Origin of the sequence: Microbulbifer sp. (genome assembly GCF_036563125.1) — a bacterium.
Lineage (GTDB): Bacteria > Pseudomonadota > Gammaproteobacteria > Pseudomonadales > Cellvibrionaceae > Microbulbifer.
The window spans coordinates 1-57,671 of record NZ_DATCMV010000179.1; the positions used below are offsets into that span (position 1 = coordinate 1).

At 58.3% G+C, this 57,671-nt stretch carries 41 protein-coding genes and 1 riboswitch (1 of these 42 running past the window's edge); of the genes, 33 read left to right on the top strand and 8 right to left on the bottom strand.

Translation table 11 applies throughout. The features are described from left to right. The first annotated feature begins 449 nt into the window (after window positions 1-449). The 3 genes from VIL80_RS15060 (at window position 450) to VIL80_RS15070 (ending at window position 4,680) form a co-directional block, all read left to right on the top strand. Window positions 450-1,166: a M15 family metallopeptidase gene (locus tag VIL80_RS15060; protein WP_332036913.1), complete on the top strand. Its 717-nt coding sequence runs from the start codon at window positions 450-452 to the stop codon at window positions 1,164-1,166. Window positions 1,167-1,394: 228 nt separating this feature from the next. Beyond that, on the top strand, window positions 1,395-3,257 hold the full coding sequence (locus VIL80_RS15065) for a C39 family peptidase (RefSeq protein ID WP_332036914.1): 1,863 nt from the start codon (window positions 1,395-1,397) through the stop codon (window positions 3,255-3,257). Window positions 3,258-3,750: 493 nt separating this feature from the next. Next, on the top strand, window positions 3,751-4,680 hold the full coding sequence (locus VIL80_RS15070; protein WP_332036915.1) for an SGNH/GDSL hydrolase family protein: 930 nt from the start codon (window positions 3,751-3,753) through the stop codon (window positions 4,678-4,680). Window positions 4,681-4,773: 93 nt separating this feature from the next. On the opposite strand, the gene VIL80_RS15075 is transcribed toward VIL80_RS15070, so the two are convergent. The 5 genes from VIL80_RS15075 to VIL80_RS15095 form a co-directional block, all read right to left on the bottom strand. Beyond that, the gene (locus tag VIL80_RS15075) at window positions 4,774-6,372 is read right to left on the bottom strand and encodes a thioredoxin domain-containing protein (protein WP_332036916.1); all 1,599 of its coding nucleotides are present in this window, start codon (window positions 6,370-6,372) and stop codon (window positions 4,774-4,776) included. Window positions 6,373-6,690: 318 nt separating this feature from the next. Then, window positions 6,691-8,043, bottom strand: a complete 1,353-nt coding sequence (locus VIL80_RS15080; RefSeq protein WP_332036917.1) for an OmpP1/FadL family transporter — start codon at window positions 8,041-8,043, stop codon at window positions 6,691-6,693. 173 nt (window positions 8,044-8,216) lie between these two features. Further along, window positions 8,217-8,594: a thioredoxin fold domain-containing protein gene (locus VIL80_RS15085; RefSeq protein WP_332036918.1), complete on the bottom strand. Its 378-nt coding sequence runs from the start codon at window positions 8,592-8,594 to the stop codon at window positions 8,217-8,219. A 16-nt stretch (window positions 8,595-8,610) separates the two neighbouring features. Beyond that, a complete protein-coding gene (locus tag VIL80_RS15090) occupies window positions 8,611-9,078 on the bottom strand; it encodes a DsrE family protein (protein WP_332036919.1) in 468 nt (155 codons plus the stop codon). 8 nt (window positions 9,079-9,086) lie between these two features. After that, a complete protein-coding gene (locus VIL80_RS15095; protein WP_332036920.1) occupies window positions 9,087-10,040 on the bottom strand; it encodes an MBL fold metallo-hydrolase in 954 nt (317 codons plus the stop codon). 154 nt (window positions 10,041-10,194) lie between these two features. On the opposite strand from VIL80_RS15095, the gene soxC reads away from it, so the two are divergent. The 7 genes from soxC to soxB all read left to right on the top strand — a co-directional run bounded on the left by soxC (window position 10,195) and on the right by soxB (window position 16,823). Beyond that, complete coding sequence (gene soxC / locus VIL80_RS15100; RefSeq protein ID WP_332036921.1) at window positions 10,195-11,607, top strand: sulfite dehydrogenase; 1,413 nt, start codon at window positions 10,195-10,197, stop codon at window positions 11,605-11,607. Next, the gene (locus VIL80_RS15105) at window positions 11,591-12,709 is read left to right on the top strand and encodes a c-type cytochrome (protein WP_332036922.1); all 1,119 of its coding nucleotides are present in this window, start codon (window positions 11,591-11,593) and stop codon (window positions 12,707-12,709) included. The genes soxC and VIL80_RS15105 overlap by 17 nt, the downstream gene beginning before the upstream one ends. A 71-nt stretch (window positions 12,710-12,780) precedes the next feature. Continuing rightward, the gene (gene soxY / locus VIL80_RS15110; protein ID WP_332036923.1) at window positions 12,781-13,227 is read left to right on the top strand and encodes a thiosulfate oxidation carrier protein SoxY; all 447 of its coding nucleotides are present in this window, start codon (window positions 12,781-12,783) and stop codon (window positions 13,225-13,227) included. A 34-nt stretch (window positions 13,228-13,261) separates the two neighbouring features. Beyond that, a complete protein-coding gene (soxZ, locus tag VIL80_RS15115) occupies window positions 13,262-13,573 on the top strand; it encodes a thiosulfate oxidation carrier complex protein SoxZ (RefSeq protein WP_332036924.1) in 312 nt (103 codons plus the stop codon). Between the two features lie 73 nt (window positions 13,574-13,646). Beyond that, entirely contained in the window at window positions 13,647-14,462 is an 816-nt protein-coding gene (soxA, locus tag VIL80_RS15120; protein ID WP_332036925.1) for a sulfur oxidation c-type cytochrome SoxA, read from the top strand. Between the two features lie 12 nt (window positions 14,463-14,474). Beyond that, window positions 14,475-15,095: a sulfur oxidation c-type cytochrome SoxX gene (soxX, locus tag VIL80_RS15125; RefSeq protein ID WP_332036926.1), complete on the top strand. Its 621-nt coding sequence runs from the start codon at window positions 14,475-14,477 to the stop codon at window positions 15,093-15,095. 6 nt (window positions 15,096-15,101) lie between these two features. Then, window positions 15,102-16,823 carry a thiosulfohydrolase SoxB gene (soxB, locus tag VIL80_RS15130; protein ID WP_332036927.1) on the top strand — a complete coding sequence of 574 codons (1,722 nt, stop codon included), beginning with the start codon at window positions 15,102-15,104 and terminating at the stop codon, window positions 16,821-16,823. A gap of 17 nt (window positions 16,824-16,840) precedes the next feature. Here soxB and VIL80_RS15135 read toward each other — a convergent pair whose 3' ends face one another. Next, complete coding sequence (locus VIL80_RS15135; protein ID WP_332036928.1) at window positions 16,841-17,128, bottom strand: metal-sensitive transcriptional regulator; 288 nt, start codon at window positions 17,126-17,128, stop codon at window positions 16,841-16,843. A 138-nt stretch (window positions 17,129-17,266) separates the two neighbouring features. After that, on the bottom strand, window positions 17,267-17,989 hold the full coding sequence (locus VIL80_RS15140) for a YebC/PmpR family DNA-binding transcriptional regulator (protein WP_332036929.1): 723 nt from the start codon (window positions 17,987-17,989) through the stop codon (window positions 17,267-17,269). Window positions 17,990-18,191: 202 nt separating this feature from the next. On the opposite strand from VIL80_RS15140, the gene VIL80_RS15145 reads away from it, so the two are divergent. The 23 genes from VIL80_RS15145 (at window position 18,192) to VIL80_RS15255 (ending at window position 57,048) form a co-directional block, all read left to right on the top strand. Continuing rightward, on the top strand, window positions 18,192-19,502 hold the full coding sequence (locus tag VIL80_RS15145; protein ID WP_332036930.1) for an NCS2 family permease: 1,311 nt from the start codon (window positions 18,192-18,194) through the stop codon (window positions 19,500-19,502). A gap of 112 nt (window positions 19,503-19,614) precedes the next feature. Beyond that, on the top strand, window positions 19,615-20,922 hold the full coding sequence (locus VIL80_RS15150) for a glycerate kinase type-2 family protein (protein ID WP_332036931.1): 1,308 nt from the start codon (window positions 19,615-19,617) through the stop codon (window positions 20,920-20,922). A 23-nt stretch (window positions 20,923-20,945) separates the two neighbouring features. Further along, the gene (gene pyk, locus VIL80_RS15155; protein ID WP_332036932.1) at window positions 20,946-22,424 is read left to right on the top strand and encodes a pyruvate kinase; all 1,479 of its coding nucleotides are present in this window, start codon (window positions 20,946-20,948) and stop codon (window positions 22,422-22,424) included. Between the two features lie 164 nt (window positions 22,425-22,588). Beyond that, window positions 22,589-22,729, top strand: a riboswitch (molybdenum cofactor riboswitch). After that, the gene (gene moaA / locus VIL80_RS15160; RefSeq protein ID WP_332036933.1) at window positions 22,714-23,697 is read left to right on the top strand and encodes a GTP 3',8-cyclase MoaA; all 984 of its coding nucleotides are present in this window, start codon (window positions 22,714-22,716) and stop codon (window positions 23,695-23,697) included. Its footprint overlaps the riboswitch before it by 16 nt. A 211-nt stretch (window positions 23,698-23,908) precedes the next feature. Beyond that, window positions 23,909-24,424: a molybdenum cofactor biosynthesis protein B gene (gene moaB / locus VIL80_RS15165; protein ID WP_332036934.1), complete on the top strand. Its 516-nt coding sequence runs from the start codon at window positions 23,909-23,911 to the stop codon at window positions 24,422-24,424. A 17-nt stretch (window positions 24,425-24,441) separates the two neighbouring features. Continuing rightward, a complete protein-coding gene (gene moaC, locus VIL80_RS15170; RefSeq protein ID WP_332036935.1) occupies window positions 24,442-24,933 on the top strand; it encodes a cyclic pyranopterin monophosphate synthase MoaC in 492 nt (163 codons plus the stop codon). Then, window positions 24,930-25,178, top strand: coding sequence for a molybdopterin synthase sulfur carrier subunit (gene moaD / locus VIL80_RS15175; protein WP_332036936.1), 249 nt, complete (start codon window positions 24,930-24,932; stop codon window positions 25,176-25,178). Before moaC ends, moaD begins: the two co-directional genes overlap by 4 nt. Window position 25,179: 1 nt before the next feature. After that, window positions 25,180-25,659: a molybdenum cofactor biosynthesis protein MoaE gene (locus VIL80_RS15180; RefSeq protein WP_332036937.1), complete on the top strand. Its 480-nt coding sequence runs from the start codon at window positions 25,180-25,182 to the stop codon at window positions 25,657-25,659. Between the two features lie 375 nt (window positions 25,660-26,034). Beyond that, window positions 26,035-26,553 (top strand): hypothetical protein, encoded by a 519-nt coding sequence (locus VIL80_RS15185; protein ID WP_332036938.1) that lies wholly within the window; start codon window positions 26,035-26,037, stop codon window positions 26,551-26,553. A 2-nt stretch (window positions 26,554-26,555) separates the two neighbouring features. Next, the gene (locus VIL80_RS15190; protein ID WP_332036939.1) at window positions 26,556-28,637 is read left to right on the top strand and encodes a tetratricopeptide repeat protein; all 2,082 of its coding nucleotides are present in this window, start codon (window positions 26,556-26,558) and stop codon (window positions 28,635-28,637) included. Window positions 28,638-28,671: 34 nt separating this feature from the next. Continuing rightward, window positions 28,672-31,932, top strand: coding sequence for a tetratricopeptide repeat protein (locus tag VIL80_RS15195; protein ID WP_332036940.1), 3,261 nt, complete (start codon window positions 28,672-28,674; stop codon window positions 31,930-31,932). Next, entirely contained in the window at window positions 31,932-32,528 is a 597-nt protein-coding gene (locus VIL80_RS15200) for a tetratricopeptide repeat protein (RefSeq protein ID WP_332036941.1), read from the top strand. The genes VIL80_RS15195 and VIL80_RS15200 overlap by 1 nt, the downstream gene beginning before the upstream one ends. After that, on the top strand, window positions 32,528-32,836 hold the full coding sequence (locus VIL80_RS15205) for a hypothetical protein (protein ID WP_332036942.1): 309 nt from the start codon (window positions 32,528-32,530) through the stop codon (window positions 32,834-32,836). The genes VIL80_RS15200 and VIL80_RS15205 overlap by 1 nt, the downstream gene beginning before the upstream one ends. A gap of 90 nt (window positions 32,837-32,926) precedes the next feature. After that, window positions 32,927-33,709 (top strand): MotA/TolQ/ExbB proton channel family protein, encoded by a 783-nt coding sequence (locus tag VIL80_RS15210; protein WP_414684575.1) that lies wholly within the window; start codon window positions 32,927-32,929, stop codon window positions 33,707-33,709. Continuing rightward, window positions 33,709-34,299: an ExbD/TolR family protein gene (locus VIL80_RS15215; RefSeq protein ID WP_332036943.1), complete on the top strand. Its 591-nt coding sequence runs from the start codon at window positions 33,709-33,711 to the stop codon at window positions 34,297-34,299. The genes VIL80_RS15210 and VIL80_RS15215 overlap by 1 nt, the downstream gene beginning before the upstream one ends. After that, entirely contained in the window at window positions 34,296-34,871 is a 576-nt protein-coding gene (locus tag VIL80_RS15220) for an ExbD/TolR family protein (RefSeq protein ID WP_332036944.1), read from the top strand. The genes VIL80_RS15215 and VIL80_RS15220 overlap by 4 nt, the downstream gene beginning before the upstream one ends. Before the next feature lie 9 nt (window positions 34,872-34,880). After that, on the top strand, window positions 34,881-36,254 hold the full coding sequence (locus tag VIL80_RS15225; protein ID WP_332036945.1) for an AgmX/PglI C-terminal domain-containing protein: 1,374 nt from the start codon (window positions 34,881-34,883) through the stop codon (window positions 36,252-36,254). A gap of 372 nt (window positions 36,255-36,626) precedes the next feature. After that, window positions 36,627-47,066, top strand: a complete 10,440-nt coding sequence (locus tag VIL80_RS15230; protein WP_332036946.1) for a beta strand repeat-containing protein — start codon at window positions 36,627-36,629, stop codon at window positions 47,064-47,066. A 35-nt stretch (window positions 47,067-47,101) separates the two neighbouring features. Next, on the top strand, window positions 47,102-52,180 hold the full coding sequence (locus VIL80_RS15235; RefSeq protein WP_332036947.1) for an OmpA family protein: 5,079 nt from the start codon (window positions 47,102-47,104) through the stop codon (window positions 52,178-52,180). Window positions 52,181-52,479: 299 nt separating this feature from the next. Further along, window positions 52,480-52,986 (top strand): (2Fe-2S)-binding protein, encoded by a 507-nt coding sequence (locus VIL80_RS15240; protein WP_332036948.1) that lies wholly within the window; start codon window positions 52,480-52,482, stop codon window positions 52,984-52,986. Then, window positions 52,983-55,364, top strand: a complete 2,382-nt coding sequence (locus VIL80_RS15245; RefSeq protein ID WP_332036949.1) for a xanthine dehydrogenase family protein molybdopterin-binding subunit — start codon at window positions 52,983-52,985, stop codon at window positions 55,362-55,364. The genes VIL80_RS15240 and VIL80_RS15245 overlap by 4 nt, the downstream gene beginning before the upstream one ends. 12 nt (window positions 55,365-55,376) lie before the next feature. Then, window positions 55,377-56,366: an XdhC family protein gene (locus tag VIL80_RS15250; protein ID WP_332036950.1), complete on the top strand. Its 990-nt coding sequence runs from the start codon at window positions 55,377-55,379 to the stop codon at window positions 56,364-56,366. 49 nt (window positions 56,367-56,415) lie between these two features. Further along, on the top strand, window positions 56,416-57,048 hold the full coding sequence (locus tag VIL80_RS15255; RefSeq protein WP_332036951.1) for a nucleotidyltransferase family protein: 633 nt from the start codon (window positions 56,416-56,418) through the stop codon (window positions 57,046-57,048). Here the strand turns inward: VIL80_RS15255 and VIL80_RS15260 are convergent. Next, window positions 57,025-57,671, bottom strand: partial view of a zinc-binding alcohol dehydrogenase family protein gene (locus VIL80_RS15260; protein WP_332036952.1) — the 3' portion only. 379 nt of this gene lie beyond the right edge of the window; only the last 647 of its 1,026 coding nucleotides appear in the window; its start codon lies beyond the right edge, outside the window; its stop codon occupies window positions 57,025-57,027. The genes VIL80_RS15255 and VIL80_RS15260 overlap by 24 nt on opposite strands.

A 57,671-nucleotide genomic window follows, 5' to 3' on the forward strand; every position in this document is an offset into this window, starting at 1 on the left:
ATCCAGATTAACGTATTCGATCTGGCGTAAAAAAGCTCAATTGAGGCAAATTGTGTACGGCGTATTACTGGCCTGAGTTGTGCCTTGTGGGTAAAGGCGTGATTGTCAGTAATGACATCTTGTGTGGTTTTGTTCTTCATCCTTCACTCTGGTTCTACCGCAAAAGCCGCCGTCAGGCTGCCGCGCTGCGGCAGGGTCAGGTTCGGGAGTTGGTCACGGTTCCGTTGAATGGCATCGCGGTGACGTTACTGCTTTTCTGTCTGATTGCTAATGGACTGCGGGAAAGGCGCGCAGCGACCACATGCACTATCGGCACAAGCGATGGCTTCCGGCATCTATAGGTCCGTGAGAGCTGATAACATCTGGTACGGTCATACGCTCCGGTCAAGCGGCGACACCTCCAAACCAGCTTGAGCGGCGCTCCCCCCTTAACAATTGGGATCTCAGATATGCCTGTCCACACAAACAGATTGTCTGCAGCACTGGCGACGACGATCGCCTCGCTGACGTTGGTGAGTGGCTGCGATAAACAGGCGCACGCACCTGCTTCCGCGGATGTCGCCGGTGTACCAACATTTGTGGCCGTCGCAGGTGAGAACATCAAGGTGTCCATGCGGTATTTCACTGCGAACAACCTGGTGGGCGAGCCGCTGGACGGTTACCAGGCGAACCGCTGCCTGTTGGCTGCGGATGCGGCGAAGGCACTGCAGGCGACGGCACTGGTGCTGGCGGAGCAGGGGTTCGGCTTGCAACTGTTCGACTGCTACCGCCCGCAGCGCGCGGTCAACCATTTCGTGCGCTGGGCGTCGGCACCAGAGGACCAGACTACCAAGCGCGATTTCTACCCGCGTGAGGAAAAATCGCAGCTGTTTGAGCGCGGCTACATTGCCGAGCGCTCGGGCCACAGCCGCGGTGCCACCGTGGATCTAACCCTGTACCGGTTGGATACCGGTGGCGAGGTAGATATGGGCACGTCCTTTGATTTTATGGATGAGCGTTCCGCCACTGAATTCCCTCTGGAGGATGAGACGGCGCGGGAGAACCGCCTGCAACTGCGCGCGGCGCTCGAAGCGCAGGGTTTTGTGAATTACTCGCAGGAGTGGTGGCACTATTCCTATAAGCCCGAACCCTGGCCGGACACATATTTCGATGTGCCGGTGCAATGATCATTGACGGCTGTTATTGTTGGGTCGGAAAAAAGTAGCTCTCGATTCCCGCAATTTTTCCTTCATTTACGCGCACCGTCGAGTGGTTATCGTCTGTACCGATAGCTGCTAATTGGTTGCGCGTATCGCTAACCGCTTCTATAGCCCCGTGATGCGGACTCTACTCTTGCCGCAGTAATCCAAGAGTGCATTACCCCTCCCCAAAATAATTTCTAACAGGTAATGACCATGCGATTTAGCAAATGGATTGTATTGGCGTTGCTGGCCCTGTGCTCTGCACGGGCAGCTGCGCTGTGCCCCGACGGCACCAGTTTCGATTCCGGGCTGGATTTCTGCGCAAATGAGGTGGATGTATTTGGGCCTTTTACTGGCCCTATGGTTGAAGGGTGTATCCAATATGGTGGCGGAAGTGCCTGCACCAATACTTACACCTACCCGGTGCAGGGGACCAATATCCAGGTACTGCGCTGGTCGCGGGCGTTTGCCCAGAACCTGCGTGGTTCTGGTGACTGTCCCGCGGGTTCGGTGCGCTCAAGTACCTACGGCAATCATTGTTTCGAACAGGTTTCCGGTGCCGAGAACAATGTTTACGGAAACTTCACACAGTCTGAGGTCAATGCGTGCCAGAGTTTGAGCGGCGGCACGGCCTGCTACACCAATCGCTGGTCGGCAAGCTTCTATCTGTCGGTGAAGAGTGCATTGAATTCACCCGAGCCCGGTGTGCTTACCAATAAATTCGGTGCCTGGTTGTGGTATATCGACGAGGAGGGGGTAAACCGCACACATGCGCAGCTAGCGGATGACCTTGCGGCGCTGGGGGTGAAGCGCATTTTTATCAAGATTGCCGATGGCACACAGAACTGTAATCTGTTTGCGGATGCCTGCTCCACCAACACCACGGACATTTACAAAAGTCGCGGTATCGAACCCTGGGCCTGGTCCTACAACTATCCGAATAACTACGCCGCGCAGGCAGACGCGCTGTACTTCGCCGCTCAGTACGGATATGTGGGCTTCGTATCGGATGTGGAAGTGGAATTCAACAATACCACCACACAATTGCACAGCCTGTTCCAGGCGTTTACCGATGCGCGTATTGATGCGCAGAATGCCGGTTTTGCGGATAGCAGCTTTGCCCTCGGCGCCACTACCTGGAGCAATCCGGCAGACCAGGGGATGAATGTCGGCATTATCGACCAGTATGTGGATTTCCACATGCCGCAGACCTACGTGGAAGTTTGGGGCGGAAGCTATATGGCAGACCCTGCATACTGGATCGAGGTCGGCAATTGTGAATACCGTCAACTGGGCGCGCAGAAGCCGATCTGGCATATCGTTTCCACCGAATACGATCAGATCACCCCGGCGCAAATTGATGCGTTTATGGCCGCGGCCGGTCCCAATACCAGTATCTGGCGTGTGCCCGGCGGTGCGGTGCCGCAGGCGGTGTGGAATGACTGGGCCAGTATCGACTGGGAACGTGACACATTCACCCCGGGCAGCTGCAGTGCCGGTAACAACGATCTGACCGATCGCCTGGATGGCGGCACTGTCACCCCGCCACCGCAGCCCTCGATGCCCTACTGGAAGCAGACCGAAAATTATTACGATCCCTACGGAACTTGCTCGGTGACGTCACTGGCGATGATTACCGATTATTTCGGCATCACCGATCCCGATGACATTGGCTATCGTACACCTGACTATCTCTATGAGCGTTTCGGGGTATTGCAGACAGTGTCTGCACTGAAATCCGGATTCAACACGCTAGCGCAGGAAGCGGGCAGTCAGCTGCGCAATGTAGGTAAGGAAAACGGAACCCTTGCTGAACTGCGCAACCTGGCATCCCAAGGCATTCCTACCATCGTGCACGGATGGTTTACCTCGGCCGGCCATATCATGGTGGTCACGGGGTATGACGGTCAGTACTACACTGTCAATGACCCCTTCGGGCGTTGGAACCTTCAGAAGTGGGGCAGTTACGATTCTGGTGTATCTGGTGAAGGGCAGCGTTATCCCAAGACTGCTTTCGAGTACGCGATAAACGATAACGGCACCGGCGATGATCTTTGGCTACATATTTTTGAGTAGCACGACTGGCTGAATTCACGAGCAAAGGAAAACCGGAGCACGCTCCGGTTTTTTATTCTGGCCCATCGCCATCCACTTGCAGAATATGGTGGTACGTTGGAATGCATCGATAAATTTTAGTCAAAAGCGTTAACTTGGCGAAAGAGACAACACCCGTCCTTACTACTTAAGCAAGTTGCATTGACGCCGCTTTTCCAAATTTTCGCGAAATGCGATCAGTGCAGCCGGTACATTTGATATTCGGCCAGGATCTGGAATGTTCTTAACCAGTCTCTGACGTGAATGTCGAATTCAAGTAAGTCAGCTCGAGGCTAAACTAGTATTGCATCCTTTAAACGATTGGGGCGACAAGACTGAGCGTTGCGTCCCAGACTGAATGATCGAGTGTCCAATCCCGCGCCTATTCCAGCGCGCAATAAAATGACCGTCTAACCTATCTCCGTTCACCGCATTAAGAAAAAAAGCCATAAATTCGATGATCGGAGATAACCTCATGCACAAATCGCGTCTATTTGTATCCCTTGCCATAACCTCCGCACTGTGGTCCGTAAATACCATTGCGGCTCCAGCGAAAGGTGCCGCCGCCGGTGACAGTATCACCATGGGATTTGCGGCGGACTGCACCGGCAATACCTTTTTCACTGGCGGTTTTTTCTGCCTTTTGGGCGGGGACCAGCCCGAGCACAGCTGGTTTGACGGCTCGGCGAGCAAGGTCAACAGTGTTCACGATAAATACAAGGCGCTCGACCCGAATGTCGCGGCCAATAAAAACGCGGCTCGTTCCGGTGCCGAGATGCGTGGTGGTGGCGACAGTTTCAGCGTGCAGGCGGATCGGATTCTTGCCGATACGCTGGTCGCGGACCATGTGGAGGTGGTGCTCGGCGGCAACGATATCTGTAATCGGGACTGTGTCGATCCGGCAAACTGCTCTGATCCACTGCTGACCGAGAGTCAGTGGCGCGGTGCAGTGAAGGCGGGGCTGGATAAGCTGGTGGGCGGCCTGCCCAGTGGTTCCACCGTGCTACTGGGGTCGGTGCCGCGAGTGCAGGACCTGCGCGCTGCGGGTATCGCCAAGCAGACTGGTAACTGGCGTGTAAATTGCGAAAATGTATGGTCTACCTTTGGCATCTGCCGGATTGCTACCAATGGTGGAACCATGAACGGTGAATCGTTTGCAACGCGGTATGCTGGTATCCAAGCGGCGCAACGCCTATACAACGAGGTGCTGCAACAGGAGGCCACTGCCTATAACGGCACAAATGGTGTGGAAGTCGTTGCCGAATATTCCGGTGCGAACAACACCAATGTGGGTACCTTCACTTTCGGCAAAGACGATATCGACGGTGGGGATTGTTTTCACCCGAGTGTTCGCGGGCAGAACACCGTGGCGAACCTGATGTGGAGCGGTAACCCGGACAAGTAAATCTCAGGCGGTGAACAGGGCTCCCTGCGGAGCCCTAAATTTGCTGTAGAGTAAAATCAGCAGAAGTCGATCAGGTGCCGTGTATCCGTTGGCTTACTCACCATTGTCATCATTACTGTTATTACTCGGCTGTTCGAAATAGCCCTTTTCCTGTACCTCGTATTGCACCCGCTGCGGTAGTCCGTTACGCATGTAGGTCACATCTACCACCTCGCCGCTGGTCAACGCGTTCCAGAGCTGGTTTTGGCCACTGTGTACCCAGCTATCGTTCACCCGAACCACTACGTCACCTTCCTCGAAACCTAGCGCGGTGAAGAACTCGCTGTCCTGGATTCCCTCGAGCCGCAGCAGGTTGTATCCATCTACGACGTGCTCGGCGGCGACAAATTTCTGTTCCAGTTCGGCGCGATTCTGCAGCTGCTGTTCCAGCCACTCCTGCCCCAGAGGTAGCACCCCGGATGGTGCGATCAGCTTCCGGGATTCACCGTCTGGCTGTTCAATGCGTCGCATGGTTGCCTCATCCCGCTGGGTAATTGTGGTCTTGGGAACGTGCACGTAATCGCCTTCTTTACCGCTGAGCGGCAGCCGCTCCAGGTGATCGCTGACCTGCAGGATAACGTGGCGCTCGTACACCCCCTTGAGGATAACGCCGGGCATCAGTGTGTCCCCCGGTGAAAAGCGGCTGGCGGAGGCATCGCGGATACGAATGAGCGCGGTGGACTGTTCGGGCTGCGAAGAGACGCTGGTGCCGCTCAGTTGCAGCGGTAACTCAGTGTCGGAAATCCGGTCGGTCGATTGCCGCCAGCGCGCGGCATCGCTGTGGGGGCTTGCAGGATCGTGACCAAGGCGCAGCAACTCCTGGTCAATCCACATGGCGTAGTGCTCCAGGGGCTGGGGACCTTTGATATACAGTCCATTCACAAAAACTACCGGCACGCTCTGCAGGCCGAGGGCTCGGGCCTGGGCGGTATCAGCAGTAATCCTGTCGATGCGGTCTGGCTCGTGAACGCACCGGCTAAAGGCGTCCAGCCCAATTCCCAGCTGTGACGCCAGCTGCGTGAAGGCCTTTTCATCCAGTGTCTTGGCCCGGGTGTAGAGGCCGTCGGCATAGGCCCAGGGCATTCCCTGCAGGCTGGCGCAGTACACCGCAATAGCCGCTTGTGTACCCTGGCGGTGGTAGCGCATGGGGAAGTCAAAGGGCGCTACGGCGATCCAGCCGGCGTAGCGGTCGAGTAATTCACGTAACACCAGATTGGTGGCGGCGCAGTGCACGGACTGGTAGGAGCAGAAAACCGCGAGGGTGACGGGAGCCGCTGGGTTGCCGCGCAGGGCACGTCCGCCGGCGTCGATATCCAGTCTGGGAGGGCTGGGGTAGGGCAGCAGCCAGTCGACCGCGGGCCGTGCCTCCGTAGAGTCCGCCGGCGGTAGCTTTGCTTCCACCATGGATTTCAGTGTGTCGAAGCGCAACTGATACTCGGCAAGTGTCAGGTCGTGCCGCTCGAGGCGGATTTTTTGATCCACTTCTGTGAGGGTGATTGCGCTATTGCCGACGCGCGCCACCACTTTGTCTTCACGATTGTTGGGATCAATTGCTTCCGGCACATCCTGGCCACAGGCCGACAGCAGCACAGCGACGAAAACAGGTAGAAGCCGCAGGGCAGGGCGGTAGTGCTGATAGTCCAGTTTTTCCATGGATTTTGATCCGCTGGCTATTATCTTGCTAGACGTTCTACCACAAGGTCACACGACGCTCTACCAAGCCCATAGCGCGCTGCGCAATTTGGCGCGGCATTAAACGCCACACTGAATTGCATAAATCAGTGCTGTGAAAATTTCCGGAAATCCTCCTGTGATTACCGTTTCAACGCCGGAAGCTCTGCTTTGGGCCTTCTGCGGTTTTGGCATATTGCCGCGATATCGCTGCATGGCTCTGGTAGATCACTAAAAGAAGCTTAAGACCGGCCGGCACTTGGTAACACTGCCGGCCTAATACCTGGTTTTGCTTGCGAATCAGAAGCCGCCGGACCAGCCAAATCGAACAATACTCTGGCTCATGGTGAGATCTGCCTCTCCGCCACCGAATGCTGCGGGAATCGAACCGCTCCCCGTCACTTCTTCCTCGAATGCATGGGTATAGGAAATCATCCATTCTCCCAGGCTGGTACGCCATTCCGCACCAATACTGCCGTGATTCTCGATTACCGCGGGTGCCAGGATGTTGATAAAGGTCTGGTCGCCCGCAATCGGCTGCCCGGCATGACTGACCCCGCCGCGCAGGGTGATTGTATCGCTGAACGCATAAACCGCCCCAAGCTTAATCACCTCAACATCGCTCCAACCGAAACCGGGGCCGCCATCCGCGCCCAGGGGATTTCCCTGGAAAAGCAGGCTCAGGCTGTTTCCGACCGAGCCGATATCGCTGTACTCGATGCGCTGCCAGTCTGCTGCAAGTGTAAGAGCGGAGCTCGCACTCCAGCTGATGCCTGCCCCATAACTCGCGGGGATATCGAACCCGCCCTGGTCGGCAAATAGCCCGGCATATTTGCCAAAAGTGCTGGTCTCTATTTTCGAGGACCAGGAAATACCGAGCGTGAAATCTTCATCCAGTTGCCCGATCCAACCGAGCTTGAGACCCCACCCGTGTGCGCTGTCATAGCCGTTGTTTGTGACCTTGCCTGGCTGGGCTGATACAAAGGCGTTGTCGAAAGACTGCAGGCCATTCGCCTGAAAACGCTGATAAGCAAAGGTCGCGGCAATACCTAGCGACTGCGCTGGGGTTGGGCGGAATGCCAGTGATGGGGTAACAATGAGCTGGCTCAGATCCACCCCTGCCTCGCCAGAAGCTCCAAAGGCCGCGAATGGATTGTTGCTGTAATCGGTATTCATACCGCCGTTACCGTACACCACGATTCCGTAACTCCAGCGGCTGGAGATCTCGCGCGAATAACCAATTTCTGGAATCACAAAGGCGGATGTGCCGTTGCCGTCATAGTTACCGTCAGCACCTGCGAGGTTGCCTCTGATACGTGCACCGCGGTCGGGGCTGAACCAGGTCAATCCCACGTCCAGGCGATTGCCCACCAGCGCGGTGCCCGCGGGATTGGTCGCCGCTGCAAGGGAATCTTGTGGCAAGGCTATACCGACTCCCGTCATCGATTGAGATTTGGGGCCGACGCCGTCCATAAAGTAACCGTTGGTGGCGTTTGCGGAGGCAGAAAATAGCAGAGAACAGCCAATGGCGTTCATTGTGGCTGAATATCTGTAGTTAAGTACCTTGGCGTTGGCGAAAATTTTTATACCGGCGATTACTGCTGTTACTGCTAGTGCTGCGATTGCAGGTAGGAAGTCGAAGTGCAGGTTCATTGCGCATCACCCTATTTATTGTGATTTATTACTTATTTTTCTAAGTTACCTATTTACTGCTGTGGTCATTCTTTTCTTACTTTTAAAATTTCTTACATCCCGTGGATGTGTGCATTTTCCTGCGGAATTACCTCGCTTTTTTGTGGCTTTTTGTGTTCAGGGAAAGAAAGTGTTTATTGCGGCGAAGGAAGCCTGTTCAGAAGGCGCTGAAGCGACATCCAGAACAGTTCATCGCGGGAATAGCCGCTAAAGCGATCTACCTCGCGCCCATCATTTATTAGAATAAAGGTGGGTGTGCCGACAATAGCGGCATCGAGCTGCACCTGACGATCTTCCAGTGCGATAATTTTTCCGTGGACTTCCTTGAAGTTAATCGGGTGAAGTGGCGCAATGCCTGCCTCTTCTGTCTTTGGGTAAATACTGCCGATGTCGCGATCAAAGGCTCGGCAAGCTCCGCATTGGGCGTCAAATATATAGAGAAGTTCGGCGGCATTTAGGGCTGGAGAGCATGACAACAATAGTGTCGCGACTGCGCTTCTGATCGCGTCCATGAGTGTGTATGGCGACCTAAGGCTTAATGTAAGCATAGCCTTTCTCTAATTGCAGCCGGGTGATCTCATCGATGCCCGCGTCGACAAACTCCACTCCGGGAGTCATATCGTTTTCCCGAAGATTCTTGGCTTTCAACGTATTGCGACAAACCTTGAATTCGACGCCGTCCAACATCTGTGAGTCGATCATCGATGCGTAGGTATTTCCGTTCTCGTCCTTGGCGTTGTCAATTAAAAAATCTATACCCCCTCCAACCGCGACGACGGTAATCACTATCGTACTGTCTACTGCCCGCTGATTGTCGATGTGCCGTATGGCGCGCAGCGCCTGATTGCTATCTGACACGTGGTAGACGACTCCCCGGGGACCAGCCTTGGGTGCGCTGGTTGAATAATTGAGTGCGGCGACGCTTACAGCCGCAAACATCATCAAGCTGAGAAACCAGGCAAGGGAGTGCCGTAGTCGGCGGTGTAGTGCTGACATAGTTGTTCCTATTCAAACAGAGCCTGCTGCATTTCAAGGAAAACGTGGTAAGCATTGCGCCGGTTTGCCGCATCGAACAGGGCGACATCGCGAAACTCTGACCAGTCTGTAGCCTCATATGCATCGTTGAAACTTCGGAGTTCTTCGGCGGCCACGGCCATTTGTTGGCGAAGAAAGCGGATGTAGTGTGTATTTAGCTGGATATCATTTGTGGGATTGGTAGAGGCACGACCGTGCCCTGGGACAATGACAGCAGCGTCCAGATTTGCGATGGCTTCCATGCTTTGAAGCCATGCCTCTGTGTTGCCATCCACCAGAAATGGAAGTCTTCCGCTGGAGAAAATATCCCCGGCAAATAACACGGACTCCGAGGGGATGGAAAGAAGGATGTCGTCCGGGCTATGACTGAAACCGCCGTCGATAATATCTATGGTGGTGCCGCCCAGCTGCAGGCGATGTCGCGGCCCAGTTTGGAAATCCAGCCAAATATCTGCATCGATCAATCTGGTTTTGTCATTAACCCAGGGAGAGAGGGATTCCCTTCTTTGTTCCAGGCGCTGCTGCGCGTGCTCCGAGCCGATATAGGTCAGGCCACTGCGCTTGGCAATTATAGTTGCGCCGGCATCTTTAAAGACCTGCAGGCCATATATGTGGTCGGCATGGTAGTGGCTAACAATGACATGGGTCACGGGCACCGCGGTAAGTCTTGCAATGGCATCCAGCATCGCCTGCGCCAGTGCAGGCGTGGCCAGGGCATCGTAGACGACGACACCCGTGTCGGTGATAACAAACCCGCTGTTGCTCATAAAGCCTTTGTTGTCAGCAGAAGCCAAACCGGGTGCGCCTTCGAAATACCAGGAGTTTGCGGAAATTTGAATCGGGTCAAGGTGTATTGGTGAAGTGTTGGTCGCTGGTGTGGCTGAACTGATGGTGCTGCCCAAAAGCAGCACGGTCGTAGCCACAATTGCGAGCCTTCTAGCGTAACCAGACCTGCGTCTTATTATGTTTATTCTCATCTTCGCCGGGCTTGAAATATACCATAGGGGGTATAGTATAGGGGCGTTATCCAAATAATGAAAATAGCGCATCCAACATAATAAAAATTCTGGAGGCATGATGTCAGAAAAGTCAGGAAGGGAGATTGTGCCGCAGGCATATGCTCCATCGCCGACGGTAACGGAGCGCCCCGGCTCGTTTGGTCAACTCCGGAAAGCGCCGGAATCGTTTTTAGATAAATCCACTATTGCTGCAGTGAGCAAGTCGGGTATCGATGAAACTCGTCGCCAACTGCTGCGCACCAGTTTCACTACCGCCCTGGCGGGGATGCTTGGGGCCGGTTTGTCGGCGCGTGCTCTTGCTTCGCAGGGTGACCCGGACATTCTCACACTGCCGCCGTGGTCAAAGTCCCTCGGCAATGCAGTCGCCACCAATCCCTACGGTCAACCCTCGAAGTATGAGGCGAATATTGTTCGTCGGCAGAGCCCGGGGTTGACGCAAACAGATCAGGCAAGTGTGTCCTTCAGCCCCCTGCAGGGCATGTTTGGCATGATTACCGCGAGTGGCTTGCACTTTGAGCGGCACCACCAGGGGTGGGTGGATATCGATCCCAGGCGCCATCGTTTGATGATCAACGGCCTGGTGTCTAAGCCAATGGTATTCACCATGGAAGAGCTGATGCGCTTGCCTTCCGTATCGCGTATTCACTTCATCGAATGCGGTGCCAATACCGGTATGGAGTGGGGTAATGCTGCGGTGCCGACCGTGCAATACACGCACGGTATGTTGTCCTGCTCTGAATTCACTGGTGTGCCGCTGTCTCTGCTGCTCGAGCATGCCGGTTACGATAAGGCCACGGCCAAGTATGTGTTGGCCGAGGGGGCTGATGGTTCTTCGATGACGAGAACCATTGATATCGAGCGCGCGCTTGATGACGTGATCGTCGCCTACGGTATGAATGGCGAAATGCTTCGTCCTGAAAACGGCTATCCACTACGTCTTGTTGTCCCCGGAGTCCAGGGCGTCTCATCCGTAAAGTGGCTGCGTCGTCTTGAGGTGGGTGATATGCCCTATGCGACCAAAGACGAAGCAATACATTACGTCGATCTGATGCCAGATGGTCAGCACCGGCAATACACATCGATCCAAGAGGCAAAGTCTGTGATCACCAGTCCATCCGGTGGGCAGCGACTGTTGACGAAGGGCTATTACAACGTGTCCGGTCTGGCATGGAGTGGTCGTGGCACCGTGGAGCGTGTGGACGTGTCGTTTGATGGCGGTCGCAACTGGTATACCGCGAAGCTAGAGGGGCCTGTACTACCCAAGGCTTTGACGCGATTCAACATCGGCTGGAATTGGGATGGGAAACCGGCGATTTTGCAGAGTCGCGTGGTAGATAGCACGGGTTATGTCCAGCCATTGAAGCGCCAGCTCAAAGAAGTGCGGGGCTCGCGTTCTGTCTATCACAACAACGCAATCCAGTCGTGGCAGGTCACTGAGTCAGGGGAGGTGGAAAATGTACAACTCACCTGATGCCGTTACACGTTCTCTCTGTGTTTTGTTTTTGGCTGCGGCACTTTCGGCCTGTGGGCAGGCCCGCGATGAAAAGGCCGAAGTGGCGACAGTCACGCCGCCTGTTGCCAGTCCCTGGCAAAGCAATTATCTCGATATCGGTCGCACGGCGAGCCCCGCGGAGATTGCCGCGTGGGATATCGACGTGCGTCCCGATTTTGTCGGCCTGCCGCCCGGCTCCGGTAATGCAGTGCAGGGTGAGGAAATCTGGTTGGCTCGCTGCGCTGCCTGCCATGGCGACTTCGGTGATTCCAACCAGTTTTTCTCGCCGCTGGTACTGGGCAATGTGACAGCGGGAGATATTGAAAGTGGTCATGTGGCTGCGCTGAAAGACCCAACCCGGGTCCGCACCACTCTGATGAAGGTAGCCACGGTATCCACGCTCTGGGACTACATCAATCGCGCGATGCCGTGGAACGATCCCAAGTCATTGAGCACGGATGAGGTGTATAGCCTGGTTGCCTATCTGCTGAGCCTTGGCTACATCGTGGACGGCGATTTCGAGTTGTCCAACGAAAACATCGCGGATGTGCAGGCGCGTATGCCAAATCGTAATGGTATGACGCAAGAGCACGGCCTGTGGAAGGTCGATGATGTACCCGATGTTCACAATACCGCGTGTATGACCAACTGCGAAGCCAGCGTGGAGGTGGCCTCGTCTATCCCGGCGTTCGCCCGCAATGCCCACGGCAATTTGCGCGACCAGATGCGAATCTTCGGACCCTTCCCTGGGGAGGATACCGGTATCGAGCGCGGAGCTGAAACTGCGATTGTATCGGTTGCCGAGGAGCCACTTGAGCCTGAAGCGGGTCTCGCCTCATCTGCACCGATGGAATTGCTCGCCGCCAATAGCTGCCTGGGTTGTCACCAAATCGACAGCAAACTGGTCGGTCCCGCATTTACTGCCGTAGCAGAAAAATATGCAGGCCAGGATGATGCGGTGGTTTATCTGAGCCGCAAGATTCGCCTGGGTGGCTCAGGTGTCTGGGGCGGCTTTATGCCTCCAATGGCACAACTGAGTGAAGACAAGGCAGAAGAAATTGCACGTTGGCTGGCGCAGTAGCTGGGTAGGCCGATCGTGAACAGGCTTGGTAAAAATAATCGTAACAACATAAGAAAAGAGTGGTGAAGCGAATGAAAACAAGTAGACGCGGGTTTATGAAGCTGGCCGGTGCCGCCGTGGCAGTGGGTATGCTGCCATTGAAAGTACTGGCGGATTTTGTACGTCCGAAAGAGGCGATGGCGGCAACGGATCTGGCTGGGGTATTTGCCAGCTTGGGCAATGCGCAAGACAGTGACCAGATCATGCTTGAAACTCCGGATATTGCCGAAAATGGTGCAGTTGTACCGGTCTCGGTCACTAGCGTAATCCCTGGGACAAGCAAGATTTATGTGGTGGTGGAAAAGAACCCCAACCCGATGGCGGCCGCGTTCATGATTCCTGAAGGCACCGATGCCTTTGTCCAAACCCGGGTTAAAGTCGCGCAAACATGCCCGATTTACGCCGTGGTGGAGGCTGGCGGCAAGCTGTATAAGGCCAGCCGTGAAACTAAGGTAACCCTCGGTGGTTGTGGCGGCTAAGCAGCCTGAACAAATAAATTGAAGGAGTATGAAAATGGCAGGTTCAATTCGAATTCGGGCGACGCTGAGTGGGGATGTTGCCGAGGTAAAGGCCCTGATGCGCCATCCCATGGAAACCGGGCAGCGTAAAGACAGTGCCGGCAATAAAATTCCACCGCATTTCATTACCGAAGTGACAGCTACATCTGCAGGCAAGACCGTGCTCCAGGCCCAATGGGGTGCTGCAGTTTCACAAAACCCGTTCCTGAGTTTCCGTATCAAGGGTGCCAAGGCGGGGGACGTCGTTAAAGTGCAGTGGCTGGATAACAAAGGTGAATCCGGTGTCGGGGAGGCGACGGTCGGATAAGCTCGCCGCAAACGCCACGAAATAAAAATAACGCTGGCCGGGCGCTCGCACGAGCCAGCACACAGGAGGCTCAATGTTGGCTAAATCAGGTTTTGCCACGCTAATACGCAGTCTGTCCGTTTGCATGCTGCTGGTTACCGTTTCCGCAACAGCACAGGATGATCCCTTCGCAGAATACCGGGCGATGATGGGGGACGATAACCCCGCAATTTTTGTCATTGAAGAAGGCGCCGAGCTTTGGACAAGGCCTCAGGGGCCAAAGCAAGCCTCTCTGGAGCAATGCGATCTGGGGTTGGGTGCAGGCGTTGTAAAGGGTGCTTATGCCCAGCTGCCCCGCTACTTTGCGGATACGCAGCAAGTCATGGACTTAGAAGGGCGACTGATGCACTGCATGGTTACCCTGCAAGGTAGAGCGCGCGCTGACATATTGCGCAAGCCCTATTCAGCGACCGGTGATATGGGCACCGAACTTGAAGCACTGGCCAGCTATATTGCAGAGCAATCCAGCGGTATGCCGATTGTGATACCGCAAAATCACCCAGCGGAACAGGAAGCTTATGCCTTGGGCGAGCAACTGTTCTTCTATCGCGCCGGCCCTTACGACTTTTCATGTGCTACCTGCCATCGCCAAAGCGACAAGCGCATTCGCCTGCAAAAATTGCCCAACCTCACGGTTAGTGATGGTGCAGGTATGGCCTCCTCAACATGGCCGGCATACCGCATTTCTCAGGGCGTGGTGCGAACAATGGGCTGGCGGATGCAGGACTGCGCCAAGCAGCAGCGACTCCCCCAATTGTTGCCCGGCTCTGAAGCGGTGGTCGCGTTGATCGAGTATATGAGTGTTAATGCCAGCGGAACTGAAATGGCCGCGCCCGGCTTAAAGCGATAGGAGCTCAAAGCGATGTGGAAATTAAAATACCTGCTCGCTGTCGTTGTGGTTTCTGTGACGGTGAGTACCAGCGCCGAATCCGGATCGCAGTCCAAAGCAAAGACTGTGGAATCCGTATGGCTTGAGTCGATGGTGGCTAAAAATCATGTGGGCCTCGATCGTGTAAACCAGACCGCACTGCAGAGAGCATGTAGCAATGCCGATAGCCAGGTGGTTGCAGATACGGAGCGCGAACAGCTGCGGCAGGATGCGGCCAAATCGGTGGTGTATCCCGCTGACGGTGTGTTTCTCGGCAATTGGCAGCAGGGCGAAACCATTGCTGGAAATGGCAAAGGGATGCAGTGGAGCGATGATCCCAGCGAGCCGAATGGAGGAAATTGCTACGCGTGTCACCAGATGAGCCCAGATGAGGTCGCGTATGGCACGGTCGGGCCGTCACTGCGCAATTACGGTATGCGCGGTGTTTCGGAGGCGATGCTGAAATATACCTGGGCCAAGATCTGGAATCCTCAGGTCTACCTGGTTTGCTCACATATGCCCCGTTTCGGTGATGCTGGCATTCTCGATGAGCAGCAAATCCGCGATGTGATGGCGTATCTGTTTGATCCGGCTTCCCCTGTTAATCGCAAGTGAGTTTTTATGAATAGACGGGAATTTGCCCAAATGCTGGGGTTGGGGGTAGTGGCGGGGATATCCCTGCCACTGCTGAATGGATGTGGCCGCAAATCAGTGGCCGCTGCGGGTGATTTGTACGATCTGCCGCGGTTTGGCAATGTGCACTTCATGCACATGACCGATGCTCACGCGCAATTGATGCCGGTTTATTACCGGGAGCCGTCTGTCAATATTGGTGTGCACGGTGCGAGAAACCAGTCGCCGCACATTGTCGGTGAGGCCTTCTTGAAAGCGTATGGACTACCCGCTGACTCGCGTATTGCCCATGCCCTTACGTATCTGGATTTCAACGCGGCGGCAGCACAGTTTGGGCGCGTGGGCGGCTTTGCCCACCTGGCAACTCTGGTAAAGCAGGTCCGCGCTTCGCGGCCGGGCTCACTGCTGCTTGACGGCGGCGACCTCTGGCAGGGTTCGGCGACGTCCCTGTGGACGAAGGGCCAGGATATGGTCGATGCCAGTAAAGCACTGGGGATCGATATCATGACTGGCCATTGGGAGTTTACCCTCGGCGCGGACAGGGTCATGGAGATTATTGAAAATGATCTCGACGGCCACATTGAATTTCTGGCGCATAACGTAAAAGACTTCGACTTTGGCGATGCGATATTTGCAAGCCACACCATGCGTGAAATGAATGGTGTGCCCGTCGCCATTATCGGTCAGGCATTTCCGTATACGCCGATCGCCAATCCCGGGCACTTTACCCCGGGCTGGACGTTCGGAATTCAGGAGCGTGAGCTGCAGGAAACGATCAACAAGGTGCGCAGCCAGGGTGCCCAGGTTGTGGTGTTGCTTTCTCACAACGGCGCGGATGTCGATATCAAATTGGCTTCCAGGCTAAGTGGCCTGGACGCGATCATGGGAGGCCATACTCACGACGCGATTCCGCAAGCGATACAGGTCAAAGACAGCGCTGGTGGACAAACCCTGGTGACCAACGCCGGCAGTAACGGCAAGTTTCTCGGTGTACTGGATTTTGATGTACAGGCCGGCAAGATCAAGCAGTGGCATTATCGCTTGCTGCCGGTGTTCGCGGACTTGTTACCCGCGGACCCCAAGATGGCTGCACTAATTGATCGGGTACGTGCGCCCTATCTGGACAAGCTCAATACCACGCTGGCGACAACTGAGGGGCTCCTGTATCGACGGGGTAACTTCAACGGCAGTTTTGACCAGCTTATTGTTGATGCGCTGATGGAAACCAAGGACGCGGAGATCGCATTCTCGCCGGGATTCCGTTGGGGCACTTCTTTATTGCCGGGTGACAAGATCACGGTAGAGGACTTGATGAGTCAGGTCGCGATCACTTATCCACAGACCACGCTTAATGAGTTTACCGGCGAGCGGATCAAGTTCATCCTGGAGGATGTGGCGGATAATCTGTTTAATCCCGATCCCTACTATCAGCAGGGTGGCGATATGGTGCGTGTCGGTGGTTTGGACTACACCATCAATCCAAATGCCGATAGCGGCAACCGGATTTCAGAGATGAGCCTCAATGGCAAACCCGTTGAAGCCAGCAAAACTTACAAAGTTGCGGGTTGGGCGCCAGTAGCCGAAGGGGTGGAAGGTGAGCCCATATGGGATGTGGTTGGCAACTGGCTGGCAAGCAAGAAGACCGTGCCGCTGCTTGAGCCGAAACAACCGCGTATTGTGGGCTTGAAGGATAATCTTGGGCTAGTGTAGTGCTAGCCCAGCATGTCTTAGGCGTATTTACTGATCAGGTCGGTGAAGTGCTTTATCTGGCTCTCCAGGTCTGCGGAGCTTTTGTTGCCGCTGTTCTGCGCCTGGCTTAGCTCCTGGCGCATTGCACAGGCCATGGTTTCGTAGAACGTTTTGTCCAGCGCCCGGCGCGCGGCAGAGAGCTGCTGAGCAACGCGCTCACAGTCTTGCTCTTCTTCCATCATGCGCTGGATACCGCGCAATTGGCCTTCGACGCGACGCAAGCGTGTGATCAGCGACTTGCGTTTTTCGTCCCAGTTACTGTCCATAATTTCTGTTCCTGAACGTAGGCGGGCATTATACACGCAAGTTATGCGGCCTCATCGCCTCCGCTTCCCCTCAACACGCTCAGTCCACTCCGGAAGAACACGTGCAGATTCCCCCGGGGTGGCTTTCGCTGGTAACGATTACTGCGGGTTTTCCACGTTGTGGTAAACCGCCTGCACATCCTCCAGGTCGTTCAGCATGTTCATAAACTTCTCGAACAGCGCCACGTCATCACCGGAGATCTCGGTGTAGGTCTGCGGCACAAACTGAATCTCGTCCACTTCAAAGTCGATATCACCGAAGGCTTCAATCAGTGCCTGCTTGGCTTTGTAGTAGTCGGTGTGTGGGGCGAAGACAGAGAGTTTGCCGTCTTCGTTTTCGATGTCGGTTACATCCACATCCGCTTCCATCAGCGCTTCCAGCACGGCTTCTTCGTCGTCGTGTTTGAACACGAGAATCGCCAGGTGATCGAAGCTATGGCTGACCGAGCCTTCAGTTCCGATCTTGGTTTTGGTTTTGGTAAAGGCCTGGCGTACGTCGCCAAAGGTGCGGTTGGGGTTGTCGGTCAGGCACTCGATGATGGCCATGCAGCCGCCGGGACCGAAGCCTTCGTAGCGTGCGCGGGCAAAGTCTTCACCGGCGCCGCCCTTGGCCTTCTCGATGGCCTTCTCGATCACGTGGGCGGGGACCTGGTCTTTCTTGGCGCGGTCGATCAGGCTGCGCAGCGCCAGGTTGCCGTTGGGGTCAAGGCCTCCAGACTTGGCGGTCATGTAGATCTCGCGGCCGTAACGGCTGTAGACCCTGGCTTTCATGTTCGAGGTCTTGGCCATTGACTCTTTGCGGTTCTGATAGGCTCTGCCCATGGGGTGCTCCGGTATCGCTGGGTATCACTAGAAATTATTGAAAGGCAGCGATTTTACTGGCGGGCCGCGGGTATGAGAAGCCATTCGGCGCTTTGGTGCTTGCACACGCTGGCGACGACTGGGCGCGTTGGTGAATATTGACCACAATAAGTAGCAGGCATTGCCCTTTTTTACCCCAAAAACCAATTGCCGGAGTTCGTCGGTGCACCAGCAGTCGAGAAACGTATTTGAACGCCTGTTTGCGCTGCGAGCGCACAGAACCACGGTGCGGGGCGAGCTGCTGGCGGGGCTGACCACCTTTGTCACCATGGCCTATGTGGTGTTCGTTACCCCCAATATGCTCGCGGGTACCGGAATGGACCACGGCGCCATCTTCGTCGCCACCTGCCTCGGCAGCGCCATTGCCTGCTTCCTGATGGGGTTCTACGCCAACTGGCCGGTGGGGTTGGCGCCGGGAATCGGGCTGACCGCCTTCTTCGCCTACACAGTGGTGGGGGAGATGGGCTACAGCTGGCAGGTGGCACTGGGCGCGGTATTCATTGCCGGCGTGTTGTTCGTGGCCATGAGCCTGTCGCGGGTGCGGGAGTGGATCATGAACAGTATTCCCATGTGCCTGCGTTATTCCATGGGCGCCGGCGTGGGGTTGTTTCTCGGGCTGATCGGGTTGAAGTCCGCCGGTATCGTGGTGCCCAGTGAAGCGACGCTGGTGGCGATGGGGTCGTTCCACGAGCCTCCGGCGCTGCTGGGCGGGCTATGTTTCCTGTTGATCGCGGTGCTCAGCTACTGGCGTGTATTTGGCGCCATTCTGATCAGTATTCTCGTCGTCACCGGCGCCGGCTTTGCCCTGGGATTGGTTGAATACAAGGGACTGGTGTCTGCGCCACCGAGCCTTGCGCCCACCTGGATGGCGATGGATATCCGCGGCGCATTCGACGTCAGCATGATCAGCGTGATTCTCGCCTTCCTGTTTATCAATATTTTCGACACCGCCGGTACCCTGATGGGCGTTGCCCACCGCGCCGACCTGATCGAGCCGGACGGGCGTATCGAGAAGCTGCCGCGGGCGCTGAAAGCGGACAGCACCTCCAGCGTGCTGGGGGCTTTTCTCGGTTGCCCGCCGGTAACGAGCTTCGTGGAAAGCGCCGCCGGGGTGGCGGCCGGAGGGCGCACGGGGCTGACCGCCGTCACCGTGGGAGCCCTGTTTGTATTGTGCATATTCTTTGCGCCACTGGCGGGAATGATTCCCGCGTACGCGACCGCCGGTGCCCTGATCTATGTGGCGATGTTGATGATGGGCGGCATCGCCAAGATCGACTGGGAGGAATTGACCGACGCTATCCCCGCGCTGGTGACGATGCTCATGATGCCGCTGACTTTTTCCATCGCCAACGGCATCGCCCTCGGCTTCCTGACCTACACCGCACTCAAACTGTTTACCGGCCAATACCGGCAGATCTCCCCCAGCCTGTATATCCTGAGTGCGATTTTCTTAGCCAGGTTCGCATTCTGGTAGACCGTAGCCGGGCGCCAGCCAGTCTCTGTACTCAAGCACAGATTCTCCGGCGGAACCTTTCTTGCAAGGAGGTTGGCATGCAGAATCGCACGACGAGCAGGGAGACATAACAATGAAACAGTTGCCGCCAATCAACCTGGAAACGGATGCGCAGAGTCTCTGCCAGTGGTTACAGAGCCTGGCTGAACTGACCGTGGCCGCGGTGCACCCGGACAATCTGATTCCCGACGATCTGCCCGCGCCCGGGCGCAGAACCCTGGTGGTTGGCGCCGGCAAGGCGAGCGCGGCAATGGCGGCGGCGTTGGAGCGCGCGTGGGGTGAGCGCTATCCGGGGGCTGATATCCAGGGCCTGGTAGTGACCCGCTACGGCCACGCTGCGCACTGCGAGAAGATCGAGGTGCTGGAAGCCGCACACCCCATGCCCGATAAACTGGGCGAGCAGGCCGCCAAACGGATGCTGGATGCGGTGGCGGGGCTGACGGCGGAGGATCTGGTCATTGCCTTGATTTCCGGTGGCGGCTCCGCGCTGATGAGCCTGCCGGCGCCGGGCCTTACCCTGGAGCAGAAGCAGTCGATCAACCGGGCGCTGCTGCGCAGTGGCGCGCCGATCCGCGACATCAACACCGTGCGCCGCCATTTATCCGCCATCAAGGGCGGGCGCCTCGCCGCCGCTGCCCATCCGGCGAGAGTGGTGACTTTCCTGATCTCCGATGTACCGGGAGATGATCCCACCCTGATTGCCTCCGGCCCGACGTTGCCGGATAGCTCAACACCGGCGGATGCGCTGGGGATATTGCAGCGTTACCACATCGATACGCCTGCAGAGGTGCGCGCACTTCTAGAAGCCGGTAATCCCTCACCAGATCCGAGCGATGTTGCTTTTGCCGCAGACAGCGCGGTAGTGCTGGCTAAAGCGGGCGACGCCCTCGAGGCCGCGCGTGAAGCCGCGCTGGCCGCCGGTGTCCATGTGCGGGTGCTGGGCGACAATCTAGAAGGTGAGGCGCGGGATCTGGGTAAAGCCCACGCGGCCCTGGCACTGCAGTGCCAGGGGCAAAGTCGGCGTCCGCTGCTAATCCTCTCCGGTGGTGAAACCAGCGTGACGGTAACTGGCAATGGTCGCGGCGGACGCAACGTGGAATACCTGCTGGGCCTGTTTAACGCGCTCGAAGGCGTGCCGGGCATTTATGCCTTGGCCATCGATACCGACGGCATCGACGGCTCCGAGGACAATGCTGGCGCCTATTTCTCTCCGGCGGACTGGGCAAAAATGCGTGCACAGGGGCTGAACCCCGCGACATTCCTGTCCAACAACGACGCGTACAGTTTTTTTGCCGAGCTCGGCAATCTCATTGTCTCCGGGCCTACCCGAACCAACGTCAACGACTTCCGCGCTATTCTGGTGATGCCAGTGCCCGATTAATGTTCGAGAGGTGAAAGGTCTCCATGTCCCAACTGCCCGCCAGCCAGCGCACCGCCAGTCCCCTGCGTCGTACCAAAATCGTTGCCACCCTCGGCCCCGCCAGCGACAAGCCGGGTGTATTGGAAAGATTACTGAAGGCCGGTGTAGATGTGGTGCGGCTGAATTTTTCCCACGGCACCGCCGACGATCACCGCCGCCGGCTTCAGAAAGTGCGGGAAGTTGCCGACCGCCTCGGTAAAACGGTGGCCGCACTGGGAGACCTGCAGGGCCCGAAAATCCGCATCGCCCGTTTCAAGGACAACGCCGTGGTCCTGCAGGAAGGGCAGCCATTCGTGCTCGACATGGCGCTCGACACCAACGAGGGCGACAACCAGCGTGTGGGCTGCGACTACAAGGATCTGGTGGCGGATGTCGCCGCCGGCGATGTGCTGCTGCTGGACGACGGCCGCGTTGTGCTGGCGGTGGACGCGGTAAACGATCGCGAGGTGTGTACCACTGTCACCGTGGGTGGCCGCCTTTCCAACAACAAGGGTATTAACAAGCAGGGTGGAGGCCTCTCCGCGGCGGCACTCACCGACAAAGACAAGGCCGACCTGAACACCGCTATCGACATTGGCGTGGATTACCTCGCCGTGTCCTTCCCCCGCAGTGCGGAAGATATGCAGGAAGCGCGCACCCTGTTGGGTGAGGCGGGCAAGCATATCGGCCTCGTTGCCAAGGTGGAGCGCGCCGAGGCCGTGTCGGATGACGACACCCTCGACGACATCATTCGTGCCTCGGAGGCGGTAATGGTGGCCCGCGGCGATCTGGGGGTGGAAATTGGCGATGCGGCATTGATCGGCGTGCAGAAGCGAATGATCAAACGCGCCCGCCAACTCAACCGCGCCGTGATTACCGCTACCCAGATGCTGGAGACCATGATCACCGCACCGCTACCTACCCGTGCCGAAGTGTTCGACGTAGCCAACGCGGTGCTGGATGGCACCGACGCGGTAATGCTGTCCGCCGAGACCGCCGCCGGTAACTTCCCGGTGGAAGCGGTAGAGGCTATGCATCGCCTGTGTCTCGGCGCGGAGCGGGAGCGCTCAGCGCAGGAGTCCGGCCACCGCATGCACCAGGGTTTTACACGCATTGACGAAACCATCTCCCTTTCCGCCATGTACGCCGCCAACCACCTCGCTGGCGTGACCGCCATCGCCTGTATGACCCAGACCGGCTATACCCCGCTGATCGCGTCGCGTATTCGCTCGGGCCTGCCCATCGTCGGTCTCGCCCACGACCCCCTGGCACAGCGGCGCATGGCACTGTACCGGGGGGTGATCTCGGTGCTGTTCGTCCCCGGTGAGGGGGAGGGCGACCGCGAGCTGAACCAGCGCGCGCTGGATGTATTGAAAGACCGGGGAATCGTAAAAAGTGGCGACCAGGTAATTCTGATTCGGGGGGACCTGATGCAGTCCCACGGCGGCACCAATACACTCAAGATCCTGGATGTCGGTCCCTGAGGGATTGTGAAGGGTATCGCCTGGCATCTGAAAATTTGCATGGTCAATACAAAGCCGGTATAGATGGTCGGCGTAACCAGAAACCTGCGCCGACACCTGCACCTGCAGTAGCGCGCAAATCTTGATCCGAGGGCAGCTACACTGACTGCGTAAACCGCATACTCAAGCTCGAATTACACCGAGCCATCAGCTCTAAGTCGTAGATACGAACTGATGGCCGCGGACGGCAATATGCCCGCCCGCCAGGGTCGCGAGGGAAACCGACCGGCCTCCCGCATTTGGAAAGGTGATGAAAAAAAACGAAATACTGCAGGACGGTCACGGCCGTCGCTTTTATTATCTGCGCCTGTCGGTCACGGACGTGTGCAACTTCCGTTGCGACTACTGCCTGCCCAACGGCTATCAGGCCAGACACCAGCTACCGGACCTCAGCGTCGCGGAAGCCCGCACCGTCATGCGCGCCTTCGCCCAGCTCGGCACCCGCAAGGTTCGCCTGAGCGGCGGCGAACCCTCCCTGCGCAAAGACCTGCCGGAACTTATCCACAGCGCCAAAGCCACCCCAGGCATCCAGCGCGTCGCCGTCACCACCAATGGTTACAAACTCCCCAGCCTCATCGACAGCTGGCAACAGAGCGGCCTCGACCAGCTCAATGTCAGCATCGACAGCCTGGATAGCGAGGAATTCGCCCGCATCACCGGCCACGACTGTCTGCCGAGAATCCTCTCCGGCATAGACCGTGCGCTGGAGCTGGATATCCAGACCAAGGTAAATGCCGTCTTGCTCAACGACGGCACCCAGGCCCGCCTGTACCATTTCCTGAACTGGCTGAAAACTACCCCGGTCACTCTGCGCTTTATCGAACTTATGCAAACCGGCGACAATCGCGATTACTTCGCCAGCAACCATGTGCGCGGTGCAGAGATCGAACGGCAACTGATTGATGCCGGCTGGCAACTGCTACCCAGATCTCTGGACGCCGGCCCCGCCCGCGAATATGTCCACCCGGACTACGCCGGCCGCATCGGCCTGATCACCCCCTACAGCAAAGACTTCTGCACCAGCTGCAACCGCCTGCGCGTCTCCGCCCAGGGCAAACTGCACCTTTGTTTATTTGCTGACGCGGGCCTGGATTTACGCGAAACAATTCAAACTGGCGACGCCGATGTACTGGCAGAAAAAGTTAGAGCACTGATTGGCAATAAAGAAGTCAGTCACTTTTTACAGCAGGGAAATACGGGGGGAACCCAGAACCTCTCGATAATCGGCGGTTGACCACAATATTTTCAAGGCTTACGAAGCACAAACACTTGAATTGAAGATCGGGCGCCGGGGGTGGATTTTCAGGATCGTCGCAAACAGGATGTTTGCGCCGAAGCGCCCAGGGATGGGTTTACAGCGGTCCTGAAAATCCGCACCCGGTGACCGGTCGCCACAGAACCAAAAACAGAGCGCCCAACCAGGAAAGCGACGGAGCACAAAACAAATGGCACACGAGCCAATCGACAAAAACCAGAAACTCAATATCGCAATTCTCACAGTGTCCGACACCAGAACCGAAGAAAACGACACCTCCGGAAAATACCTGGTAGAAGCCCTGCAGGAAGACGGCCATACCCTCGCCGACAAAGCCATCGTCATCGACGACAAATACTTACTGCGTGCCAAAGTCTCCGCCTGGATCGCCGACCCGGACATTCACGTCGTCATCTCCACCGGCGGTACCGGCTTCGCAGGCCGCGACTCCACCCCCGAAGCCATCGCCCCCTTGCTCGACAAACACATCGATGGCTTCGGCGAAATGTTCCGCTCCATCAGCTACGAGGAAATCGGCTCCTCCACCATCCAATCGCGGGCACTTGCCGGCATCGCCAACCGCACACTGGTTGCGTGCCTGCCCGGCTCCACCGGCGCCTGCAAAACCGGCTGGACCAAGCTGCTGAAAGAACAGTTGACCGCCAGTCACACGCCTTGCAACTTCGTCGGCTACCTCACGAAATAACGAAATCCAGATCCAAAATGACCCTCACACACCTGAACCAACAGGGCGAAGCCAGCATGGTCGATGTCACAGACAAAGACATCACCGACCGCTCCGCGCGCGCCCAGTCCGCCGTCGCCATGTCCGCGGAAGCCTTTGCACAACTGAAAGCCGGCAACAACAAAAAGGGCGATGTGCTCGCCACCGCCCGCATCGCCGGTATCCAGGCCGCCAAGAAAACTGCCGACCTGATACCCCTGTGCCATCCACTGGCACTGACCAAAGTGCAGGTGGACTTCGAACTGGTGGACGCAACCAATACCGTCAATATTTCCAGTTTCTGCCGGCTCGCAGGCCGTACCGGTGTGGAAATGGAAGCGCTCACCGCCGCCAGCGTGGCCGCGCTCACCATTTACGACATGTGCAAAGCCGTCGACCCGGCCATGGTCATCGGCCCTACCAAACTGCAGGAAAAAACCGGTGGCAAGCGCGGGCACTGGACCTCGGAAAATAGCGGGGGAAAAGCATGATCAGGGTACTGTTCTTTGCCGGCTTGCGGGAGCAGCTGGGCTGCGACCGGCTGGAAGCAGAGGCGGCAGACATCACCAGCATCGCCGAATTGCGCGGGAAACTCGCACAAAAAGGCAGCAACTGGCAGTCAGCACTGGCCAATGAACAATTGCAGGTGGCTCTAAATCAGCAACTTTCCAGCATGGATGCCTCGCTCAGAGACGGCGACGAAGTCGCTTTCTTCCCGCCGGTCACAGGAGGCTGACGTGGCTGTGGAAATATCCATCTCCGTACAGGCCGCGGGCTTCGACCCGGGCGCAGAATACCAGCACCTGCGCAGCGGAAATTATGCAGATGGTGCTACCGCCATGTTCGTGGGCAATGTGCGGGATTTTTCACCAGCGGAGTCGGGGGGAAAGAATCCGGTTGCTGTGTTGGAGCTGGAGCACTATCCGGGGATGGCGGAATCGGCGCTCGCCGATATTGCCCGCCAGGCTGGTGAACGCTGGCCGCTCGGGCGGGTGCGGGTGATCCATCGTTTCGGGCCGCTAACGGCGGGTGAAGAGATTGTGTTTGTCGGCACCACCTCTGCGCATCGCCAAGCAGCATTGGACGCCTGTGCGTTTATTATGGATTTCCTCAAAAGCCGCGCACCTTTCTGGAAAAAAGAAATTAGTGAGGGGGCAGAGGAGGGTAGCTGGGTACAGGCTCGCCACAGCGACGAAGACGCACTGAAGAAATGGTAGCGAAATTTTCGCGCACAAAGTAAGCGCTCGCTCTGGCGCTTGCCCGCGAAATTATTGAACTGATCACCTGCTAACGGTGCGGAACTTGATGTGGTTCCGTTGATTCGACAATTATTGTGATCGTGCGCACAGGGGCGCTTTGCTTAGTGGTAGTGAATCCTGTCACATTATCGAGCTTTTTCCTCTTTGCCTTTGAATTTTAAGAAAAAATTCTTATCCAACTCTGTGCGCGAGTTTTGAAGCGCCTCACATATCCCCCCGTATTGCTTGCAATACAATCTCCTCCGCTGAGTACTCATCTCCGACGTAGGTCGGGTTTTTATGGTCGGTGATTAATTGACCAGTTAAGGGTTGGGGTTCGAGGTAAAAAGGGATATGTACAGAATTCTGATGGCCGCCGTTCTGTTGATGCTGGCGGCGGTGTCCAATGCGCAAGAGGCCAGTCAGGTAAGTCGCGAAGAAATCCGTGGCCTCGACGAGCAGATTCAGGATGTGAAGAAAGATGTAATCAGTCTTACGTCCGAACTCAATCGTCTTGAAGAAAAACTGCTGTTCCCTTCCAACACGCAAGTGGCCCTGTTTGTCTCGCTGCCCGACAGCAGCGAGTTCAGCCTGGAATCCATCGAGATCAAGCTCGACAACCAGATTGTCGCCCACCATCTCTACACCTACCGTGAAATCGAAGCCCTGCAGCTGGGCGGTGTACAGCGAATTCATACCGCCAATGTGCAGACCGGCGCGCATCCCCTGGAAGTGACCTATTTCGGGAAGTCCAAATCCGGCAAAGAGTATCGCGCGACCGCCAGCTACAGCGTTGACAAGGCCGTGGGGCCCAAATTCGTTGAGATCCAGATTGCCGGCAACCAGTCCGCTATCAACTTCAAGGACTGGTAAGCATGAATTCACGTCTGGCCAGTGCGATTGCCGGTGCAGCGCTGACTGCGCTGTGCGCCGTTGCTGTGCAGGCCAAAGCCCCTGTCGATCCCGATCCCGAGGCGCTTCACACCGAAAAGCTGCGCGATCTGTTTTTCGGTGAGGCGCTATTCAATGCGCATCAGGATAAGTATTTCGACGCGATCACCGAGCTGGATACTGAGCTCAAACAGTTTCGCCTGCTGGATGACCCGGAACTGGATCCGTTCAGTTTGCATTTCGGGCAGGCGGAATTTGCAGTAGGGGATCTGGAGCTTTCCTATCGTATGCACCGGGATGCCGGCCGCGCGATGGAGCAGGTGCTGAAAGGCAATGTGCCGCAGCCGATCAAAAACGAAGCCGCCTTCCGCCTGGCCAAGATTCACTATCATAAGCAACAGTTTGCCGATGCCCTGCATGCACTCGAATTGATCGAGGGACGGGTACCCGAGCGTGTGCGTGCAGATGAACAGTTCCTGCGTGCACGGGTTTACATGCAGCTGGGGCGCTTCGAAGAAGCGGTGGCACTGCTGAAAGACCTTAAGGGTGAGAAGTCCCTGGCAGGCTTTGTGGAGTACAACCTGGGTATCGCACTGCTGAAGGCGGGCTATACAGAAAAGGGTGTGCTGGAGCTGGACGGCCTCGGGCGCAACGCCGGTAGCGACGATGCCATGGGCGCGCTGCAGGATAAAACCAATCTGCTGCTTGGCTTCCAGTTGATGGAAGCCAAGGAATACGAGCGCGCACGTACGTATTTTGACCGCGTTCAACTCTCCGGCCCCTTCTCCAATCAGGCCCTACTGGGGGCCGGCTGGGTGGAAGCGAACGCGGGTCGTTATGATCGCGCGCTGGTACCCTGGCAGCTGCTGGCCGAGCGCCAGCCCACCAATTCAGCGGTTCAGGAAGCGATGCTCGCGGTGCCCTATGCCTACGGCAAGCTGGATGTGCACAGTACCGCGGCAGTAAATTACGGCCATGCTCTGGATCTGTTCGGAGCGCAGGTCGACGTGCTGACCCAGTCCATCCAAAGTATCCGCGAAGGCAAGCTGCTGGAAGCTCTGCGCCGCAAGGAAGCCAGCCAGGTCAAAAACTGGGTGGTGGAACTGCGCAAGCTGCCAGATGCCCCGGAAACCCATTACCTGCTGGACCTGATGGCCTCCAACGACTATCAGGAATTCCTGCGCAATTACCAGGATCTGAACGACCTGCTGGAGCGCAACAAAGATTGGCTGCAGAGCCTGGATTCCTTTGAGGAAATCATTGCGCTGCGGCGCGGTTACTACGAGCCGATTCTGCCGGGGCTGGATGTGCAGTTCCGCCAGGTCGACGCCCGCATCAAGATGCGTCTGGAGCAGCGCCAGCGCCTTGCTGCCCGTATCGAGAACCTGCTGATAAATCGCCGTCCGGAACTGCTGGCCAAAAGCGACGAGACTGAATCCCGTCTGATCCTGCAGCAGATTCGCGAAATCCTTGCCTATAACCCCAGCCTCAACAGCGAAGAGACCGAGGCGCGCGTCGCCCGTCTCGAAGGGGTGCTGAAGTTTCAACTGTCTCGCGAGTTCGATGAGCGCCTGACAGAAGCCTACAAGCACCTGCAGGAGCTGGATATCGTCGTCGCCACCCTGCAGGAAACCTACCAGCGCTACGTACGCAGTCGTCAGGCCGCCACCCACAGCTATGAAGGGTATGCCGACCAGATTGCCAGCCTGCGCGGCGGCCTCAATCGCGCCCAGGATCGCATCGACCAGTTGATGGCGCGCCAGGGACGCATGCTCGAGCAGTTGGCGATTAACGAGCTGGATCAGCGCCGTTCCCAGTTGGAGAGCTACCAGATCAAGGCCCGATTTGCCCTGGCCGACAGTTACGACCGCGCCAATGAGTTGCAGGAGCAGCGCGCCGATGCCCGCAAGGTTGAGCAGTACCAGCAGCAGGTAGAGGGACTGAAACAGTCGGAGCCGGAAGAATCTGAGCCTGCGGTAAACCCGGATGGTGAACCGCTGCCCACGGACAATCCGCCAGAACTGGAAGCGCCAGAGCAAGAGATGGAATCCGCCAGCGATGAATAAGCGGCCTATGTACAAAAAGCGGCTCTGCCTGCCCGTGAATACCCTAAGCCTGGTGACTGTGGCCTCTGCCGCATTGTTGCTCAGTGCCTGTGCCAGCAACAGTGGCAATACCATCGGCAGCCTGCAGAAGGTCGATATCAAGATTCAGGAAACCCACATCGATGGCAGCCTGGAAAAAGCGCTGGCGAGTTACCAAAAATACCTGCAGGAAACCCCGGAAACCGCACTCACCCCGGAAGCCATCCGGCGTATCGCCGACCTGAAAATCAAGCAGGCGCACCGTGCGGAAGAGGGCATACTGCCGCGCAACACCGAAACCCGCATTCTGTCGGACGCGGATGTCGCGGCGGCAAATCAGCTCGCGAGCAAAAAGACAACGGCGGCGCGCGCCGACCTGGATGCACCGCAAGTTACCGGTATAGTCGCCAGCGCGAACACTTCTGAAGCTGCTCTTGGCAGCGTTGCGAATTCCAACGCAGAGAGCCAGTCCGACTTCGAGTCCCGCGCCAGTGGCGCTGTGGACCTGAGCGGGTTGGAGAGTGGTGCCGATGCTGGCGATAATCCTGACGCACTGCTCGCTGCCAACGCGCGCGAAGCCATCGAGCTGTATAAAAAACTGCTGGTGCAGTATCCGCAGTACGAGCGCAATGACCAGGTCATGTACCAGCTCTCCCGGGCCTACGAGGAGACCGGCGAGATAGAAGAGGCCGTCGTGGTCCTGCGCCAGCTGGTAGCCAAGTACCCCGCGTCCCGCCATCTGGACGAGTCCTATTTTCGCCTCGGTGAATACTACTTCACCCGCAAGAAGTATCTCGATGCGGAAGAGTCCTATGGCCGTGTTGTCGACATGGGAGAGGGCTCAAGTTTCTACGAACTGGCGGTCTATAAACGTGGCTGGGCACTGTTCAAGCAGGATATGTACGAGATGGCGCTCGACGATTTCGTGCGCATGCTCGATTACAAGGTGGACCAGGGCTACGATTTCGAACAGCAGACCAACGAGACCGAACGCAAGCATATCGAGGATACTTTCCGCGTTATCAGCCTGAGCTTCTCCTATCTCGGTGGTGCGGAATCCATTGTGGAATACTTTACCCAGAAGGGTGCGCGGGACTATGAGTCCTACGTGTACAGTCACCTGGGTGAGTACTATCTCGACAAGCGCCGCTATCAGGATGCCGCGGAGTCCTACAACGCCTTTGTGGCGCGCAACCCGCTGCACAAGGTAGCTCCCGACTTCTCCATCCGCGTAATCGAAATCTACCAGAAGGGCGGGTTCCCGCGGCTGGTGCTGGATGCCAAAAAAGCCTTCGCCAATACCTACGCCCTCGATGCGCAGTACTGGACCGTGTTCGATATTCAGGAATACTCCACCGTGGTGGAATTCCTGCAGACCAACCTGATCGACCTGGCCAGCCACTACCACGCCGCTTACCAGAACGTGAAGCCCAAGGATGAAGAGTTCGCCAAGAAGCGGAGCGAAAATTACCTCGAGGCCATTCACTGGTACCGCCGTTATCTCGGCTCTTTTGCGGATAAACCCAAGGCGCCGGAAATCAACTACCAGCTCGCCGGCCTGATGCTGGAAAACAAGGATTTCCTCAATGCCGCAGTCGAGTACGAGCGCACTGCGTACAATTACCGAGGTCACGCCACCAACGAAAATGCCAGCGAGGCGGGGTACGCTGCGGTATTCGCCTACCGCGAACACCTGAAAATCGACCTTGCCAATGGTCGTACCGCGGAGAAGACAGCGGTACAGAAGGAAATTATCCGTTCGTCCCTCACCTTTGCGGAAACCTTCCCGCAGCACAGCAAGGCCCCGCAGATCCTGCTGGGTGCCGTGGACGATCTGTACAAACTGAAGAGTTACCCGGAGGCCATCCAGAATGGCCGCATGTTGCTGGAGAAGTTCCCGGCGGCGGACCAGCAGATCATTCGCTCCGCGTGGATTCTTGTGGCCCACGCCTCGTTTGACACCGAGCTCTATGCCGATGCCGAAACCGGCTATCGCCAGGCACTGAATCTGACCGCGGTCGATGCCAAGGACCGCCCCGATCTGGTAGACAACCTGGCCGGTGCCATTTACCAACAGGGCGACCAGGCGCGCAAAGCCGAAGACCATCTGGCTGCTGCGGAGCATTTCCTGCGTATCCGCAATGCCGCCCCCGGTGCGAGTATTCTTGCCACTGCCGAGTACGACGCTGCGGCGTCCCTGATCCAATTGGAAAACTGGGCTCGTGCGGCCGATGTGCTAAAGGCTTTCCGCAGCAATCACCCGCAGCACGAGCTACAAAAGGAAGTCACCAAAAAGCTTGCGGTGGTATACCAGGAGAGCGGCCAACTGTTGCTGGCTGCGGCCGAGTTCGAGCGTATCGAGCGCGAATCGGAAGACGACGATGTGCGGCGCGAAGCGCTCACCCAGGCCGCGGATCTGTACAGCGCAGCCAAGAGTTACGACAAGGCGCTGGCGGCCCTCAATCGCTATGTCCAGTTGTTCCCGCGCCCCATGGAGCCCGCATTGGAGACTCGGCAGAAAATTGCTGATATCTACCTCAACAGTGGCAACCAGAAGGCCTACTTCAATACCCTGGATGAGATGGTGCGTATCGAGCTGCGTGGCGGCAACGAGCGCAATGACCGCACTCGCTACCTCGCGGGTAATGCCGCGCTCAAGCTGGCCGAGCCCAAGTTCGAGTCATTTGCGGAAATCGCCCTGGTCGCGCCATTGGAGCAAAATCTGAATACCAAGCGCACCCGCATGCAGGCCGCTACCAGCGCATTTACCGACCTGATCGATTATCAGGTGGCCGACGTCACTGCCGCGGCGACTTACTACCTTGGTGAGATCTATCTCCACTTCAGCCAAGCCCTGAAGGAATCCGAACGCCCGACCAACCTCGACGCGGTGGAATTGGAGGATTACGAGCTGGCGTTGGAAGAGCAGATCTATCCGTTCGAAGAGCGCGCCATCTCCGTACATGAGAAAAACATCAGTCTGATGGTCGCGGGCATTTACAACAACTGGGTGGCGAAGAGTATCGACCAGCTCGCGGGTCTGGTGCCCGCAAGATATGAGCGCCCGGAGGATGCCGACAATATCGTCATGACCATAGTGCCGGTACCGCAAACCCCGGATGAGTCGATCCCAGCACAACAGGTGGTGGAGCAGCAGGTGCCGGAAAGCATCGCTCCTGCGCCCGCAGAGTCCAGCAGTGAGCCAGCAGGGCAACCTGAGTCGCAAGCGCCGGAAACCATCATTGCTGAAAATGAATCCGAGGAGGACCAGGGGTGATGAACCATATCCTCACTCGCGGAAATCTACTGCGTGTATCTGTCGGTGCGCTATTGCTGTTGCTTGGCGCCTGTGCCAGTGGTCCGCAAACTTCAAACCGTCCGGTCGACCCCATGAGCGTAAAAGTTTCTGGCAGTGTCAACCGCGACTTCCTGCAGGCAGTGGAATACCTGCAGGGCGAACGATACCCGGAAGCCGTCGAGTTGCTGTTGAGCGTAGTCGAGCGCGAACAGCGCCTTTCTGCGCCCTACGTCAATCTCGGTATCGCCTATTACAAAACTGGCGATGAAAAGCACGCAGAGGAAGCTTTCCTGCAGGCGCTGCGTGCGGCGCCCCTGGATCCGGTAGCCAGCAACGAACTCGCTGTTCTCTACCGCCGCCAGGGCCGTTTCGATGAAGCCAAAAAGACCTACGCGGAATCGCTACGACTGCACCCAGAAAATCTGCCACTGATCAAAAATCTGGGTATCCTGTGCGACCTCTACCTTCAGGATGTGAATTGTGCACTCGCACAATTCGAACAGTACCTGAAATATCAACCTGAAGATGCCAAGGTTGCCATCTGGGTAACGGACCTCAAACGGAGAGCCAACTGATGGGCGGTAAAAAGCAAAAGCTGGCAATGCTTGCGTTGTTGATGACGGCAGCAACGGCTATCGCACAGGATGATCAGAAGGACGGTGAGGCCAAGGTCGACAAGGAAGTGAAGGAGCTCTCCGGCATTTCGATTATTGGCAACAAAGAAGCGCCAAAATCACTTTACATCGTTCCGTGGAAAAGCTCGGAAGTAGGGGTGGAAAGCGGTCTCAACTCCAGCCTGCTGGACCCGAGGCTGCAGCCACTGGATAAGGAAGTCTTTTCAAGGGAGCTTGAGTTCTACCAGCTCAGCCTCACCGAAGATTAATTTAATTTTTAACCAAAAAACGACCGCTAAGGTCAAAACCAGGCAAAGCGGAAAAAGCCGCGGACCCGAGAAAGAAAACCAAGAGGGCAAATGATGGATTTCTTGAACAGCGTAATCGCGTTTTTTCAGACTGGTGGTGCATTTATGTACCCCATTCTGGTGGTATTCGCGCTCGGTGCTGCGGTAGCGATCGAACGCTATATCCGCCTCGTCTACGAGCGCCACACCAACCGTGCCGCCTGGGAAAAGCTGCAGCCGGTGCTCAACACTGGCGACTTTGACCGCGCGCGTAATCTCGTCAAGGACGACAACACCGGTGTGGGCCGCCTGCTCGCCATGGGTCTCGAGCGTCAGGGCGCCGTACGTCGTCGCGAGGACATCGAAATCGCGATGGAAGAAAGCATCATGGAGACCATTCCACAACTGGAGAAGCGCACCCCCTACGTGGCACTCGGCTCCAACATCGCTACCCTTCTCGGTCTGCTCGGTACCATCATGGGCCTTATTGAAGCCTTTACCGCGGTAGCCAACGCCAACCCAGCGGAAAAAGCCGACCTGCTTTCCGCCAGTATCTCTGTGGCTATGAACACTACCGCTTTCGGCCTGATGGTGGGTATTGCGCTGTTGATCGTACATGCACTGCTCAACTCCCTCACCGGCCAGATCGTCGACAGTCTGGAAATGGTGTCCGTCAAGGCGCTCAACATCATGTCTTCCGGTACCCGTCGCCGCAGCGACGCAGCACAGGATGAGCAAACCACCGTAGCGGAAAAGCCCGTAAACCGCGATGTGCAGCAGACTCAGCAGGCACAGAAGAAGGCGGATTCTGTGGCAGCTGGCACCGATAAAAATTCCAAACCGGAAACTGTGTAATGAGAAACAGGCGTCACAGCAGATCCAAAGAAGCGCCGGAGCTGGACATCACCGCCTTCCTCAATCTGATGGTGGTCCTGGTGCCATTCCTGCTGGTATCCGCAGTGTTTTCCCGGGTGACCATTCTCGAGCTCAATATGCCCACTGGAGCCGGTGGTGGAGCGGACGATCCTGGTGTGACACTGGAAGTTGTAGTGCGCAAAGACGTGCTGGAGATCAGTGACGGCAGCAAAGTCGTGGCGCGCTTCCCCAACCTGAATCGGGAAGAAGGCGACGAAGTTGCTGAGGCGCAAACTGAAGTACCGCTCGACGAATACGGAAAGCCTATTATCCCGCCGACGGCGGAGGTGTACGACCTGGCGCAGCTGCGCGAGTACCTGATCCGGATCAAGCAGACTTACCCGGACAAATCCGACTCCACATTGCTGATGGAGCCGGAGGTGGCCTACGAGCACTTGGTAGGCGTGATGGATACTGTGCGTAGCGCCAATGTCATGCCGACGCCGGAAGAGGGGGCTGTGCTGGAGCCGGATGCAAAGCCTGAAACAATGGAACTCTTTCCCGATATTTCCCTGGGAGACGCGCCGTGAAACGTGAAAGCAGACGCATGAAGCGCATGGCGCGCAGCCGCAAGCGCAAGACGCCAGGCATGAACCTCACATCGCTGATGGATGTGTTCACCATCCTGGTGTTCTTCCTGCTGACCAACAGTTCCAGCAACGAAGCCATTGAGGCGCCGAAGGTCATCACCCTGCCGGACTCCATCGTTGAATCCAAGCCGCGGGAAACCGTCACCCTGATGGTCACCCATGATGAGGTGCTGATCGAGGCCAAACCGGTGATGACCACCGAGGAGCTTTTCCAGAGTGAAGAGCTGGTAATCGAGGCCATTCAGCAGGCGATGATCCAGGAAGTGGGCAAGGCCATGACCATAGCTGGCGAAGAGCTGGAGGAGGCCAAGGCTGCGCTGGCAGAGCGTGCCGCCGCAGGTGAGGACGTCACTGCGGAAGCTGCGGAACTGCTGGAGGAACCGCCGGAAGTGAATATCCTCGCGGACCGCGGTGTTCCGTTCAGCGTGCTGAAAAAGGTCATGTCCAGCTGTACCAATGCCGGATATACACGCATTTCCCTGGCGGTCATTCAAAAAGCATCTCAGAGTTAGTGAGCGTTTGTGAATAATTTTCATCAACAAAAACAGGCACTGACAGCGAAGCAGGAAGTGGTTCGCCAGCAGTTGGCCGCGCTCGAAAGCGAGTACGGTCAGGTTGATGGCAAGCTGGATGCGCTGCGTCGGGATGAGGCCAAGCACCAGTTGCTGGACGAAATTTCCGATCGCCTCGGTAAGCTCGAAGAGGCCGGTGCCGGCGATCTGTTCTGGGCGGAGCATTACAGACAGGATGCCTCAAAAGCGCTGATTCACCGCCTGCAGAAAACCGTCAGTATCTATAACGCCAATCTCGATCTGTTGCACGAGCGCAAGCGCAAGCTGCAGGATCAGATGGAAGACTGCCGCGATGATCTGTTCGATCTGGATGCAGAGTTCCGGGAGATTCGCCAGGCAGAAGAGGATGTTCACTACGAGTACGAAGTCTCGCGCGAGCTGGGTGCTTCCGCTTTCCGTGACGCAATCATGCCGTGGAATCGTGGCGAAGACGATCGCCGATTCCGCATCAGTGTGCTGCTGTGCTTGCTGCTGGCCTTCTTCCTCGGCTTTGGTATCCATGTATGGCAGCTGCCTGAGCCGGATGCTGACGAGGTGGTAGAGGTGCCCGAGCGCCTGGCAAAGCTAGTACTGGCGAAAAAACTCAAGCCCAAGCCGCCTGAGCCGGTAGCGCAGAAGCCCGAGGAGAAAAAGAAAGAGCCTGAGAAGCCCAAGCAGGAAGTCGCCAAGCAGGAGGCCAAGGCTTCGAATGAGAAAAAATCCCAGGTGCGCGAGAAGGTGGAGCGTACCGGTGTTCTGGCGTTCAAGGACAATTTCCAGGATCTGATTCAGGACGATCTGGATAACCGCCTAGGCCCGCAGACACAGCTGAGTACCGCTGGTAAGCAGGAAAGTCGCAGTCAGCGCTCACTTATCGCGTCGGCGGCAAAATCCGGCTCCGATGGTATAAACACCGCAGCGCTCAGCCGTAACGCTGGTGGAGTGGGTACCGCCCTGGATGGTGTGAGCTTCTCGCGGGTGTCCAGTGGAATCGGTACCGAGGGCGACTTCGCTGGTGAAGACCGGCCGCTCAGCGATGGTATGGGCCCTTCCCGTACCGACGAGGAGATCCAGATTGTGTTCGACCGCTACAAGTCGGCGCTCTACCGGATTTACAATCGCGAACTGCGCAACAATCCGGCGCTGCAGGGCAAGATGGTGCTGCGTATTACCATCAAGCCTGATGGCTCCGTATCACTGGCCAAGGTTGAGAGCAGTGATATGGATTCTCCGGCGCTCAATGCACAGATCATAGAGCGGGTGGAGCGGTTCAACTTTGGCGAGAAGGCCGGGGTGCCGACCATCACTATCCTGTATCCGATCGATTTCTTGCCAGCCGCGTAACCGGCGCAAGTAAAAGCAACCGCTCGGGCATTAGCCCGGGCGGTTGCGCTTTTCTTAAGAAATTACCTTAACTTTGCCTGAGAACCGTTTGGCAAAGCTCAAAAAGTTCCATCCCTGACGCAGTTATTTTGAATTGCTTCACGGCCCTGTTCCCTTCATATCGTTAGAGTCGCATCACCGGGCAGTGTGTGTACGGTTTAGGTGCTCAAGAGCTTCGTATCCGGAGCTTTAAACCCGAATTGCGGCAGAAAACTAACAATGATGTCAGATGTGAACGGACTGAATTCCTCGAAGGCAAACCTGGAAGGTCTTGCAAAGCGCTCCGAATTTAAGGCGCTCAGAAAATTGGGCAATCTGTTGCTCGCAGTTTTCTTGTCCTTCGCATTTGCGCAGATGGCGGTGGCGGCTTCATTCAAGACCACCGACTTCGCCACCGATTCCACCCCACCCGGCAGCCCGGGGAACCCCAGTGGTTGCTTGATTGATGGCCCCTACGCCACCACCACCGATGGCTCTAACCGCACCATGGCGCCCGCGGATCAGCTGTCCATCGACCGTTCCTGTACCGTCAAGAATTTCTCCTGTGATGTACCGCTGGAATCAACGCTGAACTTCGCCGGCGTCCCCTCAGGTACCCTGATTATTTTTGATAACGTCTGTTTCGGCGGTAACTTCGCCTGTGCCAACGTTGAAGGCAAGGCATCGGTATGGGCGGTGAACGGTTCTGATTTCAGCACCGTGCGTGAAGGCTGTCAGAACCTGGTTATCCCGGTTGAAAAAATCGAGAAGCAGGCCACCGATTTGGCGGGTAGCCCGATTACTTCGGTATCTATTGGGGTGCCATTTGTCTACACGCTGGACATCCCGGTGTTGTTTGACCCGGTGACCGGTACCGTACTGCAGGATTCCGGCTCTCTGAACAACATCCAGGCCATCACCATCCAGGATGACCTGTCTGCAGCCGCTCTCGGGGTCGACCTGGATCTGCTGGATGTCCGCCTGTTCTATGAGGACACCAGTGGCGCGACCACGCCCATGTCGCCCGCTGCGTATTCCTACAGCAACAGCGGTAACCCAAATTCACCGGGCGTATTGACGTTCCAGATAAACGATCCATCAATCCTGCCAGCTGGTGCGCAGATTCATATCGAGCTGGAAGTGGTACTGGACAATACGGCGCTCAACAGCATCGGCAAGTCCTTTACCAACACCGCAACCTGGGAGTTTGGTCGCTATATCGATGGCACCTTCTATGATCCTCTGCCCGGTGAAAACGGCGTTGCCCAGCTGTTGAGCATTTCCGCGCCGGATCTGCTGCTGACAAAAACCACCGATGCAACCGCAATCAACTTTGCCGATACCCCCACTTACACCATCAACGTGCAGAACGTGGGTGGATCGCCGGCGTGGAATATCGAGATTGAGGATCTGTTGCCGGTGGGCATGCGGGAGTCCGATCCGGTATTGCAGAGTGTGACCATGGGAGGAGTCACCCTCACCGAGGGGACGCACTTCACGGCCAGTTATAACTCCGGCGCCGGCGCTGGCGCCGGTTTGCTGACCATCAAACTGCTCAATGATGCAGGCGCTCTCGCCCCCAATGCGGTGCTGGAAATCATCTACACCAGCCAGCTGGATGATGTTTCGTCTAGCACAGCCCCGGTGGATGGGGACGTGCTGAGCAACGTGGCGGCAGCGACGGCCTGGTACAACGATCTCTCTACCAATAATGACCGCATTGAATACACCGGGGTGCGTTCCGATGGTACCCCGGGTACCGATGACGAGCAGGATGTGGCAACAGTTACCGCGGCGCTCTCCGGTTACTACTTCGAAAAAACCGTCAGCAATGTGACTACCGGCCAGTCGCCGACAGCATCGGCCGCGCCGGGTGATCGGTTGCGTTACCGCCTGCGCCTGTTCAATCTCGATGAAAACATCTACAACGTCACCATTACCGATCAGCTGGATGCGAGCAGCTTTGATTTTTCCTCCGCTCAGGTAGTTGCAGGAACCTGCCCGACCGGGGCGAGCTGTACCTTCAATGCAGCCGGTTTACTGACCGTCACTGGTGATCTGGATGTGGTGCCGGGTTCGGCGTTGTCCTCCATTGCGGTGGAATTCGAGGTGAATACCCTGAGCTCGCTGAACACCAATGATGTGGTGAGCAACCAGGCGCGCATGGACGCCCAGGATGCGGATACCAGCGGTACTGCTTTCTTTGCCCTGAGTGATGATCCCAATGATGCATATGGTGTGGTCAACCAGGCGGACCCTCAGGGGAATCCGATCAATCCCACCGACATCGTAATTATTTCACCGGGAGCCCTGGATAAGCAGAATCCCTCCGGCATTACCCAGGTCGCGATCGGTGAGCTTTTTGAATACACGATTCTGATTCCGGCAACCACCGTACCAGCGCCGCTTTACGATGTGCAGGTGAGCGACCAGCTGCCTTCCAATCTCGATCTGGTCAGCGCCAATGCCCTCGTCAATGGCACCAGCTATACCCTGAGCAATACCGGTAGCGCCAACAGTCTGGTACTGGTGGAGCCAATTACCGGTCTGGATATTCCCGCGAACCAGCAGGCGGAAGTCACCGTGCAGGTGCGCCTGAAGAACCGCATGGAAAACCAGGATACCGTGCAGTTCACCAATACCGCCAGCTACACCTACAGCCGCACCCAGGGCGGTGCTCAGAGCAGTGGCGCGGGGACGGCCGATACTACTGCCCCGCTGACCGTGGTCGAGCCAAATCTGGTCGCAACTAGCAGCGTGGTGAATAGTTCGCGCGGCGGCAGCACTGCCTATGGCGGCGATGTGCTGCAGTACACCGTGGCATTGACCAACAACGGTACTTCCACGGCTTACGACCTCTCGATCATCAATACCCTTAGCGCCGGGCAGACACTGGTGCCCGGAAGTGCCCAGATCACACTGGGTGGCATTGCTTCTGCGGTGGCGCCGGGAGTCAGCGGCGATGTGCTGTCCTGGGGCCGGAGTAGCGGACAGGAGCTGGATATTCCCGTTGGGGGCACCCTGACGCTCGTTTACCAGGTGGAAGTGAGCGGTGTCGATGGCGGTGACCTGACCAACAGTATCGCGGCCGACTGGACTTCATTGGACGGCTCTGACGTCGAAGAGCGCACTGGCAACGATGCACCGGATACCAGTGCTCTGAACAATTACTTTATTGCCGATGAACTGGCCATGCCGTCCGTCGACAACGCGGCCATCGTCAAGACCGTCATCAGCGACACCTGGAACGGTGACATTACCCCCGCCGCGCAAACCACCGCCCGCGCCGGTGACACCATTACCTACCAGCTGACCCTCACGTTGCCGGAAGGGTTGAATAGCAATGTGGTCGTAACGGATTTACTCGATCCCGGGCTGGCGTTTGTGGATGTGGTGAGCATCAATGGCGCAGCCACCGCGCCCTACGCCGCAGCGGGTGTCTTCTCATACTCCGATATTCCAGCGGCGAATGTGCCAGCTGCAGACCAGACCGGCACCCTGAGCTGGAATCTGGGCGATGTAACCAACGCGCCAGATCAGAATCCGGCGAACGATGAGTTCGTGATCGTATATCGCGCGCGGGTGCAGCACGGTGCGGGCGACAACCCCGCGGCCACGCCGACCTCGACGGTACTCAACAACCAGGCCACCCTGGGTTACACCTATGCCTCCGGTGCAGCGGCGACCACAGCGCCCGCGACCGCGAGTGTCGAAGTGCTGCAACCGCAGATTAACGAGTTGACCAAGACCGGTGTGGTATTGCCGGCAAGCGGTGCCATTGTCGGCGACGGCCAGTCCGCAGCGACAGCCTATCTGGTGGATATTGCCAGCAACAGCATGCAGTTTTCCCTGCAGGCCTGTAACGTTGGCGACGCGCCTGCGTACGGGGTCACGCTGCATGACGACCTGCCGGCTGAACTCGACGAGGGCACGCTTAACAATGTCGCGGTGGCCATTGATGGCGCTGCGCTGGGTGCGGCGGACTTCAGTTACACCGCCCCCGCTGCGCGCGATGGCGAGATGCAGTTCACCTTGAATGTCGCGCTGGCCCCGAGCAGCTGCGTCACTATCGACTACAACATCGGTTTTTACACCGACATTGCCCCCAACCAGGTCTGGTCCAACGCCGCCTCCGTCGAGGCCTATTGGTCCCGCGAGTCTCTGGACGCAGCGGACGCGCGTGAATATGTCGCGATCAACCCGGTGACCTCCGACAGCGTGTGGATGACCAATAACTTCCAGGTCGAGGCACCGAGCAAAACCGTTTCCAAAACCCAGGCCACCATCGGTGAAGAAGTGGTGTACACCATCACCGTGCCCGGCACTCCGGTGAATGGCGTCCTGAGCGGGGTAACGGTAACTGACACCCTGAGTCAGGCTCTGCAGTACGTCGATGCCACTGTGCAACTCAACGGTGCCCCGCTTGCTGTGACCACCACGCAAAGCGGCCAGGACCTGAGCTGGGCGATCGGCGATATTCCCGCGGGGCAGCAGGCGGTGATCACCGTCACCACCTGGGTGGCGAATACCCAGAACGTCAGCGCCAGTGCCACTCCGGTGGGCAATGTCGCGGCCTACACCTACCAGGCCGGCGGCGTGGCGGTGGATGGCGGTAGCAGCGCGCCGGCTGAATTTACTGTGGTGGAACCGGACCTGTCGGTGGTGAAAGCCGTGGCCAACCTGAGCGATCCAGGTCAGCCAGCGGCCACCGGCGATGTGTTGGAGTACACACTCACCATCACCAACAATGGTGATGCGACTGCCTTCGATACCAACATTGCGGATGTGCTGCCGGCAGAGCTGAGTTATGTGGATGGCTCCAGCAGCGCACAAATCGATGGCAGCGCACTTGTCGGGTTCAACGCGACCCCCTCGATCAGCGGCAACACCCTGACCTGGGGTCGCGACAATGGCGATAACTCCGTGGTGATACCCGCGGGCAGCGTGCTGGTGCTCACTTACCAGACCGATGTGAACACCATTACCGCTGCGGATATCGTCAACAGCGCACTGGTCGACTGGACCTCGCTGTCCGGCACTTATACCGGTGACCGCGAGCGTACCGGTGCCGGCTGTCCCAGCGTGACGCCACCCAATATTTATTGCAGCGGCGACACCAGCGGTTTCGGTGTGGATTACGACATCGACCTGCAGAAAACCCGGCAGACAGACAGCTGGAACGATGATGGCAACCTGCGGGTGGGCGATACCGTCGATTACCAGCTGAAACTTGATCTGGTGGAAGGCACCCACAATGGTCTGGTGCTGGAAGATACGCTGCCCCAGGGAATGGCATTTGTCGGCGTGTTGAGTGCAGACTTCTTCGGCACTGCGGCCACCACGCCGCCCGCGCCGTCGGTAAGCGCGGACCAGCGCACCATTACCTGGGATCTGGGCACCGTCACCAACCCCGTGGACGGCGACGATACCAACGATTTCGTCACCATCACCTACCGCGCGCGGGTGCTGAATGGTGATGCACTGGCCCAGCAGCCCACTACGCAGGCACTGAATAACGTCGTGACCCTGAACTACCTGGTGGGCAGTGCGCCAGGCGCACCGCTGACCACCGGTGCCACCGTCAATGCGCTGCAGCCATTTTTGACGGTGAGCAAGTCTGCCGTAACCGCCATCAATGGCGATACCGTAATCCAGTCTGGTGAGGCCGCGACTTACACCGTCGATATCACAAATACCGGAAACGCACCGGCCTACGATGTAGTACTGGAAGATGTGTTGCCTGTAGGACTGCGCAACGCCGGCGTCAGCATGCAGAGTGCGACCCTGGTTAACGCAGGCACCAGCATCACCCTGACACCGACGTTTGATCCGGCTACTGGCACGGTTACCTGGGATTTCGACCCGGCTGCCAACGCGGCGATTCCCGCCGGTGACACGCTGCGTGTGGTGTATCAGGTAACCGGCGATGCCGATCTCGGTGCGGGCCTGACCCTGACCAACAGCGCACAGGTCACCCGTTACTTCTCCTTCGACAACGACCAGGTACCGGCCAATAGCGCCGTGGACTGGCGTGAGGACTACGGCCCTTCGGCGGTTGCGACGTTCAACTTGACTACGCCGGTACCCGGCGTGCTGAGCAAAGCCACTACCCAGTCCACCGTAGCCATCGGCGAACAGCTGACCTACACCCTCACGGTGCCTGAAGTGCCCGCGGATGTTGCGCTGCAAGACGTGCGCATCATGGATAACCTCTCCGCAACCGGCGTGGACCTCGCCTTTGTTTCGGCGACAGTTGTCGGTGGTAATGCGCTCACTAACAGCGGCACCGCCGATAATCTGGTGCTTTCCGACACCAGTGGCGGCCTTGATATTCCGGCCGGTGCACAGGTCGAGGTACAGGTGACGGTTGAGGTTTTGAATACCGCCAACAACCAGAACCGTACCGATCCTTTTGTTAACCGTGCCTGGTACGACTACAGCAACGGTGTTACCCGCCTCGGAGACGATCCGGCAACCGGCGGCGACGCCAATGCGGTGACCATCGTGCACGCGGAACTGGTGGTGGAAAAAACCGGACCGGCGACCATCAAGGTGGGCACCCCGGAAAACTTCACCCTCACGGTGCTGAACAACAGTAGTGCCAGTGCGTGGAATGTCACCCTGACCGACTGGCTGCCGAATCCGGATCCCGGTGGTCTGTGCGATGTGCAGCCGGTTATTCAGTCGGCGGCAATCCAGAAGGCGGGCGGTGCCAGTATTGCCCTGAACGCCAGTGATTTTGCGGTGAGCTTTGTTGCCGGCACGCCCACCTGCGAATTCTCCGCAACCCTGCAGAGCGATGACGAGCTGGCCCCGGGCGATCAGCTGATTGTTGTTTATCAGGTGGCGCTGGATGGCGATAACATCAATGACACTACGCTCACCAATATTGCCGGTGCTACCCAGTGGTTCAGTGCCAGCGCGGCCACGAGCGAGCGTTTTGCCTACCAGCGCACGCTGACCGATGGCACCCCGGGTGTGGTCGATCACGAGGACAGTCACACCTTCACGGTGCAGTCGGCCATCCTCGAGATTCGCAAGTCGGTGCTCAATGTCACCACCGGACAGTCCGGTGCCAACGCCAGCCCCGGTGATCAACTGCGCTACAGCATCGAGATTCAGAACGTCAGCGACGTAGCGCTGGATGCATTCGTGCTGCGCGACGAACTGGATCGGCTGAATGCCAAGGCGATGTTCCAGACCGGTTCGCTGCGGGATGTATCCGTGCCGGCTGGCGCAACCGCCAGTGTCATTGGCGACGGCGGTGCACAGGGTAGCGGACTGCTGGAAGTGACCGGTCTCGCCATCGCCAAAGCGGGTGACGCGGGTGACACCATCACCGTGGTGTTCGATGTGGATCTGGTGCCGGTGATCACCAGCGGCACCGTGGTGCTCAACCAGGCCCAGCTCAGCATGAGTGATGTGGTGTTCGCTTCCAGCGACGATCCGCTGGTGGGCGGCATTGAGGACCCGACGCAAACGCTGATCCATTCCGCGCCGTGGCTGAAGATACAGAAAACCTCGCAGGATCTGACCGGTGATGCCGATATGCTGGCCCCGGGCGACAGCCTGCGCTACACGCTGACGGTGGAAAATACCGGCAGTGAAGACGCCATCAATACCGTGCTGCGCGATCTGGTGCCCGGCAACACCACCTATGTGGCGAACTCCACCACATTGAATGGTGTGCAGATTGCGGATGTGAGTGGTTCCACCGCGCTTGCCAGTGGTATCAGCATCCAGACTCCGGGTGCAGAAAGCGGCTTTGTCGGCGCTGCCGCCGAGGGCGCGGCACCGGTGGTGATTACCTTCGATGTTGTGATCAACGATGTAAACGACGGTACCCTCATTTCCAACCAGGGCTTTGCCAATGGTGACGGCGCCGGCAGTGGCGCATTCGCTGAGCGTCCCTCCGACGATCCGGCGACCAGCGCGGTGGACGATCCGACGATCGATATCGTCGGTGATGTACCGCTGCTGGTGGTTACCAAAACCGTGGAACTCGCGGTGGACAATATGACCGTGGGTATCGTGGATCCGGAAGACGTGCTGCGTTACACCATCTCCGTAACCAACATGGGCGGTAAGGATGCCAGCGAAGCTCGCCTGGTCGACCTGGTCCCGGCGGACACCACCTATGTGGCCAACAGCACCAAGCTGAACGGCCTGGATGTGGCCGATGCCGCTGGTGGTTCGCCGCTGGCCGGTGGACTTGCGATCAGCAGTGATGATCTGACCCCGCCATTGCCCGCGACCGGCGAGGGTGTGATCACCAGCGCTCAAACCGCGACCATCGTGTTTGATGTGATGGTCAACGCCGACACCGCACGCGGCACCATCATCAGCAACCAGGGCAGCGTGTCCAGTGTGGAACTGCCGCTCACCCTCACCGATGCCGATGGCAATAGCAGCAACGGCGCTCAACCTACCGAGGTTGTGGTGGGTGATGCGCAGCAGCTGTCCATTACCAAGGAAGTGGCCGTAGTGGGCGGCGGCGATGCGGAATCCGGCAAGGTGTTGGAATACCTGGTGCGGGTTACCAATATCAGTAGTGTGCCGGCCAGCCTTATCCTTATTCAGGATGACCTGCTTACTGCCGGTGACGGTGTACTCACTTATGTGGCTGATTCCGCACGGGTAAACGGTCAAGCGGGAGGTGTGAGCGTCAATGGATCGCTGATTACCGTTGACTACAGCACCAATTACGGCGATCTGCAGCCGGGAGAATTCCTGACCTTGCGCTTCCAGGCGCGGCTCGGTCCGAATCTCGCCATTGGCACCACCGTGGTGAACACCGCACAGGTGCAGTGGAACGACCCGGCGATGTATAACGAGGCCAGCGTTTCCATCGATATCGGCGGTACCCCGGGCATCGCCAACCTGAGCGGTTACCTGTGGCACGATGTGGATTTCAGCGAAACTGCGGACACCAATGAGCTACTGCTCAGCAACTGGACCGTACAGCTGTACTTCAACAATGCGCTGCTGGAAACCGCACAGAGCGATGCCAACGGCTACTTCCAGTTCGGTGGTCTGGTGCCGAATATGGATGGCGCAAACATGGCCGGCGCCAGCTACGAGCTGCGCTACCTGGCGCCGAACGCTGTGGGCACCACGGCCTCCCTCGGCACCGCCAGCTCTGACTACACCAATGGTCCGCAGCAGATCCGCGATATCTATATCGCCTCCGGCAGCAACCCGCAGAACCTGAATCTGCCGATTACACCAAACGGGGTGATCTACGATTCGGTACTGCGCGCGCCGGTCAACGGGGCCCGTGTACGCTTGCTGGGTGCGTCCAGTGGCCAGCCGCTGCCGGACAGCTGTTTTGATGATCCCAAGCAGCAGAACCAGGTCACCCTCACCGGCGGCTTCTACAAGTTCGATGTGAACTTCAGCAGTGCGGCCTGTGCGGTAAATGCGGATTACCTGATCGAAGTGGACGTGCCGAGCGCAGATTACGTCTCCGGCCCGTCGCAGATCATTCCGCCGCAGACTGGCGTGGATACCGGCAGTTTCGATGTGGCCGCGTGCCTTGGCAGTGCCGCGGACAGGATCCCGGGCACGCCGGACCACTGTGAGGTGCAGCTGTCAGTAGCGCCGCCCTCCATTGACCTGGATGCGCGCAGCAGCGAAACCGATTACTACCTGCGTGTAAACCTCGATGACAGCAACCAGCCGGGCAGCAGCCAGCTGTTCAACAACCACATTGCGCTGGACCCGCAACTGGAAGGCGCGCTCGCGCTGACCAAAACTGCGGCCATGTTGAATGTGACCCGCAGCCAGCTGGTGCCCTACACAATCACCTTCAGCAACTCGCTGCCGGTGCCGCTCACGGATCTGCAGCTGGTGGATTACTTCCCCGCGGGCTTCAAGTATGTGGCCGGTTCCGCGAACCTGGATGGCGAACCGGTAGAGCCGGTGGTAAACGGCCTGCAACTGCAGTGGCCGCACCTGCGCGCCGAGGCGGAGCAGACCCACAGCATGAAACTGCTGCTGGTGGTGGGCTCCGGTGTGGGCGAGGGCGAGTACATCAACCGCGCGCGCATGTTCAACGAACTCTCCGGCCAGCAGACGTCCGGCGAGGCGTCGGCCACCGTGCGCGTGGTACCGGACCCGACCTTCGACTGTACCGATGTGATCGGCAAGGTGTTCGACGATAAAAACCTGAACGGTTACCAGGACGCGGGTGAGGGCGGCGTGCCGGGAGCGCGTGTGGTCACCGCCAACGGTCTCAAGGCCACCGCCGATGCACACGGTCGTTTCCATATCACCTGTGCGGCGGTGCCTAACCCGGATCGCGGTTCCAACTTCGTGCTGAAACTGGACGACCGCAGCCTGCCGAGCGGCTACCGCCTGACCACGGAAAACCCGCGGGTGCAGCGCGCGACCCGAGGCAAGATGCTGGAGTTCAATTTCGGTACCAGCCTGCACCGTGTCGTGCGTCTGGATCTGGCGGAAGCGGTCTTCGAACCCGGTACCAGCGAGTTGCGTCCGCAGTGGCATTCGCGCACCGAACTCTTACTGGAGCGACTGCAGGAGGCACCGTCGGTGCTGCGCCTGTCCTACCTGGCGGAAAACGAAGATCCGTCGCTGGTAGACGAGCGCCTTGCGACGATCAAGGCCCGCATCGCCGAGGACTGGGCGGCACTGAACTGCTGCTACCCGCTCAATATCGAAACCGAAATTTTCTGGCGCCGTGGCGCGCCGCCCGAGCGTGGCAATGTGCTGGACGGGCTCAAACGCAGTGTTAACCGCATGATCGGAAGTGATGATCAGGGAGGCGCCCGGTGATGTTTCGCCCGTCTAAAAATAAATTAGCAATCGTAATGGTCGCGCTGGCGAGTGCTTCGGCGCTCGCCCAGGAAGAAAGCCAGGGCGATATTTCCTGGTGGCAAAAAATCCCCGGCCTCTCGCCGCAGATCGAAACTACCGGCGATTACACCGACAAACCACTGGGCAGCAACACCGAAACCACCCTGATCCCAACGGCCGGCCAGCTGTGGGTACAGGATGCGGAATCGTTTGTCTCCCCGGAGGAAGCGGTGCTGGAAAACAATGCGCTGCCGCCGCTGCTATACCGCGAGGTGGGCGATGATATTGATCCGACACTGATCGAACAGCTGCGGGAAAGGCTCGCGGCCCTGAGCGGCGCCCACGAGCTGCAGCTGATTTTCACCGGTCACACCGACAGCGATCCGCTGAGCGAGGACCAGCAAGCGGAGTACGCGGATAAAGCCGCGTTTACCGAGGCGCGCGCCAAGTTGGTGGCGGAGTACTTCCAGACTGCGCTGGAACTGCCGGATGAGGCGATTGTGGTAGCGGGCCGCGGTGACGGCGAACCGCTGACCGAAAACATCACCGAAAAAGGTCGCGAACTGAACCGCCGGGTGGAACTGACGCTGCGCTATTTCGAGCAGGATCAGCAAGCCCGCGACGCCCAGCGCCGCGCTGAGGCGCTGCAGCTCAACCGGGTCAAGGTCTGCCGCCAGGAAACCGTGTGTAAGCTGCGCTACAGCGCGGGCACGGACCAGCGCGCGCGCCTGAAAAACCTGGTGTCGCCGCTGCGTCTGCAGCCGGGGCAGGTGGACCTGCCGGCGCCATTTGTGCGCCGTATCCTGGAGGTCCGCAACACCCTGCTGGAAAAACCCAATCTCACCATTCACTTCGTCGGTCACACCGATGGCGCGCCGCTGCCGGAAGGTCCGGCGGAGCTGTATGACGATCAGATGGCACTGTCGCGCGCGGAAGCGCGACGGGTGGCACTGGCAGTTGCGGATCAGCTGAACCTGCCGGCTTATATGGTTACCAGTAGCGGTAAAGGCGCGAGCCAGCCCATCGCGGCCAACGACACCGCCAAAGGCCGTTCCCTGAACCGCCGCGTGGAAGTGGAGTTCTGGTACGACGATTTGCTGGAAACCGCCGCCGACGGCGTGCAGGCGTGTCCGGAATCCGCTGTGGCGGAAACTATCACCATCGCCCACGAATCGCCCACCGGCGACGTGCCGCCGATTTTCCTGAATGACGGCGAGCCGCAAATTTCCGGTTCACAGCTGGCGCAGATGCAGCGCCTGATGGAAGAGGTGGCGGGCAAGCAGAACGTGCGCCTGAGTTTTGTCGGCTACAGCGATAACGAGCGCATGGAGCGCCGCGAAGCCATGGTCTACGGCGACGATGTGGGGCTGTCGTCTGCACGTGCGAAAAAGACCATGCAAGTGGTGCAGCAGCAGCTCGGCCTGGACGATACCCAGGTGGAGTTTGAGGGGCGCGGTTATGTAGAGTCCAAGGATGTGGTGCAGACCGGGTTTATCCACATGGACGGCGCGCGCGTGGAAGTGCAGGTGCTGTACGACGAGCTGGCGGTGCTGGCGGAGCAGGACCGGCTGGAAATCGAGCGGCTGCAGCAGGAGGCCCAGGCCCACAACCCCTACGCCCTCAACCTGATGCGCATCACCGTGGACGGTGCCCCGGAATACGATCCGTACAAGAATTCCGCAGACCTGCAGCGCTGTACCGACGTAGCCCTGGAAAATGCCAATATCCAGTTCCGCTTTGACAACCAGTCGATGCAACCGCGACTCAACGTCACTGCCTTCCCCAGCACCATCCGCTACGCGGACGATCCGGAAACGGAGCTGGTGGAGAGCCGCGTGCAGTTCAAGCGTTACACCAACTACCCCTCGTTTATCACCCGCGCGGAAGTGCGTATTTTCGAGGAAGAGCAATCCCTGCGCGACACACCGCTGGCGGTGGTCACCCTGGACCAGAACGGCGAGGGCAGCTGGGAGGCGGAATTCGACAGCTTCCAGGCGCCACTGAAAAAGCTGAAATACGTGTTGCGGGTATACGACTGGAAACAGCGTTTCGATGAAACCCGTCCGCAGACCCTGTGGCTTGTGGATAACTTCGAACCGCAGTTACAGGAAGACACCACCGAAAAAGAACTGTTGGTGGGCTATGGCGAAAACCGCCTGTCCGAGCAGCATATTCCCGTGAGCGGCAATGCGGTGCTGGTGAACGGTGCGGATATTCCGGCAAACCACAGTGTGTGGCTGGCGGGCCGCGAAATTCCCGTGAGCAGCAACGGTGATTTCGTTGCCGAGGAAATTTTTGCCAAGGGCCTGCACACCGTGGAAGTGGCGGTACTGGACGAGCAGGGCAACGGTGAACTGTTCCTGCGGGATCTGGAGTTCAATCGCGACGACTGGTTCAGTGTGGGGATCGCCGATGTCACCATCGCCCGCGATGACACCAATGGCCCCGCGGCGCTGGTTACCGGTGATCAGACCCACTACGACAATTCCGCGAGCTACGACGGTCGCCTGGCGTTTTACACCAGCGGCAGCTTTGGTGATGGCTGGCGCCTGTCCGCCAGCGCGGACACCGAAGAAGGGCCCATCGACGACCTGTTCAGCAACTTTATGGAAAAAACGCCGGACGCCCTGTTCCGCCGTCTGGACAGCGATCTCTATTACCCGACCTTTGGCGACGATTCCACGGTGGTGGAAGATGCCCCGACCTCCGGCAAGTTTTTCATCAAACTGGAAAACTACGACGATTACGGCCTGTGGGGTAACTTCAAGGCGTCCTATACCGACAACGAACTGGCGCATATCGACCGCGCGCTGTACGGGGCCAATTTCCATTTCGAGACCGACGATGTCACCGACTTCGGCGACAAGCGTTTCGAAATAGACGCCTTCAGTGCGGAGCCCGGCACCATCGCCGGTCGCGATGAGTATCTGGGCACCGGTGGCTCCCTCTATTACCTGCGCCACCAGGATATCCTCACCGGCTCCGAGCGCCTGCGTGTGGAAGTGCGGGACAAGAACTCCGGCCTGGTGCTGGGAGTGAAAAACCTCACCCCGGTGATCGATTACGATGTGGATTACATCCAGGGGCGCGTGTTGCTGAACCGCCCGCTGTCCGCCATCGCCAACGACAACCTGATCGTGCAGGACGGCTCCTACAACGGCAATCCACAGTACCTGGTGGCCCGCTACGAATACACCCCGGGCTTTGACGATCTCGACACCCTGGCCCTCGGTGGTCGCGCCCAGTACTGGGCCGGTGAACATGTGCGTATCGGTGTGAGTGCGAGCCAGCAGGATGAGGAAGACAACGAATCGTCACTCAACGGCGTCGATCTGACGCTGCGCAAGAGCGCCGGTACCTGGATGAAAGTGGAAGTGGCGGAAAGCCAGGGCAATACCCTGGAAAGCCTGTCTTCCCTGGACGGCGGTTACAGCTTTAACCAGGACAATCCGATCGATCCGAATGCCAAGGCCGGTGCCAACAAGGTTGAAGCCGCGATCCAGATGGGGGATTTCTTCGAGGGCGCGCGCGGTTCCATGTCCGTCTATGCGCAGCAGCGGGATGCGGGCTTCTCCGCACCGGGCCAGCTGGCGACCTACGATACCGAGCAGTACGGCGCGGTGGTTAACCTGCCCATCGGCGAGCGTTTCGATGTGGGCCTGAAAATGGACACCAAGGAACAGCAGCAGGGCCTGCAGACCTCCGCCACCGATGTGGAGCTGGGCTACCGCCTGAGCGAGCGCTGGCGCCTCGCCGCCGCCGCCCGCTCCGACTCCCGCGAGGATATGTCACCGGTGGTGCCGGTCACCCAGAAACAGGGCGATCGTACCGATGTAGCAATCCAGGCCGGTTACGATTCCGGTGCCAACTGGAACGCGTTCGGTTTCGTGCAGCGTACCGCAGAGTTGTCCGGTAACCGCGATGAAAACAATCGCGTCGGATTTGGCGGAGCCTACCGCGTCAGCGATCGCCTGACCGTGGACAGCGAGCTTTCCGGTGGCGACACCGGCAACGCGGCGCGTGTCGGCACCGACTTCCTGGTGACCGACCGCACCAACCTGTATCTGAATTACACCCTCGACAACGAGCGCACCGATACCGGTGTGCGCGCGCGCAAGGGCAATCTGAACAGTGGCTTCCGCAGTCGCTTCTCCGATACCACCAGTATTTACGGCGAAGAGCGCTATACCCACGGCGATGTATCCACCGGCCTTACCCACGCACTTGGCGTCGATCTGGCACCCAGTGACACCTGGAATTACGGTACGTCCCTTGAGGCGGGTACCCTCGAGGACCCGCGCACCGGTGCCGAAACCGAGCGCCGCGCCGTGGGCGCCAGCATGGGCTTCAACGACGGCGACCTGCGCGTGTCGAGCGCGGTGGAATACCGCGTCGACAATATGCAGACGCTGACCGACCCGGAAACTGTACTCGAAAATGAGCGCAAAACCTGGCTGCTGAAAAATGCCCTGAGCTTCCAGATCAGCCCGGATTGGCGCTTGGTTGGCAAGCTCAATTATTCCGACAGCCAGAGTTCCGCCGGGCAGTTCTACGACGGCAAATACACCGAGGGCGTGATGGGGTATGCCTACCGTCCGGTGGAGAACGACCGCTGGAATACACTGCTGAAGTACACCTACTTCTACAATGTGCCCACCACCGACCAGGTGCTGGTGACCTCCAGCAGCGCCAGCAGTGCGGTGGAGTTTGTGCAGAAGAGTCATATCTTCTCGGTGGACACCAACTATGACCTGACCCAGCGCTGGACGCTCGGCGCCAAGTACGCCTACCGCCTGGGACAGTTGAGCATGGAGCGTGAAAACCCCGAGTTCTTTGACAGTAACGCGCACCTGTATGTGATGCGTGCCGACTGGCACTTCGTGAATAAATGGGATTTGTTGGTGGAGGGCCGCGTGCTCGACCTGCCGGAAGCGGGCGACCGCAGAAGCGGCGCGCTGCTGGCGCTGTATCGCCAGATGGGAAATCACTTCAAGGCGGGTATCGGTTATAACTTTACCGATTTCTCCGACGACCTGACGGATCTGGATTACGACAGCCAGGGTGTCTTCATTAACATGGTCGGCAAATTTTAACCTTCCCTTTCGTGTGAAATTCGGCTGGATACGGCCACTGCAGATGCCCCCTCGCGGGTTTCTGCGGTGGCCGCCGCCGCGGCCAACTGATCTCCCAATCCCTTCCGGCGCAAAGCCGCGCCCTTTTCTCGACATTCCCCCAACTGCGCCACACTGCCGCTTGAGCCCGATTTACAGTGCGCGTAATTCTTACGAATAGGCAAGAAGTGCAGCGGAACGTACGTTGAAAGCTTCCTGCGCTTGCTCTACTTTGTTATGCGTCCAGGTGTCATTAAAAAAACAGGCGAGCGGAGAAGCCAATGATAAAACTCACCATCAACGGCGAGCCGCGCTCGCTGGATGTACCCGCCGATACCCCAATCCTCTGGGTGCTGCGCGATACGTTAAAGCTCACCGGTACACGCTTTGGTTGTGGCATGGCGTTGTGCGGCACCTGTACCGTGCATCTGGATGGCAATCCTATCCGCTCCTGCACCACGCCAATCTCCATGGCCGAGGGCAAGCACGTCACCACTATCGAGGCCATGGAAAAGGACCCGCTGGGTCGGCGTGTGCAACAGGCCTGGATGGACGAGGCGGTTGCGCAGTGCGGCTATTGCCAGGGGGGGCAGGTGATGAGTGCTGTGGCCCTGTTGAAAAACAACCCGAATCCCGACGATGCACAGATCGACCGCCAGATGAGTGGCAATATCTGCCGCTGTGGCACCTATCCCCGTATTCGCAAAGCCATTCACCGCGCCGCTGCGGCGGCGGAAAAGAATGCCGCCAGTATCGGCGAACCCCTGTTTACGGAGGTGAAGGCATGAACGATTCGATTGTTGATCCCAACGTCGAGCAGGCCGGCGAAGCGGAACTGGAAATTGCCAACGTCAGCCGTCGCCGATTCCTGCGCGGCCTCACCGCCACCGGTGCGCTGGTTATCGCCGCGCGCTGGACACCGGCAGCCTTCGCCGCCCAGGGGGAAGACCCGGACAATCCAAAGAAGTATGGCGCAGAAGCCATGGCCCACGGTTGGGTGGATAACCCGGATGTGTTTATCAGTATCGCCCCGGATAACACCGTCACCCTGATCAATCATCGCGGTGAAATGGGGCAGGGCATCCGCACCAGTGTGGTAATGGTGATGGCCGACGAAATGGGGGCCGACTGGCAGAAGGTGCGTGTCGAGCAGGCCATTGCCAACGAAGAAAAATATGGCAACCAGAACACCGATGGCTCCCGTTCCATGCGCCACTGGTTTGACCCGTTGCGCCGTGCCGGTGCCGCGGCACGTACCATGCTGGAACAGGCGGCGGCCAAACAGTGGGGCGTGCCGCTGGCGGAGTGTCGCACCGGGGTCCATCAGGTAATCCATATTCCAACAAAACGTGCACTTTCCTTTGGTGAGCTGGCGACGGCCGCTGCCGGGCAGCCGGTTCCGGACCGCAAGTCCCTGAAGCTCAAAAGCCCGGACCAGTGGCGCTATATCATGCGCAAGCCGCAAGAGTTCCCCAAAGCCAATGTCGGTCAGCCGCTGGCAGTGGACGGTATGGATATCCTCACCGGCAAGGCACAGTTTGCTGCGGATGTCAGCTGGGACAACATGCTGTACGCGGTCATCGCGCGCCCGCCGTCCTACGGCTCGGCGGTGAAATCGTTCGATGACAAAAAGGCGCTGGCGGTGCCGGGGGTGGTCAAAGTGATCCAGATGCCCACCGCAACACAGCCTTCGGGCTATGAGCCGATGGGCGGAATTGCGGTGCTGGCGGAATCCACCTGGGCGGCGATCCAGGGGCGCAAGGCGCTCGCTATCGAATGGGATAACGGGCCGGCCGGTGCCAACGCCAGCTATGACTCCGTCGCCTTCCGCAAGCTGCTGGAAGAAAGGGCGAAAAAAACCGGCAAGATCGAGAGCAAAAAAGGCGATATAGAGGCCGCTCGCAAGGCTGCCGCGCAGTCGTTGAGCGTCAATTACTACGCACCGCATATGGCCCAGGCGCCTATGGAGCCGATGGCGGCCATTGTGCGTATCAACGGTGACAAGGCCGATGTGTGGACTTCGGTACAGAATCCACAGGCCGCCCGCGATGGCGTGGCCAAGCGTCTGCAGCTGAAGCCGGAGAATGTCACCGTCCAGTGCGGTCTGATGGGAGGCGGCTTCGGGCGCAAGGCCAAGCCGGACTATGTGTTTGAGGCGGCGGACCTGAGCAAGGCGATGGACGGCCGCCCGGTACGGGTGCAGTGGACCCGTGAAGATGACCTGCACAACGGCTTTTTCCACGCCGTGGCACTCGAGCATATGCAAGGCTACCTGGACGACAACAAGCGCGTCAGTGGCTGGCTGCACCGTTCCCTGGCCCCCAGTATTTCGTCCCTGTTCGCCCCCGATGCCGAGTATCAGTCGGCGGCGGAGATGGGCATGGGCATCCGCAATATGCCGTTCGATATCCCCGCGATACAGCAGGAGAACGGCGAGGCGGAGGGGCATATCCGTATCGGCTGGTTCCGCTCGGTCTACAACGTGCCCCACGCCTTTGCGATCCAGAGTTTTGTGGCAGAGCTCGCTGATCTGGCGGGCAAAGATCACCGGGACTTCCTGCTCGAGTTACTGGGACCGGACCGGAAAATCGATCCGGGCAAGGAAGATATTTTCAATTACGGTGAAGACCCGGCGCGCTACCCCATCGACACCGCGCGTTACCGTGCGGTGATCGAGCGAGCCACCAAAGAGGCCGGTTGGGGCAAGAAGATGCCGCCCAACCGTGGGCTGGGCCTCGCGGTACACAACAGCTTTGTGTCCTACTGCGCGATCGTGATGGATGTGGAGGTCAGCGAAGGCGGCGACGTTATCGTGCACCGCGCAGATGTCGCATTTGACTGCGGCCCCCAGATCAACCCGGATCGTGTCGCCGCCCAGCTGGAAGGGGCCTGCGTAATGGGTACCGGCATCGCATTGATGACACAGATTACCGCCAAGGACGGCCGTATACAGCAGGATAACTTTCACCAGTATCTGGTGCCGCGCATTAACGAGTCTCCCCGGGAGATTCACGTATACGCGGTGAATAACGATCTGGATATTCCAATCGGCGGCGTGGGTGAACCCGGGTTGCCGCCGGTGGCGCCGGCCCTGTGCAATGCGATTTTCGCCGCGACCGGCAAACGTATCCGCACCCTGCCGGTGGCAGACCAGTTGAAAAGCTGAGCGGGGCCAGTGATGCAGCACCTTGATGTTCAGGTGGTAGAGCAGGGGCTGGCGTGGCTGGAAGCCGGTGAAACCATCTGGTTGTGCACTGTGCTCTCAACCTTTGGCTCATCGCCGCGGGCGCCGGGTTCGATCATGGTGGCGCGCGAGGATGGCAGTCACCTGGGTTCACTATCCGGTGGCTGTGTCGAGGAGGATTTTCTCGCGCGGGTGCAGCGCGGTGAGTTCAGCCAGCGGGTGTGTATCGAGCGCTACGGCGACCTGCGCGAGCAGCCATCGGCTAAGCGTTCGCCGGTGCAGTTGCCCTGCGGCGGCATTCTGGAGGTGCTGGTCGAGCGACTTCCCCCCGAGCTTGGCAATCGTCAACATCTCGCAGAGCTACTCGCGGTATTGCGCGGGCAGCAGCAGAAATTGCGTACGGTTTCCCTGCTCGATGGGCACTGCAGTTTGCGCCCGGTTGTGCACGCCGGGGGCGATACCGTAGCGGTCTCGGCGGAGTGCATCAGCATTCGTGTCGGGCCCGCAGCGCGTCTGATTATCGCCGGGCTCTCCAGTGTCGCCAGAATCTGTGCGGAGTTTGCCGTGGCGCTGGGTTATGAAGTGATTCTGTGCGAGCCGCGCGAGGAGGAGTATCGCGATTTCAATCTTGCCGGTGTGCGCCTGGAGAAAACCTTCCCCTCGGTATTTATCGCGGAGGCGGGTAACTGCCACCAGCAGACCGCGGTGGTGGCGATGACCCACGACCCGCGCATCGACGACCTGGCGATGATGGAGGCGGTCAAGACCGACGCGTTTTATATCGGCGTGATGGGATCACGGCGCACCTCGGATAAGCGTGCAACCCGGCTGTTATCCACAGGCGGTTTGACCACGCAAGAGCTGGAGCGTATCCATATGCCCATTGGCCTTGCCCTGGGGAGTAAAACACCGGCGGAAATTGCACTGGCGGTGATGGCGGATATCCTGCGTGTGCAGCGAGGCATCCCGCGCGATGCGCTCTGATAGTGGGATTTCGCCGGATGCGCCCACAGGCCGCACCCTCGGACTGGTTATGGCAGCGGGGTTTTCCCGGCGTTTCGGCGCGGATGACAAGCGCGCGTTGCGGCTGGCGGACGATGTAAGCCTGCTGGGGCATACGCTGGCACAGGTGCAGCCCGCCTTTACCGGTACCGGCGGGCAGAGTCTGCTGGCGGTGGTGATACGTCCCGACGACAGTCCGTCCGCGCTGGGGATTCCGGAGGAATGCCACATTGTCAGAGCACCCAATGCGCGCGGTGGTCTGGGGGCCAGTATCGCCGATGCCATGATTGCGGTGCGGACTCTGCCGTTGACCCGCGATATCGACAGTGTTGCGATCCTGTTGGGGGATATGCCCGCACTTAAGCCGGCAACGCTCGCAAAATTATTAGCAGCCAGTAGTGCCGATACCATCGTCCGCCCGCGATTTAAAGCGCATTGCGGTCACCCAGTAGTGTTCGGACGGAAGTTCTGGCCAGTGTTATGTGGCCTTGCTGGGGACGAGGGCGCGCGCCAGGTCATCGCCGCGCATGTATCGGCGCTGACCGTCGTTGACGTGGATGACCCGGGTACGCTTCTCGATATTGATACCAGGTGGGAGTTTGAACGCCACTGGCACAATGATAGCGGGATGGCCTCGAGGTTATTCCCAGCCACTCAAGACTAGCTTGCCGATGGTGCGCCCGGTTTCCAGTTGCCGGTGTGCCAGGCGCAAATTGGTCGCATTGATTGGCTCCACCGTGTCACTGACGGTGGTCACCAGTGTTTCGTTATCCACCAGTTTTGCGATCTGTTCCAGTATCCAGCCCTGGCGATCCATGTCATCGGTTGCAAACTTGCTGCGGGTGAACATGAACTCCCACACAAATGTCGCGCTTTTGGGCTTCAGCAGGTTCAGCGGCAGGGGCTCTTTATTGTCCACCACACAGCAGATTTTCCCCTGCGGCTTGATGGCGTTGGCCATCGCCGCGAAGTGCTGATCGGTATCGGCGAGGCAGAGTATGTAATCCACCTCGGGGATCCCGATATCCTTAAGCTCCTCATCCACCGGGTTGCGGTGATTGACCACATGGCTCGCGCCCATCTGTTTTACCCAGAAGCTGGATTTGGTGCGCGATGCGGTGGCGATGACTTTGAGTTTGGCGAGCGAGCGCGCCAGCTGGATCGCCATGGAACCCACGCCGCCGGCGCCGCCAATGATCAGGATGGACTTGCCGGCATCTGTTCCCGTGCTGCTGATTTCGAGCCGGTCAAACAGTGCTTCCCAGGCGGTGAGGCTGGTCAGTGGCA

Bases quoted from the DNA above. Each gene is read 5' to 3' on its own strand.
- VIL80_RS15060 (WP_332036913.1), top strand. From the start codon at position 450: ATGCCTGTCCACACAAACAGATTGTCTGCAGCACTGGCGACGACGATC.
- VIL80_RS15065 (WP_332036914.1), top strand. From the start codon at position 1,395: ATGCGATTTAGCAAATGGATTGTATTGGCGTTGCTGGCCCTGTGCTCT.
- VIL80_RS15070 (WP_332036915.1), top strand. From the start codon at position 3,751: ATGCACAAATCGCGTCTATTTGTATCCCTTGCCATAACCTCCGCACTG.
- VIL80_RS15075 (WP_332036916.1), bottom strand. From the start codon at position 6,372: ATGGAAAAACTGGACTATCAGCACTACCGCCCTGCCCTGCGGCTTCTA.
- VIL80_RS15080 (WP_332036917.1), bottom strand. From the start codon at position 8,043: ATGAACCTGCACTTCGACTTCCTACCTGCAATCGCAGCACTAGCAGTA.
- VIL80_RS15085 (WP_332036918.1), bottom strand. From the start codon at position 8,594: ATGGACGCGATCAGAAGCGCAGTCGCGACACTATTGTTGTCATGCTCT.
- VIL80_RS15090 (WP_332036919.1), bottom strand. From the start codon at position 9,078: ATGTCAGCACTACACCGCCGACTACGGCACTCCCTTGCCTGGTTTCTC.
- soxC (WP_332036921.1), top strand. From the start codon at position 10,195: ATGTCAGAAAAGTCAGGAAGGGAGATTGTGCCGCAGGCATATGCTCCA.
- VIL80_RS15105 (WP_332036922.1), top strand. From the start codon at position 11,591: ATGTACAACTCACCTGATGCCGTTACACGTTCTCTCTGTGTTTTGTTT.
- soxY (WP_332036923.1), top strand. From the start codon at position 12,781: ATGAAAACAAGTAGACGCGGGTTTATGAAGCTGGCCGGTGCCGCCGTG.
- soxZ (WP_332036924.1), top strand. From the start codon at position 13,262: ATGGCAGGTTCAATTCGAATTCGGGCGACGCTGAGTGGGGATGTTGCC.
- soxA (WP_332036925.1), top strand. From the start codon at position 13,647: ATGTTGGCTAAATCAGGTTTTGCCACGCTAATACGCAGTCTGTCCGTT.
- soxX (WP_332036926.1), top strand. From the start codon at position 14,475: ATGTGGAAATTAAAATACCTGCTCGCTGTCGTTGTGGTTTCTGTGACG.
- soxB (WP_332036927.1), top strand. From the start codon at position 15,102: ATGAATAGACGGGAATTTGCCCAAATGCTGGGGTTGGGGGTAGTGGCG.
- VIL80_RS15135 (WP_332036928.1), bottom strand. From the start codon at position 17,128: ATGGACAGTAACTGGGACGAAAAACGCAAGTCGCTGATCACACGCTTG.
- VIL80_RS15140 (WP_332036929.1), bottom strand. From the start codon at position 17,989: ATGGGCAGAGCCTATCAGAACCGCAAAGAGTCAATGGCCAAGACCTCG.
- VIL80_RS15150 (WP_332036931.1), top strand. From the start codon at position 19,615: ATGAAACAGTTGCCGCCAATCAACCTGGAAACGGATGCGCAGAGTCTC.
- pyk (WP_332036932.1), top strand. From the start codon at position 20,946: ATGTCCCAACTGCCCGCCAGCCAGCGCACCGCCAGTCCCCTGCGTCGT.
- moaA (WP_332036933.1), top strand. From the start codon at position 22,714: ATGAAAAAAAACGAAATACTGCAGGACGGTCACGGCCGTCGCTTTTAT.
- moaB (WP_332036934.1), top strand. From the start codon at position 23,909: ATGGCACACGAGCCAATCGACAAAAACCAGAAACTCAATATCGCAATT.
- moaC (WP_332036935.1), top strand. From the start codon at position 24,442: ATGACCCTCACACACCTGAACCAACAGGGCGAAGCCAGCATGGTCGAT.
- moaD (WP_332036936.1), top strand. From the start codon at position 24,930: ATGATCAGGGTACTGTTCTTTGCCGGCTTGCGGGAGCAGCTGGGCTGC.
- VIL80_RS15185 (WP_332036938.1), top strand. From the start codon at position 26,035: ATGTACAGAATTCTGATGGCCGCCGTTCTGTTGATGCTGGCGGCGGTG.
- VIL80_RS15190 (WP_332036939.1), top strand. From the start codon at position 26,556: ATGAATTCACGTCTGGCCAGTGCGATTGCCGGTGCAGCGCTGACTGCG.
- VIL80_RS15200 (WP_332036941.1), top strand. From the start codon at position 31,932: ATGAACCATATCCTCACTCGCGGAAATCTACTGCGTGTATCTGTCGGT.
- VIL80_RS15205 (WP_332036942.1), top strand. From the start codon at position 32,528: ATGGGCGGTAAAAAGCAAAAGCTGGCAATGCTTGCGTTGTTGATGACG.
- VIL80_RS15210 (WP_414684575.1), top strand. From the start codon at position 32,927: ATGATGGATTTCTTGAACAGCGTAATCGCGTTTTTTCAGACTGGTGGT.
- VIL80_RS15215 (WP_332036943.1), top strand. From the start codon at position 33,709: ATGAGAAACAGGCGTCACAGCAGATCCAAAGAAGCGCCGGAGCTGGAC.
- VIL80_RS15235 (WP_332036947.1), top strand. From the start codon at position 47,102: ATGGTCGCGCTGGCGAGTGCTTCGGCGCTCGCCCAGGAAGAAAGCCAG.
- VIL80_RS15240 (WP_332036948.1), top strand. From the start codon at position 52,480: ATGATAAAACTCACCATCAACGGCGAGCCGCGCTCGCTGGATGTACCC.
- VIL80_RS15245 (WP_332036949.1), top strand. From the start codon at position 52,983: ATGAACGATTCGATTGTTGATCCCAACGTCGAGCAGGCCGGCGAAGCG.
- VIL80_RS15250 (WP_332036950.1), top strand. From the start codon at position 55,377: ATGCAGCACCTTGATGTTCAGGTGGTAGAGCAGGGGCTGGCGTGGCTG.
- VIL80_RS15255 (WP_332036951.1), top strand. From the start codon at position 56,416: ATGGCAGCGGGGTTTTCCCGGCGTTTCGGCGCGGATGACAAGCGCGCG.